This window comes from Variovorax sp. ISS6, assembly GCF_056523145.1.
This window is the reverse complement of sequence record NZ_JAWRZC010000002.1, coordinates 341,256-396,587: the sequence shown is the minus strand read 5'-3', so window position 1 is coordinate 396,587 and position 55,332 is coordinate 341,256. Positions and strand designations below refer to the sequence as shown.

Annotated in this window: 51 protein-coding genes (2 of these 51 running past the window's edge); 23 read left to right on the top strand and 28 right to left on the bottom strand. The window is 70.5% G+C overall.

Annotation, left to right across the window (positions count from 1 at the left end):
- The 14 genes from AC1HIL_RS33485 to AC1HIL_RS33420 all read right to left on the bottom strand — a co-directional run.
- A protein-coding gene (locus tag AC1HIL_RS33485) for a hydantoinase/oxoprolinase family protein (protein ID WP_422099273.1) crosses the window boundary here: on the bottom strand, positions 1-1,227 show its 5' portion. Its footprint begins 933 nt before the window's first position; the window shows 1,227 of its 2,160 coding nt (coding positions 1-1,227); it begins with the start codon at positions 1,225-1,227; the stop codon falls past the left edge of the window.
- Positions 1,228-1,274: 47 nt separating this feature from the next.
- On the bottom strand, positions 1,275-2,543 hold the full coding sequence (gene metC, locus AC1HIL_RS33480; RefSeq protein WP_422099272.1) for a cystathionine beta-lyase: 1,269 nt from the start codon (positions 2,541-2,543) through the stop codon (positions 1,275-1,277).
- Positions 2,540-3,175, bottom strand: coding sequence for a cysteine dioxygenase family protein (locus tag AC1HIL_RS33475; RefSeq protein WP_422099271.1), 636 nt, complete (start codon positions 3,173-3,175; stop codon positions 2,540-2,542). Before AC1HIL_RS33475 ends, metC begins: the two co-directional genes overlap by 4 nt.
- Before the next feature lie 16 nt (positions 3,176-3,191).
- Positions 3,192-4,061, bottom strand: a complete 870-nt coding sequence (locus AC1HIL_RS33470) for an amino acid ABC transporter ATP-binding protein (RefSeq protein ID WP_479669048.1) — start codon at positions 4,059-4,061, stop codon at positions 3,192-3,194.
- Positions 4,048-4,884, bottom strand: a complete 837-nt coding sequence (locus AC1HIL_RS33465) for an amino acid ABC transporter permease (protein WP_422099269.1) — start codon at positions 4,882-4,884, stop codon at positions 4,048-4,050. The genes AC1HIL_RS33470 and AC1HIL_RS33465 overlap by 14 nt, the downstream gene beginning before the upstream one ends.
- Complete coding sequence (locus AC1HIL_RS33460; RefSeq protein ID WP_422099268.1) at positions 4,874-5,620, bottom strand: amino acid ABC transporter permease; 747 nt, start codon at positions 5,618-5,620, stop codon at positions 4,874-4,876. Before AC1HIL_RS33460 ends, AC1HIL_RS33465 begins: the two co-directional genes overlap by 11 nt.
- 135 nt (positions 5,621-5,755) lie before the next feature.
- A complete protein-coding gene (locus tag AC1HIL_RS33455; RefSeq protein ID WP_422099267.1) occupies positions 5,756-6,610 on the bottom strand; it encodes a transporter substrate-binding domain-containing protein in 855 nt (284 codons plus the stop codon).
- Between the two features lie 70 nt (positions 6,611-6,680).
- Positions 6,681-8,393 (bottom strand): rhodanese-like domain-containing protein, encoded by a 1,713-nt coding sequence (locus AC1HIL_RS33450; RefSeq protein WP_422099266.1) that lies wholly within the window; start codon positions 8,391-8,393, stop codon positions 6,681-6,683.
- Positions 8,394-8,477: 84 nt separating this feature from the next.
- Positions 8,478-9,395 carry an SDR family NAD(P)-dependent oxidoreductase gene (locus tag AC1HIL_RS33445; RefSeq protein WP_422099265.1) on the bottom strand — a complete coding sequence of 306 codons (918 nt, stop codon included), beginning with the start codon at positions 9,393-9,395 and terminating at the stop codon, positions 8,478-8,480.
- The gene (locus tag AC1HIL_RS33440; RefSeq protein ID WP_479669049.1) at positions 9,392-10,477 is read right to left on the bottom strand and encodes an ABC transporter substrate-binding protein; all 1,086 of its coding nucleotides are present in this window, start codon (positions 10,475-10,477) and stop codon (positions 9,392-9,394) included. Before AC1HIL_RS33440 ends, AC1HIL_RS33445 begins: the two co-directional genes overlap by 4 nt.
- 24 nt (positions 10,478-10,501) lie before the next feature.
- Positions 10,502-12,133, bottom strand: coding sequence for an ABC transporter substrate-binding protein (locus tag AC1HIL_RS33435; protein WP_479669050.1), 1,632 nt, complete (start codon positions 12,131-12,133; stop codon positions 10,502-10,504).
- Positions 12,134-12,135: 2 nt separating this feature from the next.
- Entirely contained in the window at positions 12,136-13,761 is a 1,626-nt protein-coding gene (locus tag AC1HIL_RS33430; protein WP_422099263.1) for an ABC transporter substrate-binding protein, read from the bottom strand.
- A complete protein-coding gene (locus AC1HIL_RS33425; protein WP_422099262.1) occupies positions 13,758-15,311 on the bottom strand; it encodes an amidase in 1,554 nt (517 codons plus the stop codon). Before AC1HIL_RS33425 ends, AC1HIL_RS33430 begins: the two co-directional genes overlap by 4 nt.
- Before the next feature lie 30 nt (positions 15,312-15,341).
- Complete coding sequence (locus tag AC1HIL_RS33420) at positions 15,342-16,946, bottom strand: ABC transporter substrate-binding protein (protein WP_479669051.1); 1,605 nt, start codon at positions 16,944-16,946, stop codon at positions 15,342-15,344.
- Positions 16,947-17,166: 220 nt separating this feature from the next.
- Here AC1HIL_RS33420 and AC1HIL_RS33415 point away from each other — a divergent pair, with 220 nt between their 5' ends.
- Positions 17,167-18,402 (top strand): acyl-CoA dehydrogenase family protein, encoded by a 1,236-nt coding sequence (locus AC1HIL_RS33415; RefSeq protein ID WP_422099260.1) that lies wholly within the window; start codon positions 17,167-17,169, stop codon positions 18,400-18,402.
- 14 nt (positions 18,403-18,416) lie between these two features.
- On the opposite strand, the gene arr is transcribed toward AC1HIL_RS33415, so the two are convergent.
- Positions 18,417-18,827, bottom strand: coding sequence for an NAD(+)--rifampin ADP-ribosyltransferase (arr, locus tag AC1HIL_RS33410; RefSeq protein ID WP_422099259.1), 411 nt, complete (start codon positions 18,825-18,827; stop codon positions 18,417-18,419).
- Positions 18,828-19,025: 198 nt separating this feature from the next.
- Between arr and AC1HIL_RS33405 the strand changes: the two genes are divergently transcribed.
- From AC1HIL_RS33405 to AC1HIL_RS33375, 7 genes are all read left to right on the top strand, one after another.
- Positions 19,026-20,210, top strand: a complete 1,185-nt coding sequence (locus AC1HIL_RS33405) for an LLM class flavin-dependent oxidoreductase (RefSeq protein WP_479669052.1) — start codon at positions 19,026-19,028, stop codon at positions 20,208-20,210.
- 61 nt (positions 20,211-20,271) lie between these two features.
- Positions 20,272-21,297, top strand: coding sequence for an aldo/keto reductase (locus AC1HIL_RS33400; RefSeq protein ID WP_422099465.1), 1,026 nt, complete (start codon positions 20,272-20,274; stop codon positions 21,295-21,297).
- A complete protein-coding gene (locus tag AC1HIL_RS33395; protein WP_479669053.1) occupies positions 21,294-22,532 on the top strand; it encodes an SfnB family sulfur acquisition oxidoreductase in 1,239 nt (412 codons plus the stop codon). The genes AC1HIL_RS33400 and AC1HIL_RS33395 overlap by 4 nt, the downstream gene beginning before the upstream one ends.
- A 33-nt stretch (positions 22,533-22,565) precedes the next feature.
- Positions 22,566-23,531 (top strand): aliphatic sulfonate ABC transporter substrate-binding protein, encoded by a 966-nt coding sequence (locus tag AC1HIL_RS33390; protein ID WP_479669054.1) that lies wholly within the window; start codon positions 22,566-22,568, stop codon positions 23,529-23,531.
- 447 nt (positions 23,532-23,978) lie between these two features.
- On the top strand, positions 23,979-26,174 hold the full coding sequence (locus AC1HIL_RS33385) for an alpha/beta hydrolase (RefSeq protein ID WP_479669055.1): 2,196 nt from the start codon (positions 23,979-23,981) through the stop codon (positions 26,172-26,174).
- A gap of 158 nt (positions 26,175-26,332) precedes the next feature.
- On the top strand, positions 26,333-27,139 hold the full coding sequence (locus tag AC1HIL_RS33380; RefSeq protein WP_422099254.1) for a MetQ/NlpA family ABC transporter substrate-binding protein: 807 nt from the start codon (positions 26,333-26,335) through the stop codon (positions 27,137-27,139).
- Between the two features lie 30 nt (positions 27,140-27,169).
- A complete protein-coding gene (locus tag AC1HIL_RS33375; protein WP_422099253.1) occupies positions 27,170-28,789 on the top strand; it encodes an ABC transporter substrate-binding protein in 1,620 nt (539 codons plus the stop codon).
- Between the two features lie 20 nt (positions 28,790-28,809).
- On the opposite strand, the gene AC1HIL_RS33370 is transcribed toward AC1HIL_RS33375, so the two are convergent.
- The 9 genes from AC1HIL_RS33370 to AC1HIL_RS33330 form a co-directional block, all read right to left on the bottom strand.
- Positions 28,810-29,634, bottom strand: a complete 825-nt coding sequence (locus AC1HIL_RS33370) for an ABC transporter ATP-binding protein (protein WP_296729434.1) — start codon at positions 29,632-29,634, stop codon at positions 28,810-28,812.
- Between the two features lie 4 nt (positions 29,635-29,638).
- Positions 29,639-30,478, bottom strand: a complete 840-nt coding sequence (locus AC1HIL_RS33365; RefSeq protein ID WP_296729436.1) for an NADPH-dependent oxidoreductase — start codon at positions 30,476-30,478, stop codon at positions 29,639-29,641.
- Positions 30,475-31,518 carry an ABC transporter ATP-binding protein gene (locus AC1HIL_RS33360; protein ID WP_479669056.1) on the bottom strand — a complete coding sequence of 348 codons (1,044 nt, stop codon included), beginning with the start codon at positions 31,516-31,518 and terminating at the stop codon, positions 30,475-30,477. The genes AC1HIL_RS33365 and AC1HIL_RS33360 overlap by 4 nt, the downstream gene beginning before the upstream one ends.
- Positions 31,515-32,387, bottom strand: coding sequence for an ABC transporter permease (locus tag AC1HIL_RS33355; RefSeq protein ID WP_479669057.1), 873 nt, complete (start codon positions 32,385-32,387; stop codon positions 31,515-31,517). The genes AC1HIL_RS33360 and AC1HIL_RS33355 overlap by 4 nt, the downstream gene beginning before the upstream one ends.
- Entirely contained in the window at positions 32,384-33,403 is a 1,020-nt protein-coding gene (locus AC1HIL_RS33350) for an ABC transporter permease (protein WP_479669058.1), read from the bottom strand. The genes AC1HIL_RS33355 and AC1HIL_RS33350 overlap by 4 nt, the downstream gene beginning before the upstream one ends.
- Positions 33,400-35,010, bottom strand: coding sequence for an ABC transporter substrate-binding protein (locus tag AC1HIL_RS33345; protein WP_057592622.1), 1,611 nt, complete (start codon positions 35,008-35,010; stop codon positions 33,400-33,402). The genes AC1HIL_RS33350 and AC1HIL_RS33345 overlap by 4 nt, the downstream gene beginning before the upstream one ends.
- A gap of 30 nt (positions 35,011-35,040) precedes the next feature.
- Positions 35,041-36,249: an SfnB family sulfur acquisition oxidoreductase gene (locus AC1HIL_RS33340; protein WP_479669059.1), complete on the bottom strand. Its 1,209-nt coding sequence runs from the start codon at positions 36,247-36,249 to the stop codon at positions 35,041-35,043.
- Positions 36,246-37,628, bottom strand: a complete 1,383-nt coding sequence (locus tag AC1HIL_RS33335; protein WP_479669060.1) for an LLM class flavin-dependent oxidoreductase — start codon at positions 37,626-37,628, stop codon at positions 36,246-36,248. The genes AC1HIL_RS33340 and AC1HIL_RS33335 overlap by 4 nt, the downstream gene beginning before the upstream one ends.
- A 76-nt stretch (positions 37,629-37,704) precedes the next feature.
- Positions 37,705-38,616, bottom strand: coding sequence for a TauD/TfdA dioxygenase family protein (locus tag AC1HIL_RS33330; RefSeq protein ID WP_479669061.1), 912 nt, complete (start codon positions 38,614-38,616; stop codon positions 37,705-37,707).
- A 231-nt stretch (positions 38,617-38,847) separates the two neighbouring features.
- Between AC1HIL_RS33330 and AC1HIL_RS33325 the strand changes: the two genes are divergently transcribed.
- Both AC1HIL_RS33325 and AC1HIL_RS33320 read left to right on the top strand, forming a co-directional pair.
- The gene (locus tag AC1HIL_RS33325) at positions 38,848-39,165 is read left to right on the top strand and encodes a helix-turn-helix transcriptional regulator (RefSeq protein WP_422099245.1); all 318 of its coding nucleotides are present in this window, start codon (positions 38,848-38,850) and stop codon (positions 39,163-39,165) included.
- 68 nt (positions 39,166-39,233) lie between these two features.
- Complete coding sequence (locus AC1HIL_RS33320; RefSeq protein ID WP_479669062.1) at positions 39,234-40,418, top strand: type II toxin-antitoxin system HipA family toxin; 1,185 nt, start codon at positions 39,234-39,236, stop codon at positions 40,416-40,418.
- Between the two features lie 4 nt (positions 40,419-40,422).
- On the opposite strand, the gene AC1HIL_RS33315 is transcribed toward AC1HIL_RS33320, so the two are convergent.
- Entirely contained in the window at positions 40,423-41,442 is a 1,020-nt protein-coding gene (locus AC1HIL_RS33315) for an ABC transporter substrate-binding protein (protein ID WP_261210540.1), read from the bottom strand.
- 235 nt (positions 41,443-41,677) lie between these two features.
- Here AC1HIL_RS33315 and AC1HIL_RS33310 point away from each other — a divergent pair, with 235 nt between their 5' ends.
- The 6 genes from AC1HIL_RS33310 to AC1HIL_RS33285 are packed head-to-tail and all read left to right on the top strand — an operon-like array spanning position 41,678 to position 47,936.
- Positions 41,678-42,868 (top strand): ABC transporter substrate-binding protein, encoded by a 1,191-nt coding sequence (locus AC1HIL_RS33310; RefSeq protein ID WP_479669063.1) that lies wholly within the window; start codon positions 41,678-41,680, stop codon positions 42,866-42,868.
- Positions 42,869-42,917: 49 nt separating this feature from the next.
- The gene (locus AC1HIL_RS33305) at positions 42,918-44,747 is read left to right on the top strand and encodes an ABC transporter permease (RefSeq protein ID WP_422099241.1); all 1,830 of its coding nucleotides are present in this window, start codon (positions 42,918-42,920) and stop codon (positions 44,745-44,747) included.
- Positions 44,748-44,762: 15 nt separating this feature from the next.
- Positions 44,763-45,341 carry an OsmC family protein gene (locus AC1HIL_RS33300; RefSeq protein WP_057592629.1) on the top strand — a complete coding sequence of 193 codons (579 nt, stop codon included), beginning with the start codon at positions 44,763-44,765 and terminating at the stop codon, positions 45,339-45,341.
- Complete coding sequence (locus AC1HIL_RS33295; RefSeq protein ID WP_422099240.1) at positions 45,325-46,173, top strand: ABC transporter ATP-binding protein; 849 nt, start codon at positions 45,325-45,327, stop codon at positions 46,171-46,173. The genes AC1HIL_RS33300 and AC1HIL_RS33295 overlap by 17 nt, the downstream gene beginning before the upstream one ends.
- Complete coding sequence (locus tag AC1HIL_RS33290; RefSeq protein WP_422099239.1) at positions 46,170-47,015, top strand: ABC transporter ATP-binding protein; 846 nt, start codon at positions 46,170-46,172, stop codon at positions 47,013-47,015. The genes AC1HIL_RS33295 and AC1HIL_RS33290 overlap by 4 nt, the downstream gene beginning before the upstream one ends.
- Positions 47,016-47,048: 33 nt before the next feature.
- The gene (locus AC1HIL_RS33285) at positions 47,049-47,936 is read left to right on the top strand and encodes a VOC family protein (protein WP_479669064.1); all 888 of its coding nucleotides are present in this window, start codon (positions 47,049-47,051) and stop codon (positions 47,934-47,936) included.
- Positions 47,937-47,956: 20 nt separating this feature from the next.
- Here the strand turns inward: AC1HIL_RS33285 and AC1HIL_RS33280 are convergent, their stop codons facing one another.
- Positions 47,957-48,238, bottom strand: a complete 282-nt coding sequence (locus AC1HIL_RS33280; RefSeq protein ID WP_479669065.1) for a hypothetical protein — start codon at positions 48,236-48,238, stop codon at positions 47,957-47,959.
- A gap of 164 nt (positions 48,239-48,402) precedes the next feature.
- On the opposite strand from AC1HIL_RS33280, the gene AC1HIL_RS33275 reads away from it, so the two are divergent.
- Positions 48,403-48,900, top strand: a complete 498-nt coding sequence (locus tag AC1HIL_RS33275; protein WP_479669066.1) for an arsenate reductase ArsC — start codon at positions 48,403-48,405, stop codon at positions 48,898-48,900.
- A gap of 10 nt (positions 48,901-48,910) precedes the next feature.
- Here AC1HIL_RS33275 and AC1HIL_RS33270 read toward each other — a convergent pair whose 3' ends face one another.
- Entirely contained in the window at positions 48,911-49,186 is a 276-nt protein-coding gene (locus tag AC1HIL_RS33270; RefSeq protein WP_057592633.1) for a hypothetical protein, read from the bottom strand.
- Positions 49,187-49,514: 328 nt separating this feature from the next.
- On the opposite strand from AC1HIL_RS33270, the gene AC1HIL_RS33265 reads away from it, so the two are divergent.
- The gene (locus AC1HIL_RS33265; RefSeq protein WP_057592634.1) at positions 49,515-49,838 is read left to right on the top strand and encodes a hypothetical protein; all 324 of its coding nucleotides are present in this window, start codon (positions 49,515-49,517) and stop codon (positions 49,836-49,838) included.
- Positions 49,839-49,877: 39 nt separating this feature from the next.
- Here the strand turns inward: AC1HIL_RS33265 and AC1HIL_RS33260 are convergent, their stop codons facing one another.
- Positions 49,878-50,789, bottom strand: coding sequence for a LysR family transcriptional regulator (locus AC1HIL_RS33260; RefSeq protein WP_479669067.1), 912 nt, complete (start codon positions 50,787-50,789; stop codon positions 49,878-49,880).
- Between the two features lie 152 nt (positions 50,790-50,941).
- Here AC1HIL_RS33260 and AC1HIL_RS33255 point away from each other — a divergent pair, with 152 nt between their 5' ends.
- The 5 genes from AC1HIL_RS33255 to AC1HIL_RS33235 all read left to right on the top strand — a co-directional run.
- Positions 50,942-51,919 (top strand): Bug family tripartite tricarboxylate transporter substrate binding protein, encoded by a 978-nt coding sequence (locus tag AC1HIL_RS33255; RefSeq protein ID WP_057592636.1) that lies wholly within the window; start codon positions 50,942-50,944, stop codon positions 51,917-51,919.
- A 40-nt stretch (positions 51,920-51,959) separates the two neighbouring features.
- Complete coding sequence (locus AC1HIL_RS33250) at positions 51,960-53,138, top strand: enolase C-terminal domain-like protein (protein WP_479669068.1); 1,179 nt, start codon at positions 51,960-51,962, stop codon at positions 53,136-53,138.
- A 25-nt stretch (positions 53,139-53,163) separates the two neighbouring features.
- Complete coding sequence (locus tag AC1HIL_RS33245) at positions 53,164-54,021, top strand: fumarylacetoacetate hydrolase family protein (RefSeq protein ID WP_479669069.1); 858 nt, start codon at positions 53,164-53,166, stop codon at positions 54,019-54,021.
- A complete protein-coding gene (locus AC1HIL_RS33240; RefSeq protein ID WP_057592639.1) occupies positions 54,018-54,335 on the top strand; it encodes an NIPSNAP family protein in 318 nt (105 codons plus the stop codon). The genes AC1HIL_RS33245 and AC1HIL_RS33240 overlap by 4 nt, the downstream gene beginning before the upstream one ends.
- 61 nt (positions 54,336-54,396) lie before the next feature.
- Positions 54,397-55,332, top strand: the 5' portion of a protein-coding gene (locus AC1HIL_RS33235; RefSeq protein ID WP_479669070.1) for a Bug family tripartite tricarboxylate transporter substrate binding protein. It continues 27 nt past the right edge of the window; only the first 936 of its 963 coding nucleotides appear in the window; the start codon lies at positions 54,397-54,399; the stop codon falls past the right edge of the window.

The following is a 55,332-nucleotide window of genomic DNA, read 5'->3' as shown; positions in this document are numbered from 1 at the left end:
CCGCACCTTGCCGACGGCGAAGCGCGCCGGGTCGATCGCGCCGAGCGCGGCATGCGCGTCGGTCACGGTCGGCTGCTCGCCGCCCAGGCCGTAGGCGGCCGGGCCGGGCGAGGAGCCCGCGCTGTCGGGGCCGACCTGCACCACGCCCAGGTGGTTGACGCGCGCGATCGAGCCGCCACCGGCGCCGATCTCCACCATCTCGATCACCGGGATGCGGATCGGCAGGCCCGAGCCCTTGAGGTGGCGGTGCACGCGGCCGAACTCGAAGCTGCGGCTCAGCTGCGGCTGGTAGTCGTCGATGAAGCAGATCTTGGCCGTGGTGCCGCCCATGTCGAACGAGAGCGCGCGCGTGGCACCGATCTGCTCGGCCACCTGGCGCGCCAGCACCGCGCCGCCCGCGGGGCCCGATTCGACCAGCCGCACCGGCTCGTCGATGCCGGCCTGCAGCGTGGTGATGGCGCCGCCCGAGGTCATGAGGAAGGGCTCGGCCTTCAGGCCGCGTTCGCGCGCGCCGTCCTGCAGCCGGCGCAGGTAGCCGGCCACCTGCGGCTGCACGTAGGCATTCGCGCTGACGGTCGAGAGCCGCTCGTACTCGCGGATCTCGGGGCAGACGTCGGAGGCCAGCGACACCCAAAGCTGCGGCGCATGCTCGCGCAGCAGCTCGCGCACGCGGCGCTCGTGCACCGGGTTCGCATAGCCGTGCAGGAAGCACACGGCCACGCTCTCGATGCCGTCGGCCACGAGCTGGCGCGCGAGCACGGCCACCTGGGCCTCGTCGAGCGGCGTGACCACGCGGCCGGCCGCGTCGGTGCGCTCGACCACGCCATGGCGCCAGTGGCGCGGCACCAGCGGCGCCGGCTTGTCGAGGAACACGTCGTACTGCGCGAAGCGGTCCTCCAGCCCGATCTCGACCAGGTCGCGGAAGCCGTGCGTGGTCAGCAACGCCGTGGGTGCGCCCTTGCGCTCGATCAGCGCATTGGTGGCCAGCGTGGTGCCGAGGATCAGCAGGTCGACGTCGGCCCAGGCCGCGCCGGCCTGCTGCAGCACTTCCGCCACGCCGTCGAACACGGCCTGCTCGGGCGCGGCCGGCGTGGTGAGCACCTTCACGGTGTGCTTGCGCTCGCCGCGCAGCAGCACGATGTCGGTGAAGGTGCCGCCGACGTCGACCGCCACGCGCACGCGGGGGTCGATGACGGGGACGGTGGGGGAGGAGGAGTGCGAGGACATGGCGGCGGTACGGGAGAAGCGGGAAGAACGGGAGAGGAAGGAAAGACTCAGAGCAGGTGCGCGCCTGCGCTCAATTCACGGAACGGCGCCGCGGCGGGGGCCGGCGCGGGTGCGGGAGCGGTTGCGCTCGGCGTCGCCTTCGCGAAGGCCCGCGCCAGATCGGCCACCAGGTCGCCCGGGTCCTCGAGGCCGACATGCAGCCGCACCACCGGCGCGTTGCCCCGCCATTGGCGGTGCTCGCGCAGCCGCTCGGGCTGGGCCGCGAGCGCCAGGCTCTCGTAGCCGCCCCACGAGGCGCCGATGCCGAACAGCGTGAGCGCGTCGACGAAGGCATCGGCTTCGGCGGCGGTGGCATCGCGGAACGCGAAGGACACCAGGCCGCTCGCGCCGCTGAAGTCGCGCCGCCACAGCGCATGGCCCGGGTCCTCCGGCAGCGCCGGGTAATATACGCGGCCGACCTGCGCCTGTTGCTGCAGGAAGCGCGCGACCTCGGTGGCATTGCGTTGGTGCTGCGCCAGCCGCACCGGCAGCGTGCGCAGGCCGCGCAACGCCAGGTAGGCGTCGTCGGCGCCGATGGTCAGGCCCAGCGCCTCGTGCGCGCTCAGCAGCTTCGCGGCCAGCGCGGGGCTGTCGACCACCACGATGCCCTGCATCAGGTCGGAATGGCCCGAGATGTACTTGGTGGCGGCCTGGATCGAGATGTTGGCGCCGAGCGCGAGCGGCTTGTAGAACCAGCCGCCGCTCCAGGTGTTGTCGGTGGCCACGGTCACGCCGCGATCGCGCGCGATCTTGCTGAGCGCGGGCAGGTCGAGCACCTCGTAGAGCAGCGAGGTCGGCGACTCGAGGTACAGCAGCCGCGTGCTCGGCCGCAGCAGGCTCGCGAGGTCGTCGTGCGCGGGCGAGAAGTATTCGACCGTGATGTTGAGCCGCTTGAGCAGGGTGCTGTCGACGCGCCGCAGCGGCGCATACACGCCGTCGGCCACCAGCGCATGGTCGCCGGGCGACAGCAGCGCGAGCAGCACCAGCGTGATCGCCGACAGGCCCGAAGGCGTGAGGAAGGCGCGGTGCCCGCCCTCGAGCGCGGTCACCGCGTCCTCGAGCGCGCGGTGCGTGTCGAGGCCATGACGACCGTAGGAGGCCACGCGCTCGCCCGCCGCGCGACGGTGGTGATGGTCGGCATGCGCCGCGGTGTTCTCGAAGCGCACGGTGCTCGTGCGCACCACGGGCACGTTGACCGGGCCCGAGCCGGCGCGCAGCTGCGGCGCGCCCGCGTGCAGCAGCCGGGTCGCGTCGTTCAAGCCGTTGACAACGCTCATGCGACCGCCTTGCTCGGCTGCAGCTGCGTCGTGTTGTAGTTGACGATCGCGCCCGTCTCGAGGTTCACGCCGATGCGGCGCGACAGCGTCTCGAGCGGCTGGCCGTAGAGATGGAAATGCAGCGTGGGTCGATCGCCGATCACGTGGATGCTGTGCAGGTCCTCGGGCAGGAAGGCGATCGAGATGCCGGGCTGCACCGTCACCTCGCGTTCGAGTTCGAGCCGCGCCTGCGCGGGATCGCTGCCGTCGTCGGTGCGCCGGTAGACGCGGTTCTCCTCCTGGCCCTCGACCGCCACGATGGTGGCCCAGGTCGTGTGGTTGTGCGGGATCGAGGTCTTGCCGGGATTGATCGAGTTCAGGTAGAGCGCCACGTCGTCGTCGCCGTCCCCGGGGTTGAGCCGGTAGCGCGTGGAGGCGCCCACGCCCTCGCTCGCGGCCGGTGGCGGGAAGTCCTCGCGCGTGAACAGGGCGGCGTTGGCCGCGAGCTTCTCGAGCCGCGCCGTGATGCGCGCGAGCACCGCGCGGTCGAGTGGCTGGGCGGCGGCGATGGCGCGGATGTCGGCCAGGGCCTGGTCGACGGCGATGCGGCGCTGTGCCGCGATGGCGGTCGTGTCGTTCTGGGAAGTGGTCATGGGGAGCCTCGGTGGGTCAGAGGGCGAAGCGCAGCCGGTCGAAGGGCGGCGTTTCGGGGAAGGGCGCGGGGCGGCGCGCGGGCACGCTGTCGTCCGACGGGTCGCGCGCGCCGTCGCCGAGCGCGCGATGCAGGAACGCGCGTGTGCGGTCGCTGGCGGGCGCGCGGAAGATGCGCGCGGGCGGGCCGTGTTCGACGATCACGCCGGCCTCGGTGAAATACACGGTGTCGCTGATCTCCTCGGCGAAGCGCATCTCGTGCGTCACCAGCACGCAGGTCAGGCCCTCGCGCACCAGGTCGCGGATCACGGTCAGCACCTCGCCCACGGTCTCGGGGTCGAGCGCCGAGGTCACCTCGTCGAACAGCATCAGCTCGGGCCGCATCGCGAGCGCGCGCGCGATCGCCACGCGCTGCTGCTGCCCGCCCGAGAGCTCGCCCGGATAGGCCGCGGCCTTGTGCGAGAGCCGCACCTTGTCGAGCAGCTCGCGCGCCTCGCGCTCGGCGGCGGCGCGCTCGCGGCCGGCCACGCGCGTGGGAGCGATCACGAGGTTCTCGAGCACCGTGAGGTGCGGGAACAGGTTGTACTGCTGGAACACGAAGCCCACGCGCTTGCGCAGCGCGATGAACTCGGCCTCGGCGCGCAGCGCGTCCACGCGCGTGTCGCCGACGCGGATCTCGCCGCGCTGCGGTCGCAGCAGACCGGTGATGCAGCGCAGGATGGTCGACTTGCCCGAGCCCGAGGGCCCGATGATCGACACCGCCTGGCCGCGCTGCACCTCGAGCGAGATGCCGCGCAGCACCGCGTTGGCGCCGAAGGCGAGCTCCACGTCGCGCAGGGCGACCAGGGGCGTGTTGGAGAGGGGGGTGACGGTCTCAGTGGCGGGCATGGCGGCGTTCCAGCGCGCGCGTGGCGCGGGCGATCGGGTAGCAGTAGGCGAAGAACACGGCGAGCAGCGTGAAATAGACCAGCACCGTGAAGTCGGTGCGCGCCACCGTGTTGCTCGCGACCTGGGCCGCGTCGACCACGTCGTGCGCGCCGACCAGCGAGGACAGCGCCGTGCTCATCGTGATGCTCGCGTAGAGGTTCATCCACGGCGGCAGCATGCGGCGCAGGCACTGCGGCAGCACGATCAGCCGGAAGATCTCGCCGCGCCGGAAGGCCAGCGACTGCGCGGCCTCCCATTGCGCGCTCGGGATCGACTGGATCGCGCCGCGGAAGATCTCGGCCACCACCGCGCTGGTGGGCAGCGCGAGGCCCAGCACCACCTTGAGCCAGTCGGGGAAGGGCACGGTCCAGGCCACCAGCCGCAGCTCGAACGGAAACACGTAGGTGGTGAAATAGATCAGCACCAGCACCGGCGCGTTGCGGAAGAACTGCACGTACCAGCGCGTGGCCCCGCGCACCGGCGCGAACGGCGAGAACGACAGCGCGCCCACCAGCAGGCCCACGGCGGTGCCGATCGCCATCGCGAGCACGCTGATCTGGACGTTGGTGAGCAAGCCCAGCAGCAGCGTGGGCGACCATTGCCACAGGTGGCGCAGCGCGACGGGCGTGGTGCCGGTGGCGGTCCAGGCCGCGACCAGCAGCAGCACGGCGGCCAGCGCGGCGAGCCAGGGATGGCGGCGCGGATCGAGGTGTGCGACGAGGCTGGTGCCGGCCTCGGCGCCGAGCGAGGGAGCGGCCGGTGCCGCGGCGATCTCACTGGCCATAGCCGGGCATCCGCCAGCGCGCCTCGAGCCAGCGCCCGGCCAGGCTCACGAGCCAGGTCAGCAGGCCGAAGTACAGCAGGATCAGCAGCAGCAACTCGAGCACGTTGTCGCGCTGCGTCCAGATCATGATCGACTCGTAGGTCACGTCGCCCACGGCGATGGCCGAGGCCACCGCGGTCATCTTGACCAGGTCGACCAGGTTGTTGACCAGCGAGGGCAGCGCGAAGCGCAGCGCCAGCGGCAGCTCGACGCGCCACAGCAGCTGGCGCTGCGAGAAGCCCAGCGAGCGCGCGGCCTCGAGCGTGACGCGCGGCACCGCCTCGATGCCCGCGCGCAGCGCCTCGGCATGGAACACGCCCTTGTGCAGCGCCACCACGATCACCACCCAGACGAAGGGCGTCAGCGGATTGCCGCCCAGGCCCTGGAGCTGCCGCGTGATCAGCATGTTGAGCACGAGGAAGGCGCAATAGAGCTGCACCAGCGTCGGCGTGTTGCGCGTGAGCTCCACGAAGGCGCGCGCCGGCAGCGCGACCCAGCGCCGCGGCGAGGTCAGCGCGGCCGCGATGGCCACGCCGGCCGCGAGGCTGCAGGGCACGGTGAGCACGCAGAGCTCGAAGGTGACGAGCAGGCCGCGCAGGAAGGCCTGGCGCTCGCCCGCGTCGAGCACGAAGGCGTAGTTGAGGCCCAGGGTCTTGAGCGCGGCCACGGCCTGCGCGAGAAGTCCGGCGTCGTTCATGGCTGGCGCGCCGACGATGGCGTGTCGGTGGAGTGGCGTGGCTTCATGGCGCGAACGGAAAGGGCAGGGCGCGGCGCCGGTTCAGGGGCGCCGCTCACCGCGAACGAAAAGATGCGGTGCGGCCGGGCCGTGTATTCAGGGCGCGGCGCGCAGCTTGGCCTGCAGCTCGGGCAGCAGCGGCTGCGGCGGCTCGATGCCGTTGCGCTTCTCGGCCTCGATCAGCCAGCCGCTGCGGTGCCACTGCTTCACCACCTTGTCGACGGCGGCGATGGTGTCGGCCTCGCCCTTGCGAGCCCAGACCACCGACGGCGCGGGCAGGATCTCGTCGCGGATCGGTGCCGCGTAGGCGGCCCATTCGGGATTGCTGCGCAGCAGCGGCTGGATCAGCGTGGCGTCGTGCACGGCGGCCACGCAGTTGCCGCCGCGCAGCGCCAGCAGCGATTCCTGCGCGGTCTTGAAGCCGCGCACCTGGGCGCCGTACTGTTCCTGCAGCGGCTTCACGAAGCTGCTGCCCTGCGAGGCGCACACGGTCTTGCCGCGCAGGTCCTCCCACTTGGCGATGCCGCTGGTCTTGAGCACGGCGGCCGTGCCGCCCACGCGGTAGAACGGCGTCGGCGCATAGCCGAGGATCTCACCGCGGTCGGCGTTGTATTCCATCGAGGCGATCAGCAGGTCGACCTTGCCCGATTGCAGGAACTGCACCCGGTTGGCCGGCTGCACCTGCACCAGCTCGACCTCGGCGCCGAGCTGCTTGGCGAGGTCGCGCGCGAGGTCGGGGTTCCAGCCCACGAGCTGCTGGGTGGCCGGGTCGATCGAGCCGAAGGGCCCGCCGTTGACCACCACGCCGATCGCGACCTTGCCGCGCTGCTTGATGCGGTCGAGCGTGGCGTCGGCATGGGCCGCGCCGGCCAGGCCGAGCAAGGTGGCGAGCGCCGCGGCGGCGAATCGGGAGGAAGAAGGGGAGAAACGCGAACGCGGACGGGAAGTCATCGAATGAATGGGGCGAAGCAGGGCAGGCGGCGATCTTCCGAGGCCGCGCCTGCCGTCGCAACGAAGGCCTTCAACTATCGATATGCGCTTTTCCGTGCAAGCCTCGGGTCGCTTCGCCGTGCGGCCGGAACACGGCCAGCTCGTCGCTCGCGCATTGCGCGATCAGGCCAAGCTCCCAGTCGAGGTAGCGGCGCGCCGCGTCGAGGTTGCCGTCGTGCCGGTCGTGCACGAAGAACAGGTAGTCGATGGCCTCGGCATCGCCGGGCGACGCGGGCGTGGCCTCGACGCCGTGGCCCGCGGCCGCGAGCGCCTCTTGCGTGGTCCAGGTGGGCGCGGGCCAGCCGGCATCGCGCAGGTCGGCGGCGGCGAGCCGTGCCACCAGCGCGTCGGGCGCGATCAGCAGCAGCGGGCGGCTCGTGTCGCCGCCGGTGGCGGTGCGTGCATCGGCCAGCAGGCGCGGGCGGATCGACCAGCGCGCGCCGCGCACGTGGGCCTGGCGATAGGCCGGCGACGGGCGCAGGTCGAGCAGCACCGTGCCCTCGGGCAGCGCGGCCAGCTGCCCGGCCAAAGCCAAAGCCGAAGCGGGCACCGGGCCCAGCGCCGGCGGCGCGCCCTCGGGCACGCGCAGCCCGCTCGCGAGGCCGCCTTCGACCAGCGCGGCCTCGAGGCCCAGCCGGCGCAGCCACAGCGCGATGACCGGCGCGCGCACGCCATCGTCGTCGAGCACCAGCACGCGCGCATGGCGCACGCCGATCTGCAGGTCGGTGGCCTGCAGCAACTGGCCGCCCGGTGCATGGCGCGCGCCGGGCAGGCTGCCGGCCGCGAATTCCTCGGCCGTGCGCACGTCGAACACGAAGGCGGTGCGGCTGGCGTCGTCGAGCCAGGCCTGCGCCGCGGCACGCGCCAGCACCGGTACGCCGAAGCGCCGCGCGGCGGCCTCGGCACTCGCGCGCGCGGCTTCGCGCAGCGCCGCATCGGGCGCGGCCGGCAGCGCGCGGCGGCTGCCGCGTTCGAGCTCGAGGCCGGCCAGCGCCCAGCCCTGGGTGCCGTTCTCGAGCGCGAACACCGGGTTGGGCACGCCGAGGTCGCGCAGGATCTGCGCGCCGACGATGCTGCGGGTGCGGCCCGCGCAGTGCACCACTATCGGCGTGCGCTCGTCGCTCACCTGGGTGCGCCAACGCAGCGCCAGTTCGCCATTGGGCACGGGAATGGCGCCGGGCAGCGTCATCTTGCGGTGTTCCTCGGGCGTGCGGCCGTCGAGCAGCACGAAGGGCTCGGCCTCGCGCTGCCAGCGCGCCAGCGTGGGCGCGTCGATGTGCGGCACCTCGAAGGCATGCTCCGCGACCTCGCCGAAGGTCTTCGAAGGCAGGTTCACGCCCTTGAACAGCGTGCGGCCCGCGCGTTCCCAGGCCGGGGCGCCGCCGGCCAGCACCGAGACGCCGGACCAGCCGAGCGCGGCCAGCCGCACGGCCGCGCGCCGGGCCAGCGCGTCACCATCGATGCCGTCGTCGAACAGCACGGTGCGGGTCGCGCGGCGCGGCACCAGCCGCGCCACCTCGGGCTCGAGCCGGCTGTAGGCCGCATGCACCGCGAAGAAGGGATGGCCCTCGCCGTACTGGCCGTGCTCGCGGATGTCGAGCAGCGCCAACTCGTCGCCGTCCTGCAGCCAGCGCTGCAGGGTGGCTGCATCGATGGCGGGCACGCGTTCGGGGGAGGAGAGGGAAGAGGAAGAGGAGGGCGCCGCGCCGGTGGCGGGCGCCGCGAGATCGGCGAGTGAGGACATGGGATGGGGACGGTGAAAACCGGCGGCACCTTAGCGGCCGCCGCCGCGCGCGACTACGAAGCCTTCCGCATAAGCAAATGCGGTTCAGGCCGCGAGCGACTCTGCCACGAAGTCCTCGATGCGCCGCGGCGGCCGGCCCAGCACGCGCTCCACCGTGTTGGTGACGGTGGCTGCCTCGTCGGCGCCGATCAGCGCGGCGAACTGCGCATGCACCTGCGCGATGTAGGGCGAGGGCGCCTGTGCCTGACGCGCCGCCAGCGCCTGCGGCGACAGCGGCTCGGCCACCACCGGCCGGCCGCTGAGGCCGGCGGCGATGCGCGCGAGCTCGCCATGGTCGACGGCGCGCGCGCCGGTCAGCACCCAGGGGCCGGGCGGCACATCGCCCGCATCGTCCGCATCGTTCAACAGCGCCTCGACCGCCACGTCGGCGATGTCGCGCGCGTCGATGTAGGCCACGCGCGGCAGGCCCGGCGGCGCGTGCAGCACATCGCCCGCGGCCAGTTCGGCCGCCAGCCGCGCCAGCACCACCTGCGTCCAGGCATTGGGGCGCAGCACGCGGTGCGCGATGCCCGATGCGGCCAGCGCGGCCTCGATGCGCGCATGCGCGTCGCCCGACAGCGAACGGCCCGGCGGCTCGATGGTCCAGTGCGAGCCCGAGAGCTTGACGATGCGGCGCACGCCGGCCTCGGCCGCGGCCTCGATGGCGGCGATCTGCTGCGCGGCCAGCTCGGGCACGATCGGCGACAGCAGGAACAGGTGCGAGACGCCCTCGAAGGCGCGCCGCAGCGAGGCCCGGTCCTCGAGGTCGCCCACCGCCACCTCGAAGGGCGCGCGCTCGTGCCGGCTCTGGTCGGCCAGCGCGGCGGCATTCGCCACCTGCCGCGTGAAGGCACGCACCACCGCGCCGCGCTCGCGCAGCCGCGGCACCAGCAGGCGGCCGAGCCGGCCGGTGGCACCGGTCACGAGGATGCGCGGCGTCGGGTTGGAGTTTGCGGCGCTCATGCGGCGGCGAGCACGGCGGCTTCGGGCGCTGCCGCCTTGCCGGCACGCAACGCGCGCAAGGGCTCGGCGTCGATCCAGTCGCCGAGGTCGAAGTCGCCCGGCAGGAAGCCCCACTGCAGCAGGAAGTCCTTGAAATGCCCGATCGCCTCGACCAGCGGCGCGTCGAGACCGATGCCCAGGTGCCGGTGCACCTCGGGCCCGTTCGAGGCCAGTACCGCTTCCTCGCTGGTGGCGATCTCGCGCGCCACGAAGCGCACCGTCTCGACGGGATGGTCCTCGGCCCAGCGGCCCGCGCGCTCGACCACCTCGAGCAGGCGCAGCACCAGGTCGGGCCGCCGCTCGGACAGCGCCGCATCGACCGTCAACACGCGCGGCGTGCCGTTGTTGATGCGGATCTTCGGATCGGGATGGCTGCCGAACTCGGACACCACCTGGGCGCCGATCAGGTTCGCGACCACCAGGCCCTCGGCGCCCTTGACGAAGATCGCGTCGACCTCGCCGCGCACCAGCGCCTCGACCTCACGGAAATAGGGATGGCGCCGGCGCAGCCCGAACAGGCTGGGCTCGCCCTGCGCGAGGATCACCGATTCCTCGATCGGCAGCTGCACCAGCGTGAGGTCCTCGGTCGTGAGGCCGGCCAGCGACAGCGCCGACACCACGCCCTTGAGCGCGGTGGCGCGATGGAAGTCGATCAGGTCGTTGACCCGGCGCGGCACCGCGAAGCGCCGGCCCGCGAGCTGCTCGATCGACGCGATGCCGCGTCCCGGCAGGGTCACGATGGCCTGGAACTCGTCGGTCCAGGTGATCGCCACCAGCCGCGTCGCGCGGCCGTTGGCGCGGGCCCAGATCGGCGGGATGTTGCCGCCCTGGCGGAAGGACCAGGCCAGGTGGTGGTCGAAGTGGCTCTCGCGGATGCTGCGGTCCTTCGAGTCGATGATCGATTCGATCGCGATGCCTTCCTTGGCGAAGATCTGGGCCAGCCAGCCCTGGCGCGCGGCAATGCCCAGTGGCGAGGGCACGGGGCAGCGCGTGTACCAGAGCACGTCGGGGCGGTCGGTGGTGTCGGTGGTGGCGGTGGTCATGGAGAGGGTTCCTTTCACTGTCGATCAGGTGCCGATCCACGCACCGGCCAGGTTGCCGGCGATGCCGTCGGCGCTGACCGTGTGGCCGCGCACGCGGCGGTCGGCGATGGTGTAGTTGTCGAGTGCGAGCAGCGTGATGTCGGGCAGGTCGCGCACGATGTGGCGCTGGAACTCGGCCAAGGCCTGGCGCCGGCGCGCCTCGTCGGTCTCGATGGCGGCTGCCTCGAGCAGCCGGTCGACCTCGGGATTGTTGTAGCCCGAGCCGTTGGAGAACGGCAGGCCCTTCTTGAAGTTCTTCGACCAGTACAGGCGCTGGATGCCCACGGTGGGGTCGAAGGTGTTGCTCATCACGCTCACGTGCAGGTCGAAGGCGCGGTCGGCATAGATGCGGCGCACGTAGGTCGCGAAGTCGGTCGCGTTGATCGTGACCTCGATGCCGATGCGCCCCAGGCTCTGCTTCAGGTACTCGGCGGTGCGCTGGCCGCCCTCGTTGGGAATGGGCGTCAGCGCGAGCTTGAGCCGCAGGTTGGGGCCGGCCTTGCCGCGCGTCAGGCCCGCCGCGTCGAGCAGGGCCTCGGCCTGCTTCGGGTCGTGCGGCAGCACCGGCAGGTCGGGCACGTAGAACTTCGCGAGCGCCGGATGCACCGGCCCCGGAATCAGCCGGCCCTGGCCGTACCACACGGTCTTCTGCACCACCTGGCGGTTGATGGCATGCGCGATCGCCTGCCGCACGCGCAGGTCCTGCAGCGCGGGGTTCTCGAGGTTGAACTCCACGCGCGAGACGTTGTTGATGTACTGGTAGCCGTTCGGCTCGAACACCAGGTTCGGCCTGGCGCGCAGCCGCTCCACGTCGCCCAGCGGCACCGGCGTGCCCGGGCTCAGGTGCACCTCGCCCTTCTCGATCGCGGCCGCGCGCGCGGCGGCGTCGGGGATGAAGCGCACGATCAGCCGGTCGACGTAGGGCTTGGGGTTGTCCCAGTAGTCGGGGTTGCGCTCGTAGCTCACGTGGCTGCCGCGCACCCATTCCTTGAAGACGAAGGGGCCGGTGCCCACGGGCGCGTTGTTGGCCGGGTTGGCGTCGGCCTTGCCGTTCTCGTAGAGGTGCTTCGGCACGATCGGCGACTCGGCCGCCGAGAGCGCGGTGATCAGGTAGGGCACCGGCTTCGACAGCACCAGGATCGCGGTGTGCGCATCGGGCGTGCGCACCTCCGACACGCTCGAGAAGGTGGCGCGCCCGCGCGGGTGGTATTGCTTGAGCAGGCCGATCGAATGCGCGACGTCGGCCGAGGTGAAGGGCCGGCCGTCGTGCCACTTCACGCCGCGGCGCAGGGTGAAGCTGTACTGCAGCCCGTCGGCGCTCACGCTCCAGGCGGTCGCGAGCTGCGGCTGCGGCGAGAGATCGAAGCCGTAGCTCAGCAGGCCCTCGGTGGTCTTGGCCGAGATCAGCACCGAGGCGCCGGCCGAATGCGCGATGGTGGTGAGCGTGGGCGGCTCGGGATCGATCAGCACGGTGAGCGTGCCGCCGCGCACCGGCGTGCCCGCGTCGCGGCCCTGCGCGAGCGCGGACACCGCCGCGAACGGCGAGGCCAGGCCCGCGAGTCCGAGTCCCGCGCCGGCCTGCAGCCAGGCGCGGCGCTCCATGTTCCAGTCCTGCATGCTCATCCCTTGAGGTGAAGATCGGCGAAGTTGCCCGACAGGCCTTCGGCGCCGACCGTGTGTCCGCCGATGCGGCGATTGGCCACCGTGACCTGCGCCACGGCCACCAGGCCGATGGTCGGCAGCTCGCGCGCGATCACGCGCTGGAACTCGGCATAGAGCGCGCGTCGCCTGGCGGCGTCGTTCTCCACCGCCGCGGCCTCGAGCAGCCGGTCGACCTCGGGGTTGTCGTAGTGCGCGCCATTGGAGAACGGCACGCCGGGGCGGAAGTTCTTCGACCAGTAGAAGCGCTGGATGCCCACCGCGGGATCGAACATCTGGCTCATGCCCTGGTTGTTGAAGTCGAAATCGCGGTCGGTGTAGACGCGCTTGATGTAGGCGCCGAACTCCTGCGTGCGCACCGTCACGTCGATGCCCACGCGCGCGAGCGCCTGGCGGATGTACTGGCCCACGCGGTTGCCGCCGCCGTCGAACACGTCGTGGCTCACGCGAAAGCGCACGCCGTCGGCGCCGCGCGCGAAGCCGGCCTCGTCGAGCAGCGCCTCGGCGCGCTTGCGGTCGAAACCCGGCACGCCGGCCGCGGGCTCGTAGAAGGCGCGCAGCACCGGCGAGATCGGGCCCGGCGCGGCCAGGCCGTAGCCGTACCACACGGTCTTGAGGATCACCTCGCGGTCGATCGCATGGGCCACCGCCTGGCGCACCTTGGCGTGGCGGAAGTAGGGGTTGTCGAGGTTGAACTCGATGCGCGTGGTCGAGTTGTTGAAGTACTCGTTGCCGCGCGTGTCCAGGCTCAGGTGCGGCAGCGCCTTGAGCCGGTCGAGGTCGGGGATCGGCACCGGCGTCGCGCCGGCCAGGTCGACCGTGCCGCTCTCGAGCGCGGCCGCGGCCGCCGCGGGGTCGGGTACGAAGCGCACCACCAGCCGGTCGATGTAGGGCTTGCCGGCATCCCAGTAGTCGGGATTGCGCTCGTAGATGATGTGGCTGCCGCGGTGCCATTCCTTGAACACGAACGGTCCGGTGCCGATCGGTGCGTTGTTGGCCGGATGGCTCGCGAGGTCGCGGCCCTCGTAGACATGGCGCGGCACGATCGGCAACTCGGCTGCGGCCAGCGCGGTCAGCAGGAAGGGCGCGGGCTTGCTGAGCACCAGCACCGCCGTGTGGGCATCGGGCGTGCGCACCTCGCTCACGCTCGCGAAGGTGGCGCGCCCGCGCGGATGCGACTGCTTGAGCGCGAGGATCGAGAAGGCCACGTCGGCCGAGGTGAAGGGACGGCCGTCGTGCCACTTCACGCAGCGGCGCAGCCTGAAGGTGTATTGCAGGCCATCGGGCTGCACTTCCCAGGCCACGGCCAGCTGCGGACGCGGGCGCAGGTCGAAGTCGTAGCTCAGCAGGCCCTCGACCGCCTTGGGCGACACCAGGAAGGTGCCGGCCGCGGAGTTGACCAGGCCCACCAGCGTGGGCGGCTCGAGCGCGCTGAGCAGGGTGACGACGCTGCCGGGCTTGTGGCGCGGCGCGACATCGGCGGGCGTGGCATTGGCCGCGGCGGCCGGCACCGCGGCCAGCGCGAGCGGCAGCCCCGCGAGCCGCCGGTGGAAATGCCGGCGGCTGATCGGAGGCGTCGGCGTCATGCGGCAGGCGCGGTCGGGGCTGCAGGCGTTGCGGGCGCGGCCACGCTGTCCTCGTAGCCCGGCGGCGCGATGAAGCCGCCATAGGCCTCCTCGAGCAGCCGTGCGAAGGCGATGGTGGTGCGGTCCTCGAGGTAGGCGCCGACCGCCTGCGCGCTCACCGGCAGGCCCTCGTCGTCGAGCCCGATCGGGAAGCTGGTGGCCGGCAGGCCCGGCAGCACCGGCAGCCCGGCCCAGGCGAACAGGTCGAGGAAGCGCACCTCGCGCGTGCCGTCCTCGAAGGCCACGGGATAGGTGCGCGCATCCTTGGGCTCGCTGTGGTCATGGCGGAAGGCCGGCAGCGGCGCCACTGGCGTCACCACCACGTCGAACTGCGCGAAGAAGCGTTCCCACTGGTGGCGCAGCGCCACGCGCGCCTCGTGGTCCTGCAGCCACTGGCTGTGGCGCAGCGTGGAGGCGCGCAGCCAGGCTGCGTCGGCGCTGTCGTCCTCGGGCGAGAGTGCCTCGAGCCGCTGCTGCGCGGCCTCGCTGAGCGCCGGCGGCGTGGCCAGCGACGAGCCCAACAGGCTGCGGTAGACGCGGTGCGAGCGCACCAGGTCGGGCAGCAGACCCGGCGGCAGGTCGGCCGGCCGGCTCACCTGCACGCCCTGCGTGCGAAGCCGGTCGACCACGCGCTCGCTCACCTGGCGCTCGTGCACGCTGCGCTCGCTGCCTGGCCACTGGTCGATCACCAGCACGCGGAAGTCGGACAGCCGCGCATGGCGCGCCGGCGGCAGGGTCGCCTTCCAGCCCTTGGCCAGCAGCGGGTCGCGGTTGATCAGCAGGCCGAGCGCGAGCTCCAGATCGGACGCCGTGCGCGCGAGCGGCCCGGCCACCACCAGGTCGCGCTCGGCATGGCGGCCCGAGGGCACGCCGGTGCCGCGCAGTGCCACCAGGCCCGCGGTCGGCTTGTGGCCATACACGCCGTTGAAGTGCGCAGGGATGCGGATCGAGCCGCCGATGTCGGTGCCGATCTCCAGCGCCACGTAGCCCGCGGCCAGCGCCGCTGCCGAGCCGCCCGAGGATCCGCCCGGCGTGCGCGCTGGGTCCCAGGGGTTGTTGCTGATGCCGTAGACCGCGTTGTAGCTCTGCAGGTCGGCCAGGCCCAGCGGCACGTTGCTCTTGCCGACGATCACCGCGCCGGCCTCGCGCAGCGCGGCCACCGCGAGCGAGTCCTCACGCGCCACGTTGTCGGCGAAGGCCGGGTTGCCGCTGCTCGTGACCAGGCCCGCCACGTCGAAGGATTCCTTCACCGTGACCGGTACGCCCAGCAACGGCCGGCGCTCGCCGCGCGCGAGCGCCGCGTCGGCCTCGCGTGCCGCGGCGCGCGCGCGCTCGTCGTCGCGCACGGGCACCGCGTTGATCGCGCCGTCGAAGCGGTCGATGCGCGCGAGCAGGTGCTCGAGCAGCGCCACCGCGCTGACGCGGCCCTCGGCCAGCGCGCGGGCCTGTTCGCCGGCGCTCGCGAAGCTCAGTGCATGGAGTTGGTCGTTCGTGATGTCCTGGAGGCTCATGGCGTTCCGTCCGTCTCTGTCTTTCCTGTCTTACTTGCGGGGTTCGATCCAGGCATCGGCGAAGTCGCCGGCCGTGAGGTCGATGCTGTTGTTGAGTTCGTGCACGCGGGTGCTGTAGACCTGCAGCGCCGAATGCACCGTGACCAGCGGCACCACCGGCAGCTCGCGGCCGACGATCTGCTGGATCTGGCGGAACTGGGTGGCGCGCTTCGCGCCGTCGAGCTCGACCGCGGCCTGGCGGAACAGCTCGTCGACCTGCGGGTTGTCGTAGTGCGAGGCGTTGATCCAGATCAGCGGATTGCGCACCCCGTCGCCCCAGTAGATGCGCTGCACGCCCACCGTCGGGTCGAACAGCCGGCCCAGGCCGTTGAGGTTGATGTCGAAGTCGCGCGTGCTGTAGACGCGCTTGAGGAAGGTGGGCAGGTCGCCGTCGACGATCTCGACCTTGACGCCGATGCGCGAGAAGGCCGCGCGCAGGTAGTCGCTGGTGCGCTTGAATTCCGCGCCGGGGATGTAGCTCAGGCGCAGCGAGAAGCGCGTGCCGCCCGCGCCGCGCGGCTGGCCGGCCTCGTCGAGCAGGCGGTTGGCCGCGGTCACGTCGAAGGGATAGCGGAAGGTGCTGTCGTCGTAGTAGTCGGCCAGCACGCGCGGGATCGGCGAGTTCACCACCTCCACGCGCTTGTAGTAGATGGTGTCGCGGATGAAGTTGCGGTCGATCGCCTGCGCGATCGCATGCCGCACCTTCGGGTTCGCGAGCACCGGGTTCTCGAGGTTGAACTCGAGGAACGAGGCGTTGTTGAGGAAGGCGTCGTAGGTGGCGTCGACCTTGAGCTTCGGGTTCTTCTCGAGCCGTTCGAGGTCGGCCAGCCCCACGCCGAGCGCCGCGTCGACCTCGCCGGTCTCGACTGCGGTGGAGATCGCGGCCGGATCGCGCACGAACTTCACGATCACGCGGTCGAGGTGCGGATAGCCCTTGCGCCAGTAGTTCGGATTCTTCTTGAGCACCAGGTGGCTGCCGCGCACCCACTGGTCGAACACGAAGGGACCGGTGCCCACGGGTGCCGTGACGTTGGGGTTGCCCAGCGGCTCGCCGTCGGCGTAGCGGTGCGAGGGCACGATGGGCAGCTCGGCGGAAGATAGCGACTTCAGCAGGAAGGGCGCGGGCTTCGACAGCACGATCACCGCGGTCAGCGGATGGGGCGCGTCGACGCGTTCCACGTTCGCGAGCGTGATGCGCCCGCGGGGTCCCTGCTTCTTCTGCGTGAGGATCGAATAGCGCACGTCCTCCGCGCCGAAGTCGCGGCCGTCGTGCCACTTCACGCCGGGGCGCAGCTTGAAGGTGTACTTCAGGCCATCGGCGCTGACCTGCCACGACGTGGCGAGCAGCGGCTGCGCGCGGAACTGCGCGTCGTAGCGCAGCAGGCCCTCGGTGATCTTCGCACTGATGTTGCGGTTGTCGGTCTTGGTGTCGAGGAAGGACACCAGCGAGGTCGGCTCCTGCGACACCGCGAGCGTCAGCGTGCCGCCGTCGATGGGTTGGGGGGAAGGGGCAGTACCCTGTGCGAAGGCGCCCGCAGGCGCGGCGGCCACGGCCGCGGCGAGGGCGACGCGCAGCGCCCATCGATCGAATTTCATTCTCTGACTGGTTAGCGGTTGGGCCGCCGATGGTCTGGGATATCCCCGCGAAATCCAAGCGCGCGCTTAGCATCTTTTCGCGTTTGGAAATGCGCCATGCTCCACGCGATCCGAGCCCGTTCGCCATTGCAGGAATGCGAGTTTTCTTATGCGGGAAACGGCCATGCCGCGCGCCCATACTGCGTTCATCCTCGACCGCTCGCTGCCCGCACCCTCACCGATGAACGCACCCGACCGCGCCGCGCTGGCGCCCGAACTCCAGACCCTGCTCGATCGCCTGCCCGCGCTGGCAGCGGCCATTGCGGAGGGCGCCTCGCAGCGCGAGCGCGACCGCGTGCTGCCCTTCGAGGCCTTCGCGCTGTTCCGCGCCTCGGGCCTCGGCGCGCTGCGCGTGCCGCCCGAGCGCGGCGGTCCCGGCGGCTCGGTCGAGGACTTGATCGAGGTGGTCGCGACGCTCGCCGCGGCCGACTCCAATGTCGCGCATGCGCTGCGCATCCACTACAACGCGATCGAGCTCTGGACCACCGCGCCACCGGATGCGAACAGCGAACTGCAGCTGGCGCGCGTGCGCGAGGGCGCGCTGTTCGGCGGCGCCTTCACCGAGCTCGGCACGCCCAAGTCGGGCACCGTGACCACCGCGCTCGAGCGCGACGGCGATCGCCTGGTACTCAACGGCCGCAAGTACTACGCCACCGGCACCGCCTTCTCGGACTACGCGAGCATCGCCGTGCGAGACCCCGAGGGCCGCGACGTCGCCATCGTCGTGCCCACCCGGCGCGAAGGCCTGCACGTGAAGGACGACTGGGACGGCATGGGCCAGCGCCTGACCGCGAGCGGCAGCCTGGAGTTCGAGGGCCTCGAGGTGCATGCCGACGAGCTCGTGTACGGCAGCCCCAAGACCCTGCAGCGCCGCCATGCATCGTCACTGCGCCAGCTCTACCTGGTGGCCGTGGCCGCGGGCATCGTGCGCAACATCTTTGCCGACGCGCTCGACTACGTGCGCCACCATGCGCGGCCGGCCGCGCACAGCCCGGCCGACAGCGCGGCGCAGGATCACTTCACGCAATGGGTGGTCGGTGACCTCGCGACCGCCACGCACGCGGTCGATGCGCTGGTCGCGGACAACGCGCGGCGCCTCGATCGCTCGGCGCAGGCACTGCGGCACGATGCCGCGAAGGAGCACGAGGACGAGCGCACACGCCAGCTCGTGCTGGAGGGCGCGCTCGCCACCGCGAAGACCCAGCTCGCGGTGAGCCGCATCGCGCTGCAGGCGGCCGAGCGGCTGTTCGAGGCCGGCGGCGCATCGGCCACCTCGCGCCGCCACAACTTCGACCGTCACTGGCGCAATCTGCGCACCATCTTCAATCACAACCCGCTGCAGCAGAAGGCACGCGTGATCGGCGACCACCATCTCAACGGCACGACCACGCATCTCGAAGAGGGCAAGGTGTTCTGACAAGGTGTGGGCGTTCAGTCCTCGATCGCCTCGACGCCCGCGCGCCTGAGTTCCTCGAGGCGCTCGCGCATGGCCTGCAGCTGCTCGGGCGCATGGCCCTGCCAGTCCTTCACCTCGCCCGCGATCCGCAGCGGCTGCCGCGTGCGGTACGACTTCGTCGGGTTGCCGGGGAATTTCTTGTCGGTCAGGTTGGGGTCGTCCTCGATCGGCCCGGTCGGCTCCACCACGTAGATGCGACCGCGGCCCTCGCCGACGGCCAGCTCGGCACCCCAGGTCGCGGCCTCGAGCGTGGCGCTCAGGTAGACATACACGGCCTTCCTGCGCTGGCCGTAGTTGGAGCTGTAGCCGGCTTCGATCAGGTCGCCGAGGTTCAAGTCGGCCTTGGTGCCGTGGTAGTAGGGCGGTGGGGTGGGGGTGGCTGACATGTGCGGATGTACCTCCGAGAAAAGTCGAGCCGAAGGAGGTTAGCGGAGTTCCATGCCCAAGCTCCTACGCTTTCTCGTGTTCCCCCAAAGCCGTCCACCTGCGCCATTGCGCCTCCCCGCATGTCGATATGCGAATTACGGGCGTGCCATTCCCGCCCTCGCTGGCCAGAATCCGCGCCAGCAGAAAGCAATCCTCCAATGTCCCTGTCACACCGACCCGGTGCCATCGCCGGATGGGAGCGCTTCGTCGCGCCTACCGAATTCGCCGCCAGCCCGATCTCCCGCGCCTTCGAGCAGCCGGTGCTGCTGGGCCTGTTCCTGCCGATCCAGGCCGGGGGCTGGAGCGCGTCGACCTTGCCGCGCACCACCGACTGGCGCTTCGACTACAACCGCGACCTGGTGCTGCAGGCCGAGCGGCTGGGCTTCGACCTGGTGTTCGCGCTCTCGCAATGGCTGCCCAAGGGCGGCTACGGCGGGGTGTTCAACGGCAACGCGCTCGACTCCTTCATGACGACGGCCGCGCTCACCGCGGTGACGCAGCGCATCATGCTGATCTCGACCATCCACGTGCTCTACGGGCCGCTGCATCCGCTGCACCTGGCCAAGTACGCGGCCACGCTCGACCACATCTCGGGCGGGCGCTGGGGCATCAACGTGGTGACCGGGCATCGCGCGGTCGAGCACGAGATGTTCGGCTCGCAGCGCATCGAGCACGATCGGCGCTACGAGCTCGCGGCCGAGTTCCTCGAGGCGGTGCAGCGGCTGTGGGCCGACACCGAGAACTGGTCGTTCCAGGGCGAGTCGCCGTGGAAGCTCGACGGTGCCTTCGTGTCGCCCAAGCCGCGCTTCGGCCGGCCCGTGCTGGTGAACGCGACCGGCTCCGACGCCGGCATCGAATTCGCGGCGTGCTATTCCGACATCGTCTTCATCACCAGCCCGGCCGGCTCGAGCTTCCCGAGCGCGATCGAGGCGCTGCCCGCGCACACGGCGCGCGTGAAGCTGGCCGCGCGCAACGTGGGCCGCGAGGTGCGCACGCTGCTCAATCCCATGGTCATCAGCCGCGCGACCGAGAAGGAGACCTGGGCCTACCACGACGCGATCGTGGCGCATGCCGACGTCGATCCGCAGGCCAGCTTCAATCGCTTCGACAGCGACGCCCATGCCTGGCGCGGCCGGGTCGGCAACGACGCCGCCAAGCGGCGCGCCATCGGCGGCAACATCGAGGTGATCGGCACGCCCGAGCAGGTGGTCGAGCAGTTCGTGCAGCTCAAGCGCGCGGGCGTCGACGGCCTGCAGCTGAGCTTCTACGACTTCAAGCCCGACCTCGAATTCTTCGGCGACCGCATCCTGCCGCTGATGAAGCAGGCCGGGCTGCGCTTCTGATTCCGGCGCGTCACGCGCGCCGCCTCTTCCTACCTCTCTTCTTCCTTCCTCCATGAGCACCATCGACTACCGGCCGCTCGGCCGCAGCGGCATCCTCGTCTCGCCGCTGACCCTCGGCACCATGATGTTCGGCGGCCAGACCGACCGCGCGACCTCGCAACGCATCGCCGACCGCGCGCGCGAGCAGGGCGTGAACTTCATCGACACCGCCAATGCCTACAACCAGGGCCAGTCGGAGACGGTGGTCGGCGAGCTGATCGCGCCGCACCGGCAGCACTGGGTGCTGGCGACCAAGTTCGCCAATGCCGATCCCGACATCGAAGGCCCGAACAACCGCGGCACCGGGCGCCACGGCATCGTGCGCTCGGTCGAGGCCAGCCTGAAGCGCCTGGGCACCGACCACATCGACCTGCTGTACCTGCACCGCGAGGACCGCCAGACGCCGGTGGAGGAAACCGTGCGTGCACTCGGCGACCTGATCCGCGCGGGCAAGCTGCGCAGCTGGGGCCTGTCGAACCACAGCGCCTGGAAGATCGCCGAGTTCGCGCGCACGGCCGATGCGCTCAACGTCGACCGGCCGGTGGCGACGCAGCCGCTCTACAACCTCGCGAACCGCCAGATCGAGGCCGAACACCTGCCCGCGGCCGAGTACTACGGCCTTGGCGTGGTGTCGTACAGCCCGCTCGCGCGCGGCGTGCTCACGGCCAAGTACCGGCCCGGCGAGGCGCCGCCGCCCGGCACGCGCGCGGGCCGCGACGACAAGCGCATCCTGCAGACCGAATGGCGCCCCGAATCGCTGGAGATCGCGCAGCGCGTGAAGGAACACGTGGAGGGCCGCGGCATCACGCCGGGCCAGTTCGCGCTGGCCTGGGTGCTCAACAACCGGCTCGTGACCTCGGCCATCGCCGGGCCGCGCACGCTCGAGCAGTGGGAAGACTACGTGCCCGCGCTGCAGTACCGCTTCACCGACGCGGACGAGGCGCTGGTCGATGGCCTCGTGACCACGGGCCATTCGTCGCGCCCGGGCTTCAACGATCCCAGCCACCCCTTCTTCGGCCGTAAGCCGCGGCATCGCGCGGCGCCATGAGCGCGCTGGCCGCATCGATCGAGGTTCGGGCGGATCCGCCGCGCACCGCGCGCCGCGTCGAGCCGGCGCAGCGGCTGCGCTCCGACGCCGAGGTGCTCGAAGCCGCGCAGCGCGTGGCGAAGTCGCTGGCCGAGGGCGCGGCCTCGCGCGACAGCCAGCGCCTGCTGCCCGAGCGCGAGCTCGACCAGGTCTCGGGCGCCGGCCTGTGGGCCATGAACCTGCCGCGCGCCCATGGCGGCGCGGCCGTGTCCTACGCCACCGTGGCGCGGGTGTTCGCGATCCTGTCGGCGGCCGATGCCTCGATCGGCCAGGTCCAGCAGAACCACAACAGCGCCGTGTTCTGGCTCTCGACCATCGGCACCGAGGCGCAGAAGGCCTTCTTCCTCGGCGAGATCCTGCGCGGCTGCCGCTTCGGCAACGCCAACATCGACGCACCGCGCCACGGCGCCGTGCAGCCGCTGCTGATCGAGCGCACGCCCCAAGGCTGGCTGCTGCGCGGCGAGAAAATCTACGCCACCGGCGCGCTGTTCGCGCACTACGTGTCGGCCATCGGCCTGAACGCGGCCGGCGAGAAGACGGTGGCGATCATCCCGGCGGGCACGCCGGGCCTGGCCATCGAGGACGACTGGCAGAGCTTCGGCCAGCGCACCACCGCGAGCGGCCGCGTGCATCTCGACGACGTGCTGCTGCCCGATCTCTGCGTGCTGCCGATCCACCGCGCCTACAGCGAGCAGCCGATGGGCGCGGTCTCGCAGATCAGCCACGTGGGCATCGACCTCGGCATCGCCCAGGCCGCGCTCGACGACCCGGTGCGCTTCCTGCGCGAACACGCATCGATCGCGCAGCCGACCGGTGCACCGCGCGCGATCGTCGATGCGCTGGTGATAGCGCAGGTCGGCGAGATGCAGATCCGCCTGCACGCCGCCGAGGCGATGACGCAGCGCGCGGGCCTCGCGCTCGACGAAGCCATCGCCCGGCCCGACCGCGAGCGCCGCGCCTTGGCCTCGCTCGCGGTGGCCGAGGCCAAGGTGCTGACCTCGGAGATCGCGCTGCATGCCTCGAGCAAGCTGTTCGAGCTCTGCGGCACGCGTTCCGCGCAGGCGCCGCATGCCTTCGACCGCCACTGGCGCAACGCGCGCGTGCACACGCTGCACGACCCGGTGCGCCACAAGTTCACCGTGGTCGGCGATCACCTGCTCAACGGCATCCTGCCCGAGAGCGCGGGTGCGCTGTGACCCTGGCTTTCATTCGCTGAATCGATCCCCGCCATGCTGACCCGCCGCCAAGTCACTCTCGCCGCGGGCGCCGCCTCGCTGGTCGCCGCCCCTTCCGCCTGGAGCGCCGCCACCGGCCTCAAGGGATCCACTTTGACGCTGGGCTACCAGAAGACCGGCATTCCGCTGGTGGCGCGCCAGCTCAAGGTGTTCGAGAAGCGCTTCGAGCCGCTGGGCATCCGCATCGAATGGGCCGAGTTCACCTCGGGCCTCAACCTGCTGCAGGCCATGGACACCGGTGACGTCGCCTTCGGCAATGCGGGCAACGTGGGCTGCATCTTCCTGCAGGCCTCGGGCGGGCGCGTGGCCTATGTGGCGGCGCAGCCCTCGACGCCGCGCTCCGAGGGCATCCTCGTGAAGGAGGATTCGCCGATCCGCAGCATCGCCGACCTGCAGGGCCGGCGCATCGGCTATGCCAAGGGATCGAGCTCGCACAACCTGGTGGCGGCCGCGCTCGAGCGCCAGGGGCTGGACATCAAGGCCGTGACCAGCATCGGCCTGGGCGCGGCCGACGCGGCCTTCGCCTTCGATGGCGGCGACATCGATGCCTGGGCCATCTGGGACCCCTACTTCACCATCGCGCGCCGCCGCAACAGAACGCGCGTGATCGCCTGGCAGGGCGACGTGCTCGAGGACAGCGCCTCGTTCCTGCTCGCCAACACCGGCTTCGCCAAGGCCTGGCCCGCTCATGTGAAGGCGCTGGTCGAGGGCTCGGCCGAGGCCGGCCGCTGGGCCAGGGCCAATCCCGCCGAGGTCGCGAAGTCGGTCGCGGCCGCGACCGGCATGCCGCTGGACGTGGTGACCGAGGTCAATGCCAATGCGGGCTTCGACGTGGTGCCGCTGTCGAATGCGATCCTCGCTTCGCAGCAGCGCACGGCCGACCGGCTGTTCAAGCTCGGCGTGCTGCCGAAGTCGGTTGTGGTGCGCGAGGCGGTCTGGGACGATGCCGATCGAGGCTGAGCTTCGCCGACACGCCCGTGAATTGCCCGAGTGTTAATTAAAAGCACGGCAATTCAAATCAATTGCGACTGATTCCATGTCCTTTCTAAAAGGCATGTGAATTGCTTCTCCGCGCGGTCCGCAATGGCGAGATGCGCACACCACCAGAGACAGGCGTCGCCCGGCGACGCGTCGACAAAACCGCATGCGCGAATCGGACACCACTCGGAGCGAGTCGTGCCTCGATCGCGGTTCGCTCCCATCGTCGAAACAATGTCTGGGAGAAGATCAATGAATGGACGGCGTTGCATGCGCTGGCTGAAGGCCTGCGCGGTTCTGGCGGGATTCGCGCTCGCGAGCGGGTGCGGAGGAGGGAGCGATGGCGGTGCGGCATCCCTGGCCCCGATTCCGCCCCCGCCCACGACCACCGTCACCGGAGGAGCGGCCGACCCGGCGCCGACGATTCCGGTGACGACCCCGCCCGAGCCGGAAGATCCTTCCGTCGTCACGCGCTTCACCGCGACCGTGCCGTTCGGAGAGAAGGGCGACTATCTCTCCTCGGAGCAGGTGGTCTACGGCTTCGGCACCACGGCCGTCTCCGATGCGCGCTACAAGGACGTGATCTACACGGTGCCGTTGCGGGGCACCGTGCGCTATCCGGCAGGACCGGCCAGCACGCCGGGCAGCTCCAAGGCCCGGCCCTCGGCCAGTGGCGGATATCCGGTGGTGGTGTTCCTGCACGGCATGCATGACTCATCCGACCTCAACAACGCCAAGGGCTACGACTACCTGCAGAAGAACCTGGCGGAGAACGGCTACGTGGCCTTCTCCATCGATGCGGGAAAGATCAACGGGCTCAACGGCAACGCCTCGGATGCCGGTGCGCTCGCGCGGGGCCAGCTGCTGATGACCACGCTCGATCTGCTGTGCGCCGGCAACGACACGGGGGTGTTCAACGGCGTCGCGCTGCCCGAGCTCAAGGGCAGGATGGATCTCGGCCGCGTGGGTCTCGTCGGACACTCGCGCGGCGCGGAAGCGGTGGCCTACGCGGTGGAACTCAACCGTCAGCGCGTGGGCATCAGCTATCAGAACGTCGAGACGGCGCGCGACATCCGCGCGGCGGCCGTTCCGCTGCAGGCCGCGCAGGAGGAGGCGCAGCAACGTGTCGACGCGGCCCTTTCCGCGGTCACCGATGCGTCGGTGAAGCTGCTTCTGGCGAAATTCAAACTCCAGGCGGCCCAGGGCCGGTCGCCGGCCGCGCCATCGTCGGAGATCGATGCCTTGACTCAGGAGGTGGAACGGCTGCAGCGCGAGTCGCAGGACGCGGCCGCCGCGCTCAAAGCGGCGGAGCTCGAACTGGAGAGGGCGAACGCGGCGCTCAGGAATCTGAACACGGTGGTGCGGCGGATCAATACGAACAGCGAGCAATGGCTTCAGCAGTCCACGTCCGAGGAGGCCCTGCGCCAATCCGGCGTGCTGCTGCCTTCGGGCAACGGCGACCCGCACCGGATCCGCGCAGTCTTCTCGCTCGCGGCGATCAACAAGAAGCAGCTCTCGCGCATCACGCACGTGCCCTTCATGACCCTGCTGCTGAGCTGCGACGGCGACGTCTATACGCTGGAAGGTGCGCAGATCTTCGACGAGAGCCGCTACACCGCCGAGGACGAGAGCGCGCCCAAGTACCAGATCCTGGTGCGGGGCGCCAACCACAACTTCTACAACGACTACTGGGCCAAGACCGACGATTCGCAGATCCGCGCGCCGCTCTATTGCAAGGCCTCCGAGCCCGAGACGCTGCGCCTGAGCCGCGAGGACCAGCGCCGCAACGGCATGTTCCTGATCGGATCGTTCATGCGCTATTTCGTCGGCGACGAGTTCCAGTTCGCGCCGTACTGGAAGGGACAGGCGCCGATCCCGGCCGCGGGCTGCCCGGTGGGCGAGGGCAGCTGCGACGAACGCGTGATCCTGACGGTCCATCAACCCGCCGCGCAGCGCAAGTTGCTCCAGAACTTACGCGCCATCGATGCCAGCGCGAAGAACCCGAGCGGGCTCTCGACCGCCTACGAGAAATTCACCCAGGCCGTGCAATGCCGATTCCTCGCGCTCAAGCCCGATCGCGACGCGGCATGCACCGATCCCGCGAGCCAGGCCGGCGTCGATCGTCTGTTCAAGGAAGGCGCGCTGTACGACTTCACCTATGACGCGAAGACGCTGCTGACCTGGTCGATCACGGACCAGGCCCAGCTGCAATGGACCGCGGCCGGCGCCGCGATGACGATCCACACCGGCGACCTCTCCACCAGGGGCTTCGACACGCTGAGCCTGCGCGTCGCCGTGGTGGCACCGATCGGGCAGCAGGTCGAGATCGCGCTGACCGACACGCAGGATCGCAAGGCCGCGATCAAGGGCAGCGACTTCAGCGACGCGCTCTACGGCATCGCGCGCAAGCCCGACGGCGCGATCCCGCTGGTCGACGCGCCCGCGGACGCGATCTATGCCGACACCGGCACCACGCGGCCGCTGCTGAACATGGTGGCGGTTCCGCTGAAGGCCTTCGCGCTGCATGGCGTGGACCTCGCGCACATCAAGCAGGTCACGCTGCGGTTCCCGAAGGCCTCGGGCAGCGTGGCGGTGACCGACGTGCTGCTGCAGCGCATGAACTGAGGATCATGCCCGCCGCTTGCTCGCGAATCGCATAAGCAAGCGCCGATTCATCGCTTGGGAGGGCGGCATCGCGCCGCTAACCTGCGCAGCGCCGGACCTTCCTGCGAGGACAGGGCGATCCGGCGTTTTTTATTTCTGACGATGAGGGAATTCCAACCATGACGTTTTCGTTTCAGCGCGCCTTCTCGGTGATGGTGCTGTCGGTGGCCGGTCTGGGCGCGATGTCCGCGCAGGCGCAGGAGACGCTGCGCGTGGCGGCCTCGCCGGTGCCGCATGCCGAGATCCTCGAATTCATCCGCCCGCAGCTCAAGGCGCAGGGCGTGGACCTCGAGGTCAAGGTGTTCAACGACTACGTGCAGCCCAACCTCGCGGTCGGCGACAAGCAGATCGACGCGAACTTCTTCCAGAACCGTCCCTACCTCGATTCCTTCAACAAGGACCGCAAGACCGACATCGTCGAGGTGCCGAACAGCGACGTGCACATCGAGCCCTTCGGCGCCTACTCGCAGAAGATCAGGAAGGCGGCCGACCTGCGCGAGGGCGCGGTGGTGGCGATCCCCAACGATCCGTCGAACTCGGGCCGCGCGCTGGCGCTGCTGGCCAAGCAGGGCCTGCTCAAGCTCAAGGACCCGGGCAACATCAAGTCGACCGCGCGCGACATCGTCTCGAACCCGAAGAAGCTGGTGATCCGCGAGATCGAATCGGCGCAACTGCCGCGCGCACTGCCCGACGTGGACCTCGCGCTGATCAACACCAACTACGCGCTCGAGGCCAAGCTCGATCCGGGCCGCGACGCGCTGTTCATCGAGGACGGCCGCCATTCGCCCTATGCGAACTTCATCGCGGCGCGCAAGGACAACCTGCAGTCGCCGGCCATCGCCAAGCTGGTGAAGACGCTGCACACGCCCGAGGTGCGCAAGTTCATCCAGGACAAGTACAAGGGCGCGGTCATCCCGGCGTTCTGAGCGAGCTTCGTTGGCCACACGCATCCGAACATGACATCTCCCTCTCGCAACAAGAGCATCGGCCCGCTGCGTCGCCGCACGCTGGCCGCCGGCGCCGCCGCGCTCTCGGCCCTCGCGCTGCTGGCCGCGCCCGCGGCCTGGGCCCAGCCCCGGCAGGGCGGCACGCTGAACTGGCTGGTCAATCCCGTGCCGGCTTCCATCGTTCCGCTGACGACCACGGCCGGCGGCAATGCCGAGATTGGCCCGAAGATCGTCGAAGGCCTGCTGACCTACGACTACGAGCTCAAGCCCAAGCCGCTGCTGGCCACGGCCTGGTCGCTGAGCGCCGATGGCCTGCAATACACCTTCGCCTTGCGCAAGGGCGTGAAGTGGCACGACGGCAAGGACTTCACCTCGGCCGACGTGGCCTTCTCGATCCTGACGCTCAAGCAGGTGCATCCGCGCGGCCGCGGCACCTTCGCCAACGTGGTGGAGGTGCGCACGCCCGATCCCTACACGGCCGTGGTGGTGCTGAGCAAGCCCGCGCCCTTCCTGCTGACGGCCCTGGCCGCGACCGAATCGCCGATCGTGCCCAAGCACCTGTACGAAGGCACGGACATCTCGGCGAGCAAGTACAACAGCCAGCCGATCGGCACCGGTCCCTTCGTGTTCAAGGAGTGGGTGCAGGGCAGCCACATCATCCTCGAGCGCAACCCGAACTACTGGGACAAGCCCAAGCCGTATCTCGACCGCGTGGTGGTGCGCTTCGTGCTCGATGCCGCCGCGCGCGCCGCGGCGCTCGAGTCGGGCGCGGCCGACCTGGCCAACGGCACCGGCGGCATCCCGCTGTCGGACGTGGAGCGCTTCCGCAAGCTGCCCGGCGTGGAGATCGATACGCGCATCTCGCCCTACCTCGGCAGCCACCAGCAGATCTACTTCAACCTCGACACGCCGGCGCTGCAGAAGGTGGAGGTGCGTCGTGCCATTGCTCAGGCGATCGACGTGAATGCCTTCGCGAAGACGGTCTGGTATGGCCTGGGCACGCCTTCGGCCTCGCCGATCGGCAAGGGGATCTCGCGCTACCACGATGCGAGCATTCAGCCCTATCCCTACGACCCGAAGGCGGCAGAGGCCGCGCTCGACGCGGCCGGCTTCAAGCGCGGCGCGGGCGGCACGCGGCTCAAGCTGCGGGTGCTCTACAACCCGTTCCAGGAACGCCGCGCGGCCGACTTCGTGCGCCAGTCGCTGGGCCGCATCGGCATCGATGCCGCGGTCGAGAGCTACGACTTCGCGACCTACGTGACCAAGGCCTACACCGAGCGCGCCTTCGACATCACGCTCGAGAGCCTCACCAACCTGTTCGATCCCACGGTGGGCGTGCAGCGCGTGTTCTGGTCGAAGAACTTCAAGGTTGGCCTGCCGTTCTCGAACGCGGCGCACTACGTCAATCCCGAGGTCGACCGGCTGCTGGAAGCAGCGGCGGTGGAAGTGGACGAGACCAGGCGGCGCCAGCTCTTCGTCGACTTCCAGCAGATCGTGCACCGCGACGTGCCTTCGATCGAGCTGGGCGCGAATCCGGCGATCACCGTGCTGGCGAAGAAGGTGCGCGACTACGGGCCGACCGGCGAGCACATCCGCGGGAGCTTCGCGGATCTGTACTTCCAGCCCTGAAGCCGCGTCCGGCCGGCCGCTCAGGCGGCCGCCGGAAAGCGCGGCACCGCGGCGGCCAGCTCGGCGGTGTAGGGATGCCGAGGGCGCTCGAACAGCGCCTGCGGCGCCCCTTCGTCGACGATGCGCCCCGCGCGCATCACCAGCACGCGCTCGCACAGCAGCCGCACCACGCCGAGGTCGTGCGAGATGAACAGGATCGCGAGGCCGAGCTCGCGGCGCAGCCCCGCCAGCAGCGCGAGCAGGCCGGCCTGCACCGAGACGTCGAGCGCCGCGGTGGGCTCGTCGAGGATCAGCAGCTCGGGCGCGGGCGCCAGCGCGCGCGCGATGCCCACGCGCGCGGCCTGGCCGCCCGAGAGCTGGTGCGGCCGGCGCGCCAGCAGCTCGTCGCCGAGTTGCACGCGCCGCGCGGTCCGCAGCACGCGTTCGCGCAACGCGGCGCCGTCGAGCGCCGCCAGCCGGCGCAGCGGATCGGCGATCGCCTCGAAGGCGCTGCGGCGCGGGTCCAGGCTTTCGTACGGGTCCTGGAACACCATCTGGATGCGATGGCGCCAGGGCGCATCGGCCGCCTGGCCGGCACGCACGCTGGCCAGATCGATGCCGTCGAACAGCAGCCGGCCCGACAGCGGATCGGCCAGCCGCGCGAGCATGGATGCCAGGGTCGACTTGCCGCAGCCCGATTCGCCGATGAGGCCCAGCGCCTCGCCGCGCGCCAGCGCGAAGCTCACGCCGTCCACGGCCGGCAGCCAGCGGCGGCGATGCACCAGGCCGCCCCAGGCCGGCACCGCGGGCAACGCATGGCGTGCGTGCAGGTCCTCGACGCGCAGCAGCGCTTGCGACTCGCCCATGGCCTCAGCGCAGTCCGATGCGTTGCGCGGCGAGCGCCTCCACCAGCCGGTGGCGGCCGCGCAGTTGCGCGGGGTCGCGCAGGCGCGCCAGCGAATGGTCGCTCCAGCGCACCGCCGGCATGCCCTGCGAGGCATAGAAGGACTGCATGGTCGCGTCGTAGTGCTTCACATGGCCGACGGTGTCGCCGGCCGCATGGCGTTCGTGCGAGAGCACCGCGCGCTGCGGCAGCCGCGGCTTGACGGCCGCCGGCCGTGCCGGATCGGGCCAGCCGATGCACAGGCCGACGACCGCGAACACGCCGGGCGGCAGGCCCAGCTCGGCCGCCACCTCCTCGGGCCGGTTGCGGATCGCGCCGAGGTAGACGGTGCCCAGTCCCAGCGATTCGGCCGCGGTCACGGCGTTCTGTGCGGCCAAGGCGGCATCGATCACGGCCATCAGCGAGGTGTCGAGGAAGTCGGCGCCTTCGATGGGCACGGCCGCGTCGTCGGCCAGGGTGCGCAGGCGCGCGACGTCGGCCAGCCACACCAGCAGCAGCGGCGCCTCGCGCACCTGGGCCTGCCGGCCCGCGTACTCGGCGATGCGCGCCTTGCGTTCGGGGTCTTCGACCGCCACCACGCTCCAGGTCTGCAGGTTCGACGAACTGGGCGCCGACTGCGCTGCGGCGATCAGCCATTCGAGCGTGCCCGGCGGTAGCGCGCGCTCGGCATCGAAGGCGCGCACCGAGCGGTGGGCCAGCAGGGTTTCGAGCACGGGATTGGCCGGCGGCGGCGCGGACCGCGGCGACTCGCCGCCGTAGCGGCTGCGAAAGAGCGAGGCCAGGGTGTCGGACTTGGGCTGTGTCATGCGGGGACTGCTTCGGGTGTCGGATGGACGGGATGTTCGGCGCCGGGCCGCGTGGCCGGCGCCAGCGGCAGCCAGCAATGCACGCGGTGCGCGGTGCCTTGCCGCTGCGCGACCGGTGGCTGCATCCGGCAGCGCGCCTCGGCCTGCGGGCAGCGCTCGGCGAAACGGCAGGCCGGCAGGTCGGTGCGCGCGAGATCGGGCAGGCGTCCATCGACGCCGCGCAACGCATCGAGCGTGTTGGCCGATTGCGGCGTGGCGCGCAGCAGCTGGCGCGTGTAGGGATGGGCCGCGCCTTCGCGCAGGCGCCGCGAGGGCAGGGTCTCGACCACCTGGCCCGCATGCATCACGGCGATGCGGTCGCAGTGCTGCGCGGCCAGCGCGAGGTCGTGGGTGATCAGCAGGGTCGCCAGGCCACGCTCGCGCGCGAGGCCGGCCAGCAGGTCGAGCACCCGCGCCTGCGTGATCACGTCGAGGCCGGTGGTCGGCTCGTCGGCGATTAGCAGCTCGGGCTCGCCGGCCAGAGCCAGCGCGATCATCGCGCGCTGGCACTGGCCGCCCGAGAGCTGGTGGGCAAAAGCGCGCAGCCGGCGCTCGGGCTCGGGCAGGCCCACGCGCTCGATCCATTCGAGCGCGGCCTGGCGCGCGGCGCGTGCCGACAGGCCGCGGTGCAGCCGCAGCACCTGCTGCAGCTGGTCGCCGATGGTGCGCAGCGGATGCAGCGCGCGGCGCGGACTCTGGAACACGAAGCCGATGCGCCGGCCACGCAGCGCATCCCAGGCCGCGCGCGCCGGGCGGCCGCTGCCGTCGAGCAGGTCGAGCCCCTGGAAGCGCAACCGCCGCGCGGCCGCGTCGGCCTGCGCATCGAGCAGGCCCGCGAGCGCCAGCGCGGTCACCGACTTGCCCGATCCGCTCTCGCCGACCAGGCCCAGGGTTTCGCCGGCCGCGAGCTGGAGGCTCACGCGGTCGAGCACATGGACCGCGCCCTGCGCGCCATGGAAGCGCAGGCTCAGCGCATCGACCTCGAGCAGCGGCGCGCTCATGGGGCGCTCCGGTCGGCGGCGCCGCGCGGATCGAGCCGGTCGCGCAGCGCGTCGCCCAGCAGCGTGAAGCAGCCCACGGCCATGAACAGCGCCAGGCCCGGAAAGCCCGCGAGCCACCACTGGCCGGTGATGATGTAGGGCGCGCCTTCGCTCACCAGTACGCCCCATTCGGGCGTCGGCGGCTTCACGCCGAGGCCGATGAAGGACAGGCCCGCGCCGTTGAGCAGCGCCCAGCCCAGGTTGATCGAGCCCTGCACCGCGAGCATGGGCAGCATGTGCGGCAGCAGCACGCCGAACAGCAGCCGCGCCGGGCCCTGGCCGCCGAGCCGCGCGGCCAGCACGTAACCGGCGCCGCGCCGCACGCCGACCTCGCCGCGCGCGAGCCGGATGTAGAAGGGCAGGTTGATCAGCGCCGTCGCATAGACGATGTTGATCACCGTGTTGCCCCAGGCCGCGACCAGCGCCATCGCCACCACGAACAGCGGGAAGGCCATCAGCACGTCGACCAGCCGGCCGACCCAGCGGTCGAGCCGGCCCCCGACGAAGCCGCACAGCGCACCGATGGCGCTGCCCGCCGCCAGCGACAGCAGCACTGCGCCCGCGGCCATCGAGAGATCGAGCCGCGTGGCCACGAGCACGCGCGAGAACAGGTCGCGGCCCAGCGCATCGGTGCCGAACCAGTGCAGCGCGCTCGGCGGCTGCAGCCGCGCGGGCACGTCGGTGGCGAGAGGATCGAAGGGCGCGAGCGCGGGGCCGGCGATGGCGGCGAACAGCAGCAGCGCGAGCAGCAGCAGGCCCGGCGCCTCGTTGCCGCGCGGGCGCCAGCGCGGCCGCGCATCCGCCTCGAACTTGCCCGGCACCGCGCTCATGCCGCGCTCCCCACGCGCGGATCGATGCGCTCGTGCAGCAGGTCGATCGCGAAATTCACCAGCACGAACATCAGCGCGACCAGCAGCACGAAGCCCTGCAGCGGCGCATTGTCGGCCGCCAGCAGCGCGTCGAGCGCATAGCTGCCGATGCCGGGCCAGGCGAACACCTTCTCGATCACCACGTTGGCGCTCAGCATGTACGAGAACACCATGCCGGCACTGGTGACCACCGGCAGCAGCGCCAGGTGCAGCGCGCCGGCCAGCACGGCGCGCGGCGGCAGGCCGAGCGCGCGCGCGGTGCGCACGGGGTCGCTGCGCAGCACGCCCAGCAGCGACGCGCGCGTGAGCCGCGCCACCGGTGCCAGCGAGAAGGCGGCCATCGCCACGCTCGGCAGCAGCAGCCGGCCGGCCGCGGAAGCGAAGGCATCCCGGCGCAGCGCGATGGCGGCATCGACCAGCATGAAGCCGCTGCGCACCGGCGGCGGCTCGATCATCGCGTCGATGCGGCCCGTGGGTTCGGGCGCCCAGCCCAGCAGGAAATAGAAGACGTAGACCAGCAGCAGCGCGATCACGAAGCTCGGCACGCAGCTGCCGCCCACCGTGAGCACGGTGCAGGCGCGATCCCACAACGAGCGCGGGCGCAGCGCGGCCGCGGTGCCCAGCGGCAGTGCCACCAGCAGCGTGAGCACGAAGGCCGCGGCGGTGAGCTCTAGCGAGGCCGGCAGGCGCTGCCACAGGTCGGTCAGCACCGGCTGCCCCGTCGTGTGCGACTGGCCCCAGTCGCCGTGCGCCAGGGCCTGCAGGTAGTGCCACAGCTGCGTGGGCAGCGGCAGGTCCAGGCCCATGCGCGCGCGGATCTGCGCGATCTCCTCGGGCCCGGCGTTCGGCCCCGAGGCGAGGAAGGCCGCGGGATCGCCCGGCAGCACGTGCGTGAGCACGAAGGTGAAGACGGCCGTGCCCGCGAGCACCGGCACGGTGGCCGCAAGCCTGGAGACGACGCGCCGGGCGAAGCTCATGAGCGCGTCAACGGCCGGAAGTCCACCTGGCCATGGATGTAGTAGGTGAAGCCCTGCAGGTCGGGCTGCAGCGCCGCCTCGAAGGTGGGCAGCCACAGCGGCACCAGCGGCACCTGCTCGAAGGCGATCTCGATCGCGCGCTGGATCGCGCGGTCGTATTTCGCGCGATCGGTCTCCCAGCGCGCCTGCTCGAGCAGCTTGGCGAGTTCGTCGTTCTTGAACGAACCGAAGTTCCAGCGCCAGTCGCCCTGGAAGAAGATGCGGAAGAAGTAGTCGGGGTCGTTGAACCAGGCCGAGGAGCTGTCGATGAAGAAGGGCAGCTTCTTCTCGGTCTGCAGCGTGCCCCACTGGGCGCTCGGCACCTTCTCGATGCTCAGCGCGATGCCGATCTTCGCCAGCGCCTCCTGGATCAGCAGCGCCGCTGGCTCGGCCAGCGTGGCGTCGCCGACGTTGTAGCTGAAGCTGGTCTTGAAGCCCTGCGGATGGCCGGCCTGCGCCAGCAGCTCCTTCGCCTTGAGCAGCTGGGTGTCGTAGGGATAGGGCTGCGGAAAGCGGCTGCTCGCGGGCTTGCCGGGCCTGGCGCCGTACAGCGCCTCGCCGCGGCCCAGGTTGGCGCCGCGCAGCAAGGTGGTGTAGGGCAGGGCGTAGGCGATGGCCTGGCGCACACGCACGTCGTCGAAGGGCTTGGCCTGGGTGTTGAAGGCGACGAAGCGGAAGCTGGTCGTGACCGGCACCGACACCACCTTGGCGCGCCTGGTGTCGGTCAGCGCGTCGAGGTCCTTGGGCGGCAACTGCAGCGCCACGTCGGCGTCGCCCTTGAGCAAGGCGGCCACGCGGTTGGAGGCCGAGGGCACGACCTGGAACACGGCGCGGCGCAGTTGCGGCGCGTTGCCGCCCTTCCAGCCGTCGAAGCGGGTGTATACCACCTGCTGGCCCGGCGTGAAGCTCTCGATGCGGAAGGCACCGCCGCCGGCTTCGTGCGCCTTGACCCATTCGGTGGCCCAGGGATCGGCCGCGGTGGCGTGCGACTTCGCAAGCTCGCTGTTGAGCACCGAGGCGAAGCTCAGCGCGAGGTTCGGCAGCGTGTAGCGGTCGGCGCGCGGCAGCGCGATGCGGAAGGTGTGCGCATCCACCACCGTGAACTGCGAGGGATTCTCGAGCGAGCCGGTCGCGAGCTGGCGCTTGCTGGCCGGCAGCGAGACCGCGCGGTCGAGCGACCACTTCACGTCGGCGGCCGTCACGGGCTTGCCGTCGTGGAAGGTGGCGTCGCGGCGCAGGAAGAAGGTCAGGGTGCGGCCGTCGGCGCTGGTTTCGAAACGCTCGGCCAGCTCGCCGCGAAAGCGGCCGTAGTCGTACTTGAAGACGCCCGGCGAGAGCTGCGCGCGGTCGAAGTTGATGAGCCGGTCGTAGACGTTGAAGAACAGGCCCAGCGATTCGCGGCTCACGCCCTCGCCGTGCGGGTCCTGCGAGTTGGGCGCGCCCTCGGAGAGCACGCGCAGCGTGTCCTTGCGCGCCTGGGCCCAGGCCGACAGAGGCAGGCTGGTGCCGGCGACGGTGCCGAGAGAGAAGGCTGCGCTGCCTTGTTGAATGAAACGGCGACGGTCCATGGTGATGGCTTTCGGAAAGACGAGGAAGGATCAGATCGAAGCGTGGCGCTGCGGGCTGGCACCGTTGAGCCAGTGGTTGCCCACCGCATGCGGCTTCCAGCGCACCGGGTCGTGCACGGTGTGGGTGCGCGCGTTGCGCCAGTGGCGGTCGAGGTTGTGCTCGGCCAGCGTGGACTGCGTGCCCGCGAGCTCGATCAGCGCGGTGGCGGCCTCGAGCGCGAACTCGGTGCTCAGCACCTTGGCTTCGGCGACCGCGATCGAGGCCTCGGTCACGTGCGCGGCACCGGGCTCGTCGCGCGCACGGTCGAGCGCGCGGCCCGAGCGTTCGAGCAGCGCCTCGGCCGCATGCTGCTGGATCACCAGCCGGCCGATGCGCGCGAGCGTGAGCGGATCGTCGGCCGCGCGCGCCACGCCGCTGTCGGGCCAGGGCCGCGCGCGCTCGCGCACCCAGTGGTGCAGGTCGGCCATGGCGGCGCGGCCGATGCCGAGATCGATGGCGGCGTGCAGCACCTGCGCGAACGGGCCGTGGATGGTCGGCGGCTCGAACAGTTGCGCGCGCGGCAGCACCTGCAGCGCGCCGACCGCCACGTTGTCGGCCGTGACGGTGCCGCTCGCGGTGGTGCGCTGGCCGAAGCCGCTCCAGTCGTCGACGACCTCGAGACCCGGCGCCTCGCGCGCGACGTAGACCAGCACCTGGTTGTCCTGCTCGTCCCTGGCCGCGACCGGCACCCAGTGCGCGAACAGCGCGCCGGTGCAGTAGAACTTGCGGCCGTCGAGCCGCAGGCCCTCGGGCGTGGCACGCAGCCGCGCGGTCACGACCTTGGCGTTGGCGGTGCCGCTTTCCGACACCGCGTTGCCGAAGCGCCGGCCCTCGATCGCCTCGCGGAAGAAGAACTTCTGCTGCTGCGCGTCGCCGATCAGCCGCACCGCGTCGACCAGGCAGTAGTGGTTCTGCGGAATCTGGCCGAGCGCGGGATCGGCCTCGGAGATCAGCGCCGTGACCTCGGCCAGCGTGGCATGCGAGACCGCGGCGCCGCCGAAGGCGCGTGGCACCGTGATGCCCCAGAGGCCGCTGGCCGAGAAGCGCTCGATCTCCTCGAAGGGCAGGCGGCGCTGCCGGTCGCGCTCGGAGGCACCGGTGGCGAAGTCGACCGCGAGGCGGCGCGCGATGGCGAGGGCCTCGGCATCGTCGCGCACGACGTGGACCGGGCCGGTGGAGAGGGAGGAGGGAGCTGTCATGGCGAGGCGGAGGTGCGCCGCCGCACCCCGGTGTGGGAGGACGGCAGCCGGGCGCGGCCCGGGCCGAAGATCTTTTCGCGCCAGCTGCCTTGGGCATAGGCGCGCTTGTGCAGGCCGCGGCGCTGCAGTTCGGGCACCACGAGGTCGACGAAATGCTCGAGGCCCTCGGGGCTCACGGTGCGCACGAGGTTGAAGCCGTCGATGCCGGCCTCGCAGACCCAGGCCTCGATGGTGTCGGCGATCTGCGCGGGCGTGCCGACCACGGGCGCATGGCGCGCGCCCAGCGGCATCTGCGCGAGCAGCGCGCGCGGGGTCAGCGGCGCGCCGCCGGGCCGCTTGAGCGAGGCGACCGAGCTCTGGATCGCATCGGCGCTGCCGCCGCCGATGGCGTCGTCGAGGCCGTGGCGCGAGAGGTCGTGGCCGATCGCGCTGCTGAACTGCACCAGGCCGGCCTCGGGTTGCGCATAGCGGCGGTACTCCTCGTAGCGCGCACGGGCCTCGGCTTCGGTGGCCCCGGTCACGACCAGCAGCGTGGTCACGAAGCGCACCGCGTCGGCATCGCGCCCGGCCTCGGCCAGCGCCGCGCGCAGCTTGCGCACCACGGCCGCGGTGGCGGCCAGGCCCTGGTTGGGCACGAACACCACCTCCGCATGGCGTGCCGCGAAGGCCGTGCCGCGCGCCGAGGCGCCGGCCTGGAACAGCAGCGGCGTGCGCTGCGGCGAAGGCTCGCAGGGATGCACCGCATCGAGCCGCCAGCCTTCGCCCGTATGGCGGATGGCGCGCACGCGCGCGGGGTCGGCATAGATGCCGCGCGCGCGGTCGGCGATCACCGCGTCGTCGTCCCAGCTCTCTTCCCAGAGCCGGTAGACCAGCGTCATGAACTCGTCGGCCAGGTCGTAGCGCCGGTCGTGGCCGGTGGCGGCGGCCGCGCCCTGCGCGCGCGCCGAGCTGTCGAGGAAGCCGGTCACGATGTTCCAGCCGATGCGGCCCTCGCTCAGGTGGTCGAGCGTGGACATGCGGCGCGCGAAGGCATGCGGCGCCTCGGCCGCGATGGTGGCCGTGATGCCGAAGCCCAGGTGGCGCGTGACGCTGGCCATCGCGCTCACGAGCACGGCCGGATCGTTGATCGGCACCTGGATGCCGTGGCGCAGCGCGGCCTCGGGGCTGCCGCCCCAGACGTCGTAGACGCCGGTCACGTCGGCGAGGAACAGGCCGTCGAACAGCCCGCGCTCGAGCGTGCGCGCGAGGTCGAGCCAGTAGGGCAGCCGCTTGTAGTCGGTGGCGCGGTCGCGCGGATGCCGCCACAGGCCGTGGGTCAGGTGGCTGGGAGTGTTCATGTCGAACGCGTTCAGCAGGATGGGACGGCGGGGAAGGGGCATGGCTGGCTCGCGCGCGCGCCGCCGCGCGGGGCGGTGGCGCGCATGGCGGTGCGCGTGGGAAGTGCCGGTAGCGGTGTCAGTACGGGCGACTGCCCGAGAGGCTGATGCGCTTGAGCACGCGGCGCTCGCCGTTGTCGAAGGCGCTGCGCGCATGCAGCGTGGCCTGGTTGTCCCAGTAGACGATGTCGCCCACGCTCCAGCGGTGCGTGTAGGCGAAGCGCGGCTGCAGCAGGTGCTGGCGCAGGCGCGCGATCAGCGCGGCGCCGTACTGCGGATCGACGCCGACGATCTCGACCTCGGTGCGCGCGCCCAGGTAGAGGATGCGGCGGCCGCTGTCGGGATGGGTGCGCACCAGCGGATGCACCTCGAAGGGTTCGAGCGGCGCGATGTCGGGCGTGCGGTAGAGCGGGAAGCCGGTGGTGAGCGGCTTGAGCTTGCGCAGGAAGGGGTTGTAGGTGATGAGCCGCAGGTGCTCGATCTCGCGCTGCGTGCCCGCATCGAGCTCGTCCCAGGCGGCCGCGAGGTTGTACCAGGTGGTGTCGCCGCCCTCCGAGGGCACCTCGATGCCGTAGAGCAGCGAACCCGACGACGGCACCGGCGTCCAGTGGTGGTCGGCATGCGCCGCGAGCTCGTCATGGCCGAGCACGCCGCCGTCGACGTTCGACACCCGCACGATGTCGGGCGTGTTGCCGCCATAGGGATCGGAGCCGAGCACCGGCACGTTCGACGGCGGACGGAACACGGCGCCGAAGTAGCTGGCCAGGCGCTCGAACTGCGCGTCGTCGAGCCGCTGTTCCTTCAGCACCAGCACATGCCGCTCGAGCAGCGCCTCCTTGAGCGCACGCACCTGCGCGGCCGGCACCGGGCGCGTGGCGTCGAGACCTGTGACCTCGGCGCCGAGCGATGCGTCGATCGCGGCGATCCTGAACGGGACAACGGAAGAAGGTTCGGCAACGGTCGGCCGTTCGGCGGCAAGCACGGAGGACATGGCGTGGGAGCGCGGGAGCGCTGGGTGGAATGGATGCTGCGCCCGATGCTAGGAAAGTTCGCATGGGTTGCATGCGCTCTTTGCGCATGTGGATATGCGGAAAAGCGGGGGCGAGCGACCGATCCGAATCCGTCCCGCCGAGCTTGTATTTCTGCTTGCGCCATCGAATCAAAATGCCTAACATAATGGGCATTAAGTGACTTTACGCCTAGTAAAATGAGCAATTTCTCGATGCCCTCCCAAGCCACCGAGCATGTTGCGCGGCTGGGGCAGCGCATCCGTGTCGCGCGGATCCGTCGTGGCTGGTCGGTGGCCGATCTGGCCAGCAAGGCCGGCATCAACCGCAACACCCTCACCGCGCTGGAACTCGGGAAGCCGGGTACGGCGATCGGCGTGTGCTTCACCGTGCTGTGGGCGCTGGGCCTCGACAACTCCCTGGACGCGGTGGCGGATCCCGACGGCGATCTGCACGGCAAGGCACTCGAAGCATCCCACCGCCCCACGCGCGCGGGCAAGGTCCGCAAGACGAGCGACGACTATGACTTCTGAGCGCGAAGCCTACGTCTACATCCAGCTTCCCGGCACCCTGGAGACGGTGCCGGCGGGCGTTGCTCCGGGTGCAGACACTGGCCGATGGCACGCGGATCGGTCGCTTTCGCTACGGTGACCGTTACCTTCAGCGCAAGGAAGCGGTTGCGCTCGACCCGTTCCGCCTGCCCCTCGCCAAGGAGGTCTTCGAGTTCACGCAACTCAAGGGAATTCCGGGCGCGGTGCGGGACGCCGGCCCCGACGCCTGGGGACGGCGGGTGATCGAGCACAAGCTCAAGCGCAGCGCGGGCGATCTCGAGGAGATCGACTATCTGCTGCACGGGCCACAGGACGGGGCCGGCTACCTGAGCTTCGGCCTGAAGGTCGAACCGCCCGCGCCCAGGCGGCACTACAACCGCACGCACCAACTGGCCGAACTGATCGCGGCTACGCAGGCGATCGAAGAGGGCCGACCGGTGGCAGCGCATCTGCTCGAACAGCTCGATCCCGGCACCAGCATGGGCGGTGCGCGGCCCAAGGCCACGATCGAGGACGCGCAAAGCCTCTGGCTCGGCAAGTTTCCCGCCAGAGGCGATCGCTTCAATCTGCAGCGCGTCGAGTTCGCGACGCTGGACCTGACGCGCCGTTGCGGCCTGAACGTCACCCAGGCCAGGCTGGAAGCGGTCGGTCAGAGCGACGTGCTGATGCTGCAGCGCTTCGATCGCGACCACACCGACGACGGCTATCTGCGCTTCGGTCTCGTCAGCGGGCTGACGGTGCTCGACTGCGGCGACAGCCACCTGGACCGAGAGCGCTGGTCCTACCCGCTGCTGGCCGACAACCTGCGTCGCTGGTCCGACAAGCCGGAAGCCGACTGCACCGAGCTGTTCAGGCGGATGGTCTTCAATGCCGCCGTGACCAACAACGACGATCATCCACGCAACCACGCCCTGCTGCGAAGGCAGAAGGGATGGCGCCTGTCTCCGGCCTACGACCTCGTGCCCGCGCCCATGGTCAGCCTGGAGCGCCGCGACCTGGCCTTGACCGTCGGCGATCACGGCCGCACGGCCAGCATCTACAACCTGCTGTCGCAGGCCGGGCGCTTCGGTCTGTCGACCGAAAAGGCGCGCGGGCACATCGATCGGCTGGTCGATGGAATCCGGCACTGGCGCGACGGCTTCTTCGCTTGCGGCGTGTCGGCCAAAGACATCGACCACATCGCGCCGGCCATCCTGCCGGACTGCTTCTTCTTCGAGAAGCCACCCGGCCTGTAGCCCCTCAAGCCAGCACGTCCAGCGACACGTGGTTCGCAAACCGAACCACGTCCGTGCTCTTCTTCAGGATCCCCGCATTCCGGAAGTCCGTCGCAAACGCCTCCACCTCGTTGCGCAGCGCCTTGCCCGCCGGATGGTGCTTGTAGGTCAGCTCGGTGAACAGCTTCTGCAGGTCTTCCACCGCCACCTTGGGCGCGTACTTGGCATAGATGCGGGCCGACTCGTTCGGGTTCTCGGCGACGTAGTCGGAGGCCTGCGCCAGCGCGCGCACGGTGGCGGCGGCGCGCGGCTTGTCGTTGCGCGCGAACTCGCCGCGCGCGCCGACGATGCAGCACAGGCGCTCGGCGTACTCGCCTTTGGCGCTGTTGGCGATCTCGGTGAAGACGCCGGGGTTGCGCTTCTCGATCAGGTAGATGTTCGGGTCGCCGTCGGCAATGGCCTGGATTTCGCCCTTCTTCACGGCGATGTCGAGCAGGTCGGCCGGATAGACGCGCCAGTCGACGTCCTTGTCGATGTCGATGCCCTTCTTGGCGAGATGGATCGCATAGAACTGGCGCGCCGGGCTGTTCTGGTCCGACACGCCGATGGTCTTGCCCTTGAGGCTCGCGAGCTCGGTGGTCACGCCGGCGGCCTTGGCACCCACCAGCCGCAGGCAGCCGCCATGCACGCTGCCGACCACCTTCACGTCGAAGCCGGCTTCCAGCGGCTTGACCCAGCGGTGGATCAGGCCCACGCCGACGTCGGCCTTGCCGGTGGCCAGTGCCTCGAGCATCTGGTCGGACGAGCCGGCCCAGTTCAGCAGCTCGACATCGAGCCCGTTCTTCTCGAAGAAACCGCGCTCGAGCGCGACCGGCACGGGCGCTAAGCAGAAGCCGGCCTGGCTCCAGGCAAAGGTCAGCTTGCGCGGCTGCGACCAGGCCGAAGCGCCGAGCAGGGCCGCGGAGCCCACGACGGCGGCGGCGGCGCCGGCTTGAAGAACGCTGCGGCGCGAAGGCGGCAGGCGCGAGGAAAGAGAGTCGGTCATCAGGGCTTCTCCACCGGAATATTCGAAGCGGCGAGTGTCCGGGCGCGGTCCGCGCCTATCCAACGAATGTTTTCGGTCATGCATATGTCCGGCCTGCAAGAGCGCGGAGAGCGTCGAGAGCACGCCATGCCTTGCTCGGAAAACGCATATCGCGCAGCGCTTTTTTTCGTTCCAGCGGCCACGGGCAACGCGAAGAATGGCCGGCCTGATCTTCATGCCCCGGGACCCCCACACCATGCCAACACCGATCTCCCGCCAACGCTTCCTGCACCGGATCGCCGCGCTGTCGCTGGCCGGCGCCGCCTTCGCACTGTCCGCACCCGTCCTGGCCGCGCCGGCCAGCGGCGAGCCCGTCTGGTTCGGCGTCAGCGGTCCGCTGACCGGCCAGAACGCGCAGTACGGCGCGCAGTGGAAGGCGGGCTTCGACCTCGCGCTCGAGCACATCAACGCGCAGGGCGGCATCCATGGCCGGCCGCTGGCCTACAACTTCGAGGACAGCCAGAGCGACCCGCGCCAGTCGGTCGCGATCGCGCAGAAGCTGGTGAACGACAAGCGCGTGCTGATCGAGCTCGGCGACTTCTCGAGCCCGGCCTCGATGGCGGCCTCGCCGATCTACCAGCGCGCGGGCCTGGTGCAACTGGGTTTCACCAACTCGCATCCCGACTTCACCAAGGGCGGCGACTACATCTGGAGCCCGTCGATCAGCCAGGCCGACGCGCAGCCGCTCTTGGCCGATCTCGCGGTCAAGACGCTGGGCTTCAAGCGCATCGCGGTGCTCTATCTCAACACCGACTGGGGCCGCACCAGCAAGGACGTGCTGGTGAAGGCCGCGCAGGAACGCGGCGCGCAGCTCGCCATCGCCGAGGGCTACCAGCCCGACGAGAAGGACTTCCGCTCGACGCTCGTGCGCGTGCGCGACGCCAACCCCGATGGCCTGGTGCTGATCTCCTACTACCCCGACGGCGCGCTCATCGCGGGCCAGGTGCGCAGCGTGGGCCTGAAGCAGCCGATCGCGGCGGTGGGCTCGGTCTATTCGCCGAAGTTCATCGAGCTCGGCGGCGCCGCGGTCAACGGCATCCACACCAACACCGCCTTCTTCCCCGAGGAGCCGCGCGCGGAGGTGCGCGACTTCGTGAAGAGCTTCCGCGCCAGGTACGACAAGGAACCCGACGCCTTCAACGCCTATGCCTACGACGCCGTGGTGTACGCGGCCGCCGCGCTGCGCCAGGCCGGACCCAACGCCGACCGCAAGGCGGTGCGCGATGCCTTCTACAAGATCAAGGACGTGCCCAGCGTGATCTTCGGCAAGGCCAGCTTCGATCCGCAGACGCGCCGCGTGATCGGCGTGAAGAGCGTGAACCTGGTGGTGAAGGACGGCAAGTGGACGCAGCTCGACGAGAAGGCGGCGCTGGCCTCGACCAAATGATCGGTCTCGCGCACCGCGCGCCCTGGCGCGCGCAGACGGCGGTCCTTCGATGAACTTCGGTTCCTTCTTCGACTACACGGTCAACGGCCTGATCATCGGCAACATCTATGCGTTGCTGGCGGTCGGGCTGGCACTGATCTTCGGCGTCTCGCACCTGATCAACTTCGCGCACGGCTCGGTCTACACCGTCGGCGCCTACATCGGCTGGGCCTCGATCACTTTTCTGCACACGCCGCTGCCCGTGACGATCGCGCTGGTGGTGCTGGGCTCGGGCGCGCTCGGCATGCTGATCGAGCGCGTGGGGCTGCGCCCGCTGCAGGGCGCGGCGCGCATCGCGCCGCTGCTGGCCACCATCGGCATCAGCTTCGTGCTCGACATCCTGGTGCAACTGGTCTTCAGCCCCGATCCGCGCGCGCTGCCCACGGCGCTGCCCGACTGGCGGCTGCAGGTCGGCAGCGGCACCATCGGCGCGCTCGACCTGCTGATCGCGGGCATCGGCCTCGCGAGCGCGGCCGTGCTGTTCGGCTTCCTGCGCTTCACCAGGCTGGGCTGGGCGGTGCGCGCCACCGCGCAGGACCGCGACGCGGCGCAGCAGATGGGCGTCGACGTCGACCGCGTGAACCAGACCGTGTTCGCGATCGCGGCCGCGCTCGGCGGGCTGTCGGGCCTGCTGGTGGGCATGTACTACAACAACATCAGTCCCGCGATGAGCTTCCAGGCCACGCTCAAGGGCGTGGTCGCCACCGTGGTCGGCGGCGTCGGCAACGTGCCGGGCGCCATCGTCGGCAGCCTGCTGCTCGGGTTGATCGAGAGCTACGGCGTGGCGCTGCTGGGCACGCCCTATCGCAACCTGTTCGCCTTCGCGCTGCTGCTGGCGATCCTGGTGTGGAAGCCCAACGGCCTGTTCGGCCGCAAGCGCGCGCTGCCGCCCGAGCCGCTGACCGGTACCTTCATCGCGCCCAGCAAGCCCTGGCGCGTGCCGCGCCGGCTGCTCGTGGCGCTGTTCGCGGCCGCGGTGCTGCTGCCGCTGTTCGATCCCTCGCCCTACCTGCTGCAGACGCTCACCAACGCCTGGCTCTATGCGGCGCTGGCGCTGAGCCTCACGCTGGTGGCGGGCACCGTCGGCCAGATCTCGCTCGGCCATGCGGGACTGCTGGCCATCGGCGCCTATGCCTCCTCGCTGCTGGTGCTCGACCTGCACCTGCCGGTGGGCACGGGCATCGTGCTGGCCGGCATCCTCACCTCGCTGATCGGCACCGCGCTGATCTTCCCGGCCTTCCGGCTGCGCGGCCACTACGTGTCGATCGCCACGCTGGGCATCGGCGAGATCGTGGCGCTCACCATCCTCAATTGGGAGAGCCTCACGCGCGGTCCGATCGGCGTCTCGGGCATACCGCCGCTGTCGCTGTTCGGGCGCGATGCCTCGTCGAACGGCGCGATCTACTGGGCCTCGTTCGGCGCCATGGTGCTGCTCGCGCTGCTGCAGTGGCGGCTGCTGGGCTCGCACCTGGGCCGCACCTTCCGCGCGGTGCGCGAGGACGAGGTGGCCGCGCGCGCCTACGGCGTGAGCCCCGACCGCTACAAGGCGCTGGCCTTCGGCTTCGGCGGCTTCGCGGCCGGCGTGAGCGGCGCCTTCACGGCCCACATGTACTCGTACATCAACCACGAGACCTTCGGCTCGCAGATCTCGATCCTCGCGCTCACCATGGTGATCCTCGGCGGGCTCGGGAACATCAGCGGCGCGCTGCTCGGCGCGGTCGCGCTCGTGAGCCTGCCCGAACTGTTCCGCGTCACCGCCGAGTACCGCATGCTGATCTACGGCGTCGCGCTGCTGCTGCTGATCCGTTTCCGCCCGCAAGGCCTGCTGGGCACCGTCTGAAGAAGGAACCACACCATGAGCCATCTCAACGACTACCTCGCCGAGAAGCGCGCCGCCGTGCTGGCGCGCAATGCCGCCGTCGACGCGGGCAGCGCGCAGCCGCTGCAACTGAAGGCCAGCGTGAAGGCCGAGGGCCGCAGCGGCGTGCGCCGGCTGCGCATCCGCGACCACCAGGTCATCAGCGACAGCCCGCCGAACTTCGCGGGCTACGACCTCGGCCCGAGCTCGCCCGAGCTGCAGCTCGGCGTGCTCGGCACCTGCGTCACGCACATCTTCCTGATCCAGGCGGCCGAGCGCCAGGTGCCGCTGGAAAGCCTCGAGGTCGAGGTCACGGGCCTCATCGATCCGCGCGGCGGCAAGCCGGGCCACGAGAGCACGCCGATCTGGCCGCACCAGATCGGCTACACGGTGCACATCGATTCGCCCGCGAGCCGTGCCGAGATCGACGCGCTGTTCGAGGCAGTGGAGCGCAACTGCCCGATCCTCAACCTGCTGCGCAACCCGCAGACCATCCGCGCCGAGGTGAAGCTCGTGAACTCGAAGGCGCAGGCCGCCCGCGCGCCGCAGGAAGCGGGCGATGCCGTCGCTGCTTGAGATCCGCGGCCTGGTGCGCCGCTTCGGCGGCCTCACGGCCGTGAACGCGATCGACCTGCACGTGGGCGAGGGCGAATTGCTCAGCGTGATCGGGCCCAACGGGGCCGGCAAGACCACGCTATTCAACCTCGTGACCGGCCTGGACCGGCCCGACGAAGGGCAGGTGCTGTTCGAGGGGCGGGACATCACGGGCCTGCCCGCGCAGCAGCTCGCCGCGCGCGGGCTGGCGCGCACCTTCCAGCATGGGCGCGTGTTCGCCAACCTCTCGGTGCTCGACAACGTGCTGGTCGGCGCGCACACCCGGCTGCGCGCCGTGAAGCCGCGCGTGGGCGGCGTGCCGGGCCTGGGCGCGCTGGCCGAACTGGCGCTCGCGCTGGTGCAGCCCGCCGCCGTGCGGCGCGAGGAGGAGACGCTGCGCCGGGAGGCGCTCGAGATCGTCGCGCTGTTCGGCGAACGGCTGGCGCCGCGCGTCGATCACCCGGCCTACAGCCTCTCGTACGCCAACCGCCGCCGCGTGGAGATCGCGCGCGCGCTCGCGCTCCAGCCCCGGCTGCTGCTGCTCGACGAACCCACGGCCGGCATGAACGAGAGCGAGACCGCCGAGATGCTCGAGATCATCCGCGGCTTGAAGGCGCGCGGCCAGACCATCCTGCTGATCGAGCACAAGCTCGACCTCGTGATGCAGCTGTCGGACCGCGTGGCCGTGCTCGACGACGGCCGCAAGATCGCCGAGGGCCGGCCCGACGACGTGCGCAACGACCCCGCGGTGATCGAGGCCTACCTCGGCCACCGGCAGGTGGGGCAGGCACGGCCCGAGGCGGTGCCCGCATGATCGCCACCGTCGCCCGCACGGGGCTGCCGCCGTCGCCGTTGTGGGGAGACGGCCGCGACGAGGACCATGCCGCGCCAGCCGCGAGCCCCGCGGCCCGCACCACCGCTCATCCGCTGCTCCAACTGCGCAAGGTCAACAGCTTCTACGGCCCGGTGCAGGCCCATTTCGATCTCGACATCGAGGTGCGCAAGGGCCAGATCGTGAGCCTGCTCGGCGGCAATGCCAGCGGCAAGTCGACCACCATGAAGATCGTGCTGGGCCTGCTCAAGCCGCGCTCGGGCGAGGTGCTGTTCGACGGCGTCTCGACGCTGGGCCTGAGCACGCCGCAGATCATCCGCCAGGGCATCGGCTCGGTGCCCGAGGCGCGCCGGCTGTTCCCGGCGATGACCGTGCGCGAGAACCTGCTGATGGGTGCCTACGCGCGCAACGACCGCCGCGCGGTGGCCGAGGACCTCGAGCGCATGCTCGAACTGTTCCCGCGCGTGGCCGAGCGCATCGACTTCCAGGCCGGCACGCTCTCGGGCGGCGAGCAGCAGATGGTGGCGATGGCGCGCGCGCTCATGGGCCGCCCGCAGCTCATCTGCATGGACGAGCCGACCATGGGCCTGTCGCCGCTGTACGTGGACAAGGTGCTCGAGCTGATCGCGCGCATCAATGCCCAGGGCGTCTCGGTCTTCATGGTCGAGCAGAACGCCAGCCTCGCATTGCAGATCGCGCACCACGGCTACGTGCTGCAGACCGGGCGCATCGTGCTCTCGGGCCCGGCCGCCGCGCTGCTCGACGACCCGCGCATCCGCGATGCCTACCTGGGCGGCGACGGCGCCGCGCGCACCGCCTCCTGAACTTCACACGCCCCCACGGGAGAACACACGACCATGTCATTGAAACTCGACCACATCGTCATCGCGGTGCACGACCTCGAGAGCGCCATCGCCGACTACGCGGCGCTCGGCTTCCAGGTGCTGCGCGGCGGCGACCATCCGGGCCGCACCACGCACAACGCGCTGGTGGTGTTCCAGGACGGCAGCTACTTCGAGCTGATCGCGTGGCGCGCGCCCTCGCCCGAGGAGCGCTGGTGGCAATTGCTGCAGCGCCATGGCGAAGGCATCGTCGACTTCGCGCTGCTGCCGCGCAGCACCGCGGTCACCGTCGAGGAGGCCAGGGCGCGCGGCCTGGCGCTCGAGGGGCCGGTCGATGGCGGCCGCGTGCGCCCCGACGGCGAACGCCTGCGCTGGCAGATCGCGCGGCCCGCGACGGCCGACCTGCCTTTCCTGTGCGGCGACCTCACGCCGCGCGCGCTGCGCGTGCCCGAGAGCGACGCGCGCACGCATCCCAATGGCGCGCTCGGCGTCGCGAGCCTCGCGCTCGCGGTGCACGACCTCGACGCCACGCTCGAGCGCTACCGCGCGCTGCTCGGCGACGGGCATGGCGAGGTGGCGGTGCATATCGGCGAAGCCGTGGCGCTGCCGGGCAGCGGCGTGCGGCTGGCCGTGATCGCGCTCGGCGGCAGCGCGCTGGTGTTCTCGTCGCCGCGCGCCAGCGCGAAGACCGATGCCGCCACGCCGATCGGCCGCGCGGTGGAACAGCGGCTCAGCGCGCGCGGCGAGGGGCCGTATGCGCTGGTGCTGCACACCGCGGCCACGCCGTCGCCCGAGGCGCCGGATCTCGCGAAGACGCATGGCGCGCTGATCGAGTTCGCGCCGGCCGCGCGCGAAGGCGCCGCGCGGCGCGCATCGGCGCTCGACAGCCTCGTGGGCGGCTGAGGAGTGCCGGAGCGGGTCGCTTACTTGTCGGAGTGCTCGTCCTTGCCGTCTTCAGCGGACTCTTCCTCCGACTCCTCCTCTTCCTCTTCCGATTCCTCGAAGTACTCGGGGATCGGCTGCTCGGCCAGTGCCTTCGCGAGTTGCAGGCGGAACTCGGCCAGCGCCTTGGCCGACTTGGCGATGTCCTTGGCGCCCTGGTCGGCGATCTTCTCGACCAGCAGGGCCGGTTCTTCCGACAGGATGATCTCGATGTAGTGGTCGGCGAGTTCGGCGGCGGCGATGAGCTTGGCGTCGTTGGACATGCGGTGCTTTCGGTGAGGTGGAGAAAGACGCCATCGTGCGCAGCGAAGGTGACGCCGGCACTACACACGCCGGCGCGGGGCTGTCATGCGTGCGTCATCGGAAGCGGCGTCAATGCCCGGGTCCGCAACAAACCGGGCCGCGACGCGCGGCCTCGCGTCACGCCATGAATCCTGGCCATCCCGTCCACGTCCTGTTCCTCTGCAACAGCAACGCCGCGCGCAGCCTGATCGCCGAATCGCTGCTCGACCAGCTCGGCCAAGGCCGCTTCGTCGCGCATTCCGCGGGCCATGCGCCCACGGCCGACGGCCAGGCCGATCCGCGCACGCTCGAGGCGCTGCGTGGCGCGGGTCTGCCGACCGAAGGACTGCGCAGCAAGAGCTGGGAAGAATTCGGCGCGGCCTCGGCCCCGCACATGGACCTCGTGGTCACGCTGTGCGATGAATCCGCAGGCGAGACCTGCCCGGTCTGGCCCGGCCAGCCCGCCTCGGCGCACTGGTCGCATCCCGATCCGCGCGCGCCGGGCAACGAGCTCGGCGACGACGCCTTCGTGCAGACCATGCATGCGATCCGCCGGCATGTGGAACTGCTGGTCAACCTGCCCGACGAGCGCATCGACCGGCTCGTGATCGAGGCCGAGGCCCGGCGGATCGGCAGCACCTGAGACGGACGGCTCAGCCTTGCCGCCCACCCCCCTTCGGCACGGGCTCGCGATGGTAGGTCGACCATTTCACGGTCAGGATGTCGGCCGCGATCTTGGCGGCGTTGACGCCCGCATAAGACTCCGAGGGATCGAACTCGAAGGCCTGCTGGTAGCGCACGACCTGCGCGTAGTCCTGGTCGAAGACCATCGGCCCCGTGACCTCGGTCGGGTCGGTGCCGGCCGGCAGGGCCAGGAATTTCTGCGGGTCGGTGCTGCTTTGGTAGAGGTCGACGCTCAACTGGGTCATATGCTTGTCCTCGAGGTCTTCGTGAAGGGAATCCGGGCGGGTGCACGGAACGGTCCTGGTGGCGCGCGGGGCGCGGGAGCCCGGTGCCGAAAAAATAGTCACAGGCCTTCGGGGCCCGCGCAATCAGTCCATGCCTACACGCTGTCGCCCGGCCTGACACGGCGCCGTCGGCGCGACCAGGATTCAGGGCCGACGGTCCCTGGCCGGCAAGGCGAGGCGGCGCTGGCCTACAGGAAGCGGCGCCTGGAATCGATAGCGTCGTCCAGCGCGCGATCGGACCGCGCCATCACTTTCTCCCACCATCACGCTCACTGTTGAGGACCAAGCCATGCAAGACGACCGGGATGCCGCTTTCGCGGCTTGGGTGGGAGCGGAGGACGAGGCCCAGGCGGCCATCCACTGCCTGCACCAGCGCACGCGCGGAGGGCGCCTGAAGCCGGCGTCCACCGACATCGAGCAGATCGCGCGGCTGCGCAAGGAAGCCGATGTGCGCTTTGCTGCGCTGTGGGGCGCGCTCGGCACGCCCGCAACGATGCCCGCCGTCCGGCCGGAGGCGCTGCCCGTGACGCCGCGCGCGGAGCGACCGCAGCGCATCGTGGTGGGGCCGCGCATCGCGCCGCAGGGCGCGTCGCTGCCTTCGATCGCGGGCTGAGAACGGCAGGCGGAATCGGCCTCTGGCGGCCGATTCGCGTCACGGTGGCAGGAAGAGTCCTTCCCCCACGCAAAGCGCCATCTGTTCCTCGACGGCACTGCGAAAGACCTTCGCGGCCAGGCTGACCGGCCGCCCCTTGGCCACCGCGAGCATGCGGGCCACCGAGAAGCCGCGCACCGGCACGGCCACGAGGCCTTGCCAGATGCTCGAGGTTCGCACCACGGATTTCGGCAGCACGGCAACGCCGAGGTCCGCCCGAGTGAGTTGCGCGGCCCCTTCGTTGCCGTCGATCTGGATGACCGGCTGCATCACCCCGTGTTCGGTCTCGAGGCTGTGCCGCAGGCCCAGCGAAATGATGATCGGCAGCTTGCGCAGCTCGCGTGCGTGAACGCTCGAACGCGCGGCCAGCTTTGAGCCGGGAAGACAGAAGACCGCGATTTCCTGCCGCGCGAGCGGCGTGAAATGGACGTGCTCCTGGTTGCCGGGATTCGACACGATCGCCAGTTCGATGGTGCCGGCCGTCAGCCGATGCAATGCGTCGTCGGTGGGACTTTCCGTCAGCTCCAGCCGGACCTGCGGAAAGCGCTGGCGGAAGTCCAGCGCGAGGCGGCCGTGGATCGCCTGCCCGACCGTGGGCGCCGACGACATCCGCACCGTGCCGCGCACGTCGCGATGAAAGCCGCGCATGCCGCGGTTGAAGTTGGAGACGTCCAGGGTCGTGCTCTCCACCTCGCGCAGGATGAAGCGCGCGCGTTCCAGGAACATCAGGCCGCCGTCGGTGAGCTGCACCCCCGCGATGCTCCGGTGGAAGAGGGGGCCGCCCAGGTCTTCCTCGAGCAGGCGCATCTGTCGGCTGATCGCGGACTGCGCCACGTGCAATACCGCCGCGGCGGCACTGATGCTTCCCTTCTCCGCCACCGTCAGGAAGTAGCGCACCTGCCGCAGATCCATGTTTCGTCTCCAGAGCCGTTCCAGCTAAATTTTAGATGGATGGCAGCTGAAATCTCTTCTTTTGCGTTGGTATCAACCCCTCCAGAATTGCGCCTGCCGGACGGGGCGCGATCGCAGGGCCCGCCAGCCAGACAAGAAAGATGGAGACAAGGATGATCAAGACCGCGTTGCGTTGCGCAGCCCTGGCGCTGTCCGTGCTTGCACTGGGCACCCCGGCCCACGCCGACTATCCCGAGAAGCCCGTGCGCATCGTCGTGCCGTTCGCGGCCGGCGCGGGCGCGGACATGGCCTCGCGCTTCATGGCGGGCAAGCTCGCGCAACGCTGGGACCAGGGCACCGTGGTCGACAACCAGGTCGGGGCCAACAGCATCATCGGCGCGCAGCAGGTCGCCCGCGCACCCGCCGACGGCTACACGCTGCTGGTGCCCAACGACACCACGCTGGCGGCGAACCCGGCGCTGTACGCCAAGCTGCCCTATGACCCCCTCAGGGATTTCGCGCCGATCGCGCTGATCGGCGAAACCCCCTTCGTGCTGGTCGCGTCGCCCAGCCTCAAGGTGCGTTCGGTCAAGGAGCTGGTGGAGGCCGCCAAGGCCAGGCCCGGCGAGATCAACTTCAGCTCCAGCGGCGTCGCCAGCGCCCAGCATCTCCCGATGGAGATCCTGATGCGCAGCGCGGGCATCCGGATGCTGCACGTGCCTTACAAGGGCGCGGCGGAAGCCGCCACGGCGGTCGTGGGCGACCAGGTGCAGGTGATGTTCGCCGGCGTCTCCGCCGTGCTGCCGTTCCTGCAGTCGGGCCGGCTCGTGCCGCTGGCCGTCGGTACCTCGGAAAGGCTGGCCGTGCTGCCCAAGGTTCCGACCATGGCCGAGTCCGGCTTCCCGGGCTTCCGCTATGGCGCCTGGCTGGGCTTCGTGGCGCCGGCCGCCACGCCCGCGGCCATCGTGCAAAAGATCAACGCCGATGTCGGCGAGGTGCTGCGCCAGCCCGAGGCGCGCGAGCGGCTGCTGGCCATGGGTTTCCTGCCCGCGGCACCGGCCAGCCCGGAAGCCTTCCGCAAGCACATCGACGAGGAACAGGCGCGCTACGGCAAGTTCATCCGGGCGGCCGGCATCGAGCCGTCGCGCTGAGACCACCCACCCAAGAAGTTCAGGACACACAGAAAGCACCATGCGGATCATCGACCTCCAGGAAGCGGCTTTTCCGGTGCAGAGCACCATGCGCAACGCCGTGTTCTCCTTCGCCGAGATGACGACCTCGATCGTCGCGGTACGGCTGGACCCGGGCAGCGGCGCGACGCCGGTCACCGGCTACGCGTTCAACTCCACCGGCCGCTACGCCTGCGGGCAGCCGATGCGCGAGCGCTTCTTCCCGCGGCTGCTGCGGGCCCGGCCCGAGTCGCTGCTCGACGCCGATGGCGTGCTCGATCCGGCCAGGGCCGTGACGGCGATGCTCGTCGGCGAGAAGCCGGGCGGCCATGCCGAACGCTCGATCGCCATCGGCACCATAGAGACCGCGCTGTGGGATGCCATCGGCAAGGCGCAGGATCTCCCGACCGCGGAAGTGTTGGCGCGGCGCTATCGCGGCGGGACCATGCAGCGCAAGGTGTCCGTGTACGTGGGCGGCGGCTGGTACCGCCCGGGCGGCGTGCCGCGGGACGTGGCCGACGAGATCCGCGGCCACCAGGCCGCCGGCTACACCCACGTGAAGATCAAGGTGGGCGGCGCATCGCTCGACGAAGACCTGCGCCGGATCGATTGCGCGCTCGGCGTGCTGCCCGACAGCAGCCACCTCGCGGTCGATGCCAACTGCAAGTTCCAGCGCGACGAGGCGCTCGTCTATGCGAAGGCGCTGGCGTCGTACGACCTGCGCTGGTTCGAGGAGCCCTGCGATCCCAACGACTATGCGCTGATGGCCGAGCTGGCCTCGGTGTACGCGCCACCGCTCGCGGTCGGCGAGAACCTCTATGGCAACCAGGAGGTGACCAACCTCGTGCGCCTCGGTCGCTGGCGCAGCGAGAAGGACCTGATCCAGGTCGACCCGCCGCAGTCGTACGGCCTGCATGCCTTCGCCAGCATGGCGCTGGGGCTCGAGGCGCAGGGGTGGGGCGCAGGCAGCCATTTCCCGCACGGCGGCAACCAGATGTCGCTGGCGCTGGTGGCCGGCCTGGGCCTCGGTGGTTGCGAGGCCTATCCCGGTGTGTTCGGCTCCTTCGGGGGCTTCGCCGACGACACGCGGGTCGAGGACGGCTTCGTGCATCCGCCGCAGCGGCCTGGCATCGGCTTCGAGGGCCATGGCGCGCTGCATGCGCTGATGCGTTCGGTCGGTGCCGGGCTGAAAACCTCCTGATCGATCTCCTTCCTCTCGCAAGCCCATGAACTTCGTCACTTTCCATACCGACTCCGATCCGGCGCCCCGCCTGGGCGCGGTCGTCGATGGCGCCATCGTCACCCTGCCCGGTGACATGGTGGCCCTTTGCAGCCGCGGCGCGGCCGGCTTCGCCGCCGCCGCGCAGGAGGCCGCTTCCGCGCCCGCCACGGCCCGCATTCCGTTCGGCAGCGCCAAGCTGCTGCCCGTGGTGCCACGGCCCGGCAAGATCATCTGCCTGGGGCTCAACTACGCGGACCACGCCGCCGAAGGTGGCAACCAGCGGCCCGACTACCCCAGCTTCTTCCTGCGCGGCGCGTCTTCCCTCGTGGCGCACGGCGCGGCGATCCAGCGGCCGCGCGTCTCGAGCCAGCTCGACTTCGAGGCCGAGCTGGCCGTGGTGATCGGCAGGACCTCGCGCCACCTGAGCGAAGCCGATGCGCTCGAGGCCGTGGCCGGCTATGCCTGCTTCAACGACGCCACCTTGCGCGACTACCAGCGCAGGACGGCGCAATGGACCATCGGCAAGAACTTCGACGCCACCGGCGCCCTCGGGCCCTGGCTGGTGCCCGCGTCCGAACTGCCGCCCGGTGCCGCGGGGCTGAAGATCGAGTCGCGCCTCAACGGCACGGTCATGCAGAGCAGCAACACCGCGCGGATGCTGTTCCCCGTGGCCGAAACGCTGTGCCTGCTCACCGAAGCGCTCACGCTCGAGCCGGGCGACGTGATCGTGATGGGCACGCCCGCGGGCGTCGGCTATGCGCGCAAGCCTCCCGTGTGGATGAAGGCCGGCGACACCATCGAGATCGAGATCGAAGGCATCGGCGTGCTGTCGAACCCCGTGGAGAACGAGGCGCAGCCATGATCTTCGAGCTCAGGACCTACACCGCCGAACCCGGGCGCGCCGCCGACTTCCTGCAGCTCTACGAGCGCATGGCGCTGCCGCTGCAGAACAAGTACCTCGGAGGCCTGGTCGGCTTCTACGTCAGCGAGATCGGCCCGCTCAACCAGATCGTGCACCTGTGGCGATTCGCGAGTCTGGCCGACCGCGAGCAACGGCGCTCGGCCATGGAGGCCGATCCGGCCTGGCAGGAATACAGGGCGCGCTCGAAGGAACTGGGCGCCTTGCGGCAGCAGGAGTCGCAGATCCTCAAGCCGACCTCGTTCTCGCCGCGTTAGCAGCGCAGCGAGCGCCGATGCGCGAAGCGGCACCTCGAACAACAAATCCGGAGACAAAGCAATGAGCAACATCAATCGCAGGACCCTCCTCAGCGCGGCACTCGGCAGCGCATTGCCGGCGATGGCCCAGCCGGCCAAGTCGGATGTGCTGCGGATCGTCGTGCCCTTTCCCGCGGGATCGGGCATGGACGTCACCGGCCGGCTGATGGCGCACACCCTCGAGACCACGAGCGGGCGCACCGTCATCATCGACAACAAGCCCGGCGCGGGCGCGGTGATCGGATCGCTGGACGTGTCGCGCTCCAGGCCCGATGGCAACACGGTGCTGCTGAACTCCGCGGGCCACACGACCAACGCGGTGCTCTACAAGAACCTGCCCTTCGACTCGAAGTCGGACTTCACGCCCATCACCCGCTTCGCCACCTACTACGGCTGGGCCCTGCTGGTCGGCACGAACTCGCGCTTCAAGACCCTGCAGCAGTTCATCGATGCCGCGAAGGCATCGCCGGGCAAGCTCACCATCGCGAACTCGGGCCTGGGCAATCCCACCCACATCATGGCCTCGCTGTTCTGCAGGAACGCCGGCATCGACCTGGTCCATGTCCCGTACAAGGGCGCGCCGAGCAACGACCTGGTCTCGGGCGTCGTCGATTGCACCTTCCTCGCGCCGGTCTCCGCGCAAGGCTGGATCCAGGGCAGGCAGATGCGCGCGCTGGGGCTCTCGGGCAGCGTGCGCTCGCCGATCGTTCCCGACACGCCCACCTTCGCCGAACTCGGGCTGGACGTGCCCGACATCCCCGCCTGGTCGGGCATCTGGGGGCCGAAGAACATGAACGAAGCCACGGCCAATTCGCTGCACGCCATGTTCGCCAGGCTCGGCCAGGACCCGAAGTACCGCCAGTACATCCAGGACGGCGGCGGCGTGCTCGAGGCGACGGCGCCGCGCGATTTCAAGGCCTTCGTCGATGCCGAGATCGACCGCTTCGCCAGGATCCTG

Bases quoted from the DNA above. Each gene is read 5' to 3' on its own strand.
- AC1HIL_RS33340 (WP_479669059.1), bottom strand. From the start codon at position 36,249: ATGACAGCTCCCTCCTCCCTCTCCACCGGCCCGGTCCACGTCGTGCGC.
- AC1HIL_RS33295 (WP_422099240.1), top strand. From the start codon at position 45,325: ATGCCGTCGCTGCTTGAGATCCGCGGCCTGGTGCGCCGCTTCGGCGGC.
- AC1HIL_RS33445 (WP_422099265.1), bottom strand. From the start codon at position 9,395: ATGAGCGCCGCAAACTCCAACCCGACGCCGCGCATCCTCGTGACCGGT.
- AC1HIL_RS33270 (WP_057592633.1), bottom strand. From the start codon at position 49,186: ATGACCCAGTTGAGCGTCGACCTCTACCAAAGCAGCACCGACCCGCAG.
- AC1HIL_RS33310 (WP_479669063.1), top strand. From the start codon at position 41,678: ATGCCAACACCGATCTCCCGCCAACGCTTCCTGCACCGGATCGCCGCG.
- AC1HIL_RS33345 (WP_057592622.1), bottom strand. From the start codon at position 35,010: ATGGACCGTCGCCGTTTCATTCAACAAGGCAGCGCAGCCTTCTCTCTC.
- arr (WP_422099259.1), bottom strand. From the start codon at position 18,827: ATGTCAGCCACCCCCACCCCACCGCCCTACTACCACGGCACCAAGGCC.
- AC1HIL_RS33250 (WP_479669068.1), top strand. From the start codon at position 51,960: ATGCGGATCATCGACCTCCAGGAAGCGGCTTTTCCGGTGCAGAGCACC.
- AC1HIL_RS33435 (WP_479669050.1), bottom strand. From the start codon at position 12,133: ATGCAGGACTGGAACATGGAGCGCCGCGCCTGGCTGCAGGCCGGCGCG.
- AC1HIL_RS33240 (WP_057592639.1), top strand. From the start codon at position 54,018: ATGATCTTCGAGCTCAGGACCTACACCGCCGAACCCGGGCGCGCCGCC.
- AC1HIL_RS33330 (WP_479669061.1), bottom strand. From the start codon at position 38,616: ATGTCCTCCGTGCTTGCCGCCGAACGGCCGACCGTTGCCGAACCTTCT.
- AC1HIL_RS33285 (WP_479669064.1), top strand. From the start codon at position 47,049: ATGTCATTGAAACTCGACCACATCGTCATCGCGGTGCACGACCTCGAG.
- AC1HIL_RS33465 (WP_422099269.1), bottom strand. From the start codon at position 4,884: ATGGCCAGTGAGATCGCCGCGGCACCGGCCGCTCCCTCGCTCGGCGCC.
- AC1HIL_RS33360 (WP_479669056.1), bottom strand. From the start codon at position 31,518: ATGAGCGCGCCGCTGCTCGAGGTCGATGCGCTGAGCCTGCGCTTCCAT.
- AC1HIL_RS33370 (WP_296729434.1), bottom strand. From the start codon at position 29,634: ATGGGCGAGTCGCAAGCGCTGCTGCGCGTCGAGGACCTGCACGCACGC.
- AC1HIL_RS33260 (WP_479669067.1), bottom strand. From the start codon at position 50,789: ATGGATCTGCGGCAGGTGCGCTACTTCCTGACGGTGGCGGAGAAGGGA.
- AC1HIL_RS33415 (WP_422099260.1), top strand. From the start codon at position 17,167: ATGAACGCACCCGACCGCGCCGCGCTGGCGCCCGAACTCCAGACCCTG.
- AC1HIL_RS33245 (WP_479669069.1), top strand. From the start codon at position 53,164: ATGAACTTCGTCACTTTCCATACCGACTCCGATCCGGCGCCCCGCCTG.
- AC1HIL_RS33280 (WP_479669065.1), bottom strand. From the start codon at position 48,238: ATGTCCAACGACGCCAAGCTCATCGCCGCCGCCGAACTCGCCGACCAC.
- AC1HIL_RS33350 (WP_479669058.1), bottom strand. From the start codon at position 33,403: ATGAGCTTCGCCCGGCGCGTCGTCTCCAGGCTTGCGGCCACCGTGCCG.
- AC1HIL_RS33375 (WP_422099253.1), top strand. From the start codon at position 27,170: ATGACATCTCCCTCTCGCAACAAGAGCATCGGCCCGCTGCGTCGCCGC.
- AC1HIL_RS33460 (WP_422099268.1), bottom strand. From the start codon at position 5,620: ATGAACGACGCCGGACTTCTCGCGCAGGCCGTGGCCGCGCTCAAGACC.
- AC1HIL_RS33290 (WP_422099239.1), top strand. From the start codon at position 46,170: ATGATCGCCACCGTCGCCCGCACGGGGCTGCCGCCGTCGCCGTTGTGG.
- AC1HIL_RS33470 (WP_479669048.1), bottom strand. From the start codon at position 4,061: ATGCCCGCCACTGAGACCGTCACCCCCCTCTCCAACACGCCCCTGGTC.
- AC1HIL_RS33440 (WP_479669049.1), bottom strand. From the start codon at position 10,477: ATGACCACCGCCACCACCGACACCACCGACCGCCCCGACGTGCTCTGG.
- AC1HIL_RS33420 (WP_479669051.1), bottom strand. From the start codon at position 16,946: ATGAAATTCGATCGATGGGCGCTGCGCGTCGCCCTCGCCGCGGCCGTG.
- AC1HIL_RS33335 (WP_479669060.1), bottom strand. From the start codon at position 37,628: ATGCCCCTTCCCCGCCGTCCCATCCTGCTGAACGCGTTCGACATGAAC.
- AC1HIL_RS33390 (WP_479669054.1), top strand. From the start codon at position 22,566: ATGCTGACCCGCCGCCAAGTCACTCTCGCCGCGGGCGCCGCCTCGCTG.
- metC (WP_422099272.1), bottom strand. From the start codon at position 2,543: ATGAGCGTTGTCAACGGCTTGAACGACGCGACCCGGCTGCTGCACGCG.
- AC1HIL_RS33455 (WP_422099267.1), bottom strand. From the start codon at position 6,610: ATGACTTCCCGTCCGCGTTCGCGTTTCTCCCCTTCTTCCTCCCGATTC.
- AC1HIL_RS33425 (WP_422099262.1), bottom strand. From the start codon at position 15,311: ATGAGCCTCCAGGACATCACGAACGACCAACTCCATGCACTGAGCTTC.
- AC1HIL_RS33395 (WP_479669053.1), top strand. From the start codon at position 21,294: ATGAGCGCGCTGGCCGCATCGATCGAGGTTCGGGCGGATCCGCCGCGC.
- AC1HIL_RS33315 (WP_261210540.1), bottom strand. From the start codon at position 41,442: ATGACCGACTCTCTTTCCTCGCGCCTGCCGCCTTCGCGCCGCAGCGTT.
- AC1HIL_RS33450 (WP_422099266.1), bottom strand. From the start codon at position 8,393: ATGTCCTCACTCGCCGATCTCGCGGCGCCCGCCACCGGCGCGGCGCCC.
- AC1HIL_RS33265 (WP_057592634.1), top strand. From the start codon at position 49,515: ATGCAAGACGACCGGGATGCCGCTTTCGCGGCTTGGGTGGGAGCGGAG.
- AC1HIL_RS33405 (WP_479669052.1), top strand. From the start codon at position 19,026: ATGTCCCTGTCACACCGACCCGGTGCCATCGCCGGATGGGAGCGCTTC.
- AC1HIL_RS33475 (WP_422099271.1), bottom strand. From the start codon at position 3,175: ATGACCACTTCCCAGAACGACACGACCGCCATCGCGGCACAGCGCCGC.
- AC1HIL_RS33305 (WP_422099241.1), top strand. From the start codon at position 42,918: ATGAACTTCGGTTCCTTCTTCGACTACACGGTCAACGGCCTGATCATC.
- AC1HIL_RS33365 (WP_296729436.1), bottom strand. From the start codon at position 30,478: ATGACACAGCCCAAGTCCGACACCCTGGCCTCGCTCTTTCGCAGCCGC.
- AC1HIL_RS33430 (WP_422099263.1), bottom strand. From the start codon at position 13,761: ATGACGCCGACGCCTCCGATCAGCCGCCGGCATTTCCACCGGCGGCTC.
- AC1HIL_RS33275 (WP_479669066.1), top strand. From the start codon at position 48,403: ATGAATCCTGGCCATCCCGTCCACGTCCTGTTCCTCTGCAACAGCAAC.
- AC1HIL_RS33300 (WP_057592629.1), top strand. From the start codon at position 44,763: ATGAGCCATCTCAACGACTACCTCGCCGAGAAGCGCGCCGCCGTGCTG.
- AC1HIL_RS33255 (WP_057592636.1), top strand. From the start codon at position 50,942: ATGATCAAGACCGCGTTGCGTTGCGCAGCCCTGGCGCTGTCCGTGCTT.
- AC1HIL_RS33325 (WP_422099245.1), top strand. From the start codon at position 38,848: ATGCCCTCCCAAGCCACCGAGCATGTTGCGCGGCTGGGGCAGCGCATC.
- AC1HIL_RS33355 (WP_479669057.1), bottom strand. From the start codon at position 32,387: ATGAGCGCGGTGCCGGGCAAGTTCGAGGCGGATGCGCGGCCGCGCTGG.
- AC1HIL_RS33380 (WP_422099254.1), top strand. From the start codon at position 26,333: ATGACGTTTTCGTTTCAGCGCGCCTTCTCGGTGATGGTGCTGTCGGTG.